The organism is Synechococcus sp. TAK9802, from assembly GCF_014279535.1.
Classification (GTDB): domain Bacteria; phylum Cyanobacteriota; class Cyanobacteriia; order PCC-6307; family Cyanobiaceae; genus Parasynechococcus.
Window position 1 is genome coordinate 1,015,081 of the sequence record NZ_CP047937.1, and the last position, 56,343, is coordinate 1,071,423.

Annotated in this window: 51 protein-coding genes, 1 tRNA gene and 1 pseudogene (2 of these 53 cut by a window edge); 35 read left to right on the forward strand and 18 right to left on the reverse strand. The window is 60.9% G+C overall.

Going from position 1 to position 56,343, the window contains the following annotated elements; all coding sequences use genetic code 11:
- A protein-coding gene (locus tag SynTAK9802_RS05960; RefSeq protein ID WP_186497796.1) for a helicase DnaB crosses the window boundary here: on the reverse strand, positions 1-694 show its 5' portion. Its footprint begins 77 nt before the window's first position; the window shows 694 of its 771 coding nt (coding positions 1-694); it begins with the start codon at positions 692-694; its stop codon lies off the left edge, out of view.
- Positions 695-809: 115 nt separating this feature from the next.
- On the opposite strand from SynTAK9802_RS05960, the gene SynTAK9802_RS05965 reads away from it, so the two are divergent.
- On the forward strand, positions 810-2,408 hold the full coding sequence (locus SynTAK9802_RS05965) for a glucose-6-phosphate isomerase (protein ID WP_186497798.1): 1,599 nt from the start codon (positions 810-812) through the stop codon (positions 2,406-2,408).
- A gap of 12 nt (positions 2,409-2,420) precedes the next feature.
- Here the strand turns inward: SynTAK9802_RS05965 and leuS are convergent, their stop codons facing one another.
- Both leuS and SynTAK9802_RS05975 read right to left on the reverse strand, forming a co-directional pair.
- Positions 2,421-5,030, reverse strand: a complete 2,610-nt coding sequence (gene leuS, locus SynTAK9802_RS05970) for a leucine--tRNA ligase (protein ID WP_186497800.1) — start codon at positions 5,028-5,030, stop codon at positions 2,421-2,423.
- A gap of 46 nt (positions 5,031-5,076) precedes the next feature.
- Positions 5,077-5,298 carry a hypothetical protein gene (locus SynTAK9802_RS05975; RefSeq protein ID WP_186497802.1) on the reverse strand — a complete coding sequence of 74 codons (222 nt, stop codon included), beginning with the start codon at positions 5,296-5,298 and terminating at the stop codon, positions 5,077-5,079.
- 27 nt (positions 5,299-5,325) lie between these two features.
- Here SynTAK9802_RS05975 and dapF point away from each other — a divergent pair, with 27 nt between their 5' ends.
- From dapF to dacB, 5 genes are all read left to right on the forward strand, one after another.
- Positions 5,326-6,432: a diaminopimelate epimerase gene (gene dapF, locus SynTAK9802_RS05980; RefSeq protein ID WP_186497804.1), complete on the forward strand. Its 1,107-nt coding sequence runs from the start codon at positions 5,326-5,328 to the stop codon at positions 6,430-6,432.
- Complete coding sequence (locus SynTAK9802_RS05985; protein WP_186497806.1) at positions 6,419-7,591, forward strand: cysteine desulfurase family protein; 1,173 nt, start codon at positions 6,419-6,421, stop codon at positions 7,589-7,591. The genes dapF and SynTAK9802_RS05985 overlap by 14 nt, the downstream gene beginning before the upstream one ends.
- Before the next feature lie 12 nt (positions 7,592-7,603).
- A complete protein-coding gene (locus tag SynTAK9802_RS05990; protein ID WP_186497808.1) occupies positions 7,604-8,320 on the forward strand; it encodes a DUF1995 family protein in 717 nt (238 codons plus the stop codon).
- 62 nt (positions 8,321-8,382) lie between these two features.
- Positions 8,383-8,889 (forward strand): DUF4330 domain-containing protein, encoded by a 507-nt coding sequence (locus SynTAK9802_RS05995; RefSeq protein ID WP_186497809.1) that lies wholly within the window; start codon positions 8,383-8,385, stop codon positions 8,887-8,889.
- Positions 8,886-10,193: a D-alanyl-D-alanine carboxypeptidase/D-alanyl-D-alanine-endopeptidase gene (gene dacB, locus SynTAK9802_RS06000; RefSeq protein ID WP_186497810.1), complete on the forward strand. Its 1,308-nt coding sequence runs from the start codon at positions 8,886-8,888 to the stop codon at positions 10,191-10,193. Before SynTAK9802_RS05995 ends, dacB begins: the two co-directional genes overlap by 4 nt.
- On the opposite strand, the gene SynTAK9802_RS06005 is transcribed toward dacB, so the two are convergent.
- Complete coding sequence (locus SynTAK9802_RS06005; RefSeq protein ID WP_186497811.1) at positions 10,138-11,157, reverse strand: hypothetical protein; 1,020 nt, start codon at positions 11,155-11,157, stop codon at positions 10,138-10,140. The two genes, dacB and SynTAK9802_RS06005, sit on opposite strands and share 56 nt — an antisense overlap.
- A gap of 1 nt (position 11,158) precedes the next feature.
- Complete coding sequence (gene coaD, locus SynTAK9802_RS06010) at positions 11,159-11,650, reverse strand: pantetheine-phosphate adenylyltransferase (RefSeq protein ID WP_186497812.1); 492 nt, start codon at positions 11,648-11,650, stop codon at positions 11,159-11,161.
- 69 nt (positions 11,651-11,719) lie between these two features.
- Here coaD and SynTAK9802_RS06015 point away from each other — a divergent pair, with 69 nt between their 5' ends.
- From SynTAK9802_RS06015 to SynTAK9802_RS06045, 7 genes are read left to right on the forward strand one after another with little or no spacing between them, the layout of a single operon-like run.
- The gene (locus SynTAK9802_RS06015) at positions 11,720-12,202 is read left to right on the forward strand and encodes a flavin reductase family protein (protein ID WP_115009275.1); all 483 of its coding nucleotides are present in this window, start codon (positions 11,720-11,722) and stop codon (positions 12,200-12,202) included.
- A 9-nt stretch (positions 12,203-12,211) separates the two neighbouring features.
- A complete protein-coding gene (gene uvrC / locus SynTAK9802_RS06020) occupies positions 12,212-14,197 on the forward strand; it encodes an excinuclease ABC subunit UvrC (protein ID WP_186497813.1) in 1,986 nt (661 codons plus the stop codon).
- A complete protein-coding gene (locus SynTAK9802_RS06025; RefSeq protein ID WP_186497814.1) occupies positions 14,194-14,481 on the forward strand; it encodes a hypothetical protein in 288 nt (95 codons plus the stop codon). Before uvrC ends, SynTAK9802_RS06025 begins: the two co-directional genes overlap by 4 nt.
- Before the next feature lie 2 nt (positions 14,482-14,483).
- Positions 14,484-15,980 (forward strand): cryptochrome/photolyase family protein, encoded by a 1,497-nt coding sequence (locus SynTAK9802_RS06030; RefSeq protein WP_186497815.1) that lies wholly within the window; start codon positions 14,484-14,486, stop codon positions 15,978-15,980.
- Between the two features lie 35 nt (positions 15,981-16,015).
- Positions 16,016-16,588: a protoporphyrinogen oxidase HemJ gene (hemJ, locus tag SynTAK9802_RS06035; protein WP_186497816.1), complete on the forward strand. Its 573-nt coding sequence runs from the start codon at positions 16,016-16,018 to the stop codon at positions 16,586-16,588.
- 13 nt (positions 16,589-16,601) lie between these two features.
- Entirely contained in the window at positions 16,602-17,249 is a 648-nt protein-coding gene (locus tag SynTAK9802_RS06040) for a PHP domain-containing protein (RefSeq protein WP_186497818.1), read from the forward strand.
- A gap of 27 nt (positions 17,250-17,276) precedes the next feature.
- Positions 17,277-17,831 carry a hypothetical protein gene (locus SynTAK9802_RS06045; protein ID WP_115009061.1) on the forward strand — a complete coding sequence of 185 codons (555 nt, stop codon included), beginning with the start codon at positions 17,277-17,279 and terminating at the stop codon, positions 17,829-17,831.
- Here SynTAK9802_RS06045 and cobN read toward each other — a convergent pair.
- The gene (gene cobN / locus SynTAK9802_RS06050) at positions 17,821-21,549 is read right to left on the reverse strand and encodes a cobaltochelatase subunit CobN (RefSeq protein ID WP_186497820.1); all 3,729 of its coding nucleotides are present in this window, start codon (positions 21,547-21,549) and stop codon (positions 17,821-17,823) included. The two genes, SynTAK9802_RS06045 and cobN, sit on opposite strands and share 11 nt — an antisense overlap.
- 65 nt (positions 21,550-21,614) lie before the next feature.
- Between cobN and SynTAK9802_RS06055 the strand changes: the two genes are divergently transcribed.
- The 3 genes from SynTAK9802_RS06055 (at position 21,615) to SynTAK9802_RS06065 (ending at position 26,539) form a co-directional block, all read left to right on the forward strand.
- Positions 21,615-22,529, forward strand: coding sequence for a branched-chain amino acid transaminase (locus SynTAK9802_RS06055; RefSeq protein ID WP_186497822.1), 915 nt, complete (start codon positions 21,615-21,617; stop codon positions 22,527-22,529).
- Positions 22,530-22,592: 63 nt separating this feature from the next.
- Complete coding sequence (gene metH / locus SynTAK9802_RS06060) at positions 22,593-26,219, forward strand: methionine synthase (protein ID WP_186497824.1); 3,627 nt, start codon at positions 22,593-22,595, stop codon at positions 26,217-26,219.
- 47 nt (positions 26,220-26,266) lie between these two features.
- Entirely contained in the window at positions 26,267-26,539 is a 273-nt protein-coding gene (locus SynTAK9802_RS06065; protein WP_114989215.1) for a DUF4090 family protein, read from the forward strand.
- 34 nt (positions 26,540-26,573) lie between these two features.
- Here SynTAK9802_RS06065 and SynTAK9802_RS06070 read toward each other — a convergent pair whose 3' ends face one another.
- On the reverse strand, positions 26,574-26,804 hold the full coding sequence (locus SynTAK9802_RS06070) for a hypothetical protein (RefSeq protein WP_006851429.1): 231 nt from the start codon (positions 26,802-26,804) through the stop codon (positions 26,574-26,576).
- Positions 26,805-26,915: 111 nt separating this feature from the next.
- Here SynTAK9802_RS06070 and SynTAK9802_RS06075 point away from each other — a divergent pair, with 111 nt between their 5' ends.
- Positions 26,916-27,311: a DUF2237 family protein gene (locus SynTAK9802_RS06075; protein ID WP_115009057.1), complete on the forward strand. Its 396-nt coding sequence runs from the start codon at positions 26,916-26,918 to the stop codon at positions 27,309-27,311.
- Here SynTAK9802_RS06075 and SynTAK9802_RS06080 read toward each other — a convergent pair.
- Positions 27,293-28,027, reverse strand: a complete 735-nt coding sequence (locus SynTAK9802_RS06080) for an SDR family NAD(P)-dependent oxidoreductase (RefSeq protein ID WP_186497826.1) — start codon at positions 28,025-28,027, stop codon at positions 27,293-27,295. The two genes, SynTAK9802_RS06075 and SynTAK9802_RS06080, sit on opposite strands and share 19 nt — an antisense overlap.
- A 54-nt stretch (positions 28,028-28,081) precedes the next feature.
- On the opposite strand from SynTAK9802_RS06080, the gene SynTAK9802_RS06085 reads away from it, so the two are divergent.
- The 3 genes from SynTAK9802_RS06085 to SynTAK9802_RS06095 are packed head-to-tail and all read left to right on the forward strand — an operon-like array spanning position 28,082 to position 30,527.
- Positions 28,082-28,981, forward strand: a complete 900-nt coding sequence (locus SynTAK9802_RS06085) for a SpoIID/LytB domain-containing protein (protein WP_255487887.1) — start codon at positions 28,082-28,084, stop codon at positions 28,979-28,981.
- Complete coding sequence (locus SynTAK9802_RS06090) at positions 28,971-29,828, forward strand: DUF4922 domain-containing protein (RefSeq protein ID WP_186497830.1); 858 nt, start codon at positions 28,971-28,973, stop codon at positions 29,826-29,828. Before SynTAK9802_RS06085 ends, SynTAK9802_RS06090 begins: the two co-directional genes overlap by 11 nt.
- Before the next feature lie 18 nt (positions 29,829-29,846).
- A complete protein-coding gene (locus SynTAK9802_RS06095) occupies positions 29,847-30,527 on the forward strand; it encodes a sigma-70 family RNA polymerase sigma factor (RefSeq protein ID WP_186497832.1) in 681 nt (226 codons plus the stop codon).
- On the opposite strand, the gene SynTAK9802_RS06100 is transcribed toward SynTAK9802_RS06095, so the two are convergent.
- Positions 30,512-30,697 carry a hypothetical protein gene (locus tag SynTAK9802_RS06100; protein ID WP_114989156.1) on the reverse strand — a complete coding sequence of 62 codons (186 nt, stop codon included), beginning with the start codon at positions 30,695-30,697 and terminating at the stop codon, positions 30,512-30,514. The genes SynTAK9802_RS06095 and SynTAK9802_RS06100 overlap by 16 nt on opposite strands.
- Before the next feature lie 154 nt (positions 30,698-30,851).
- On the opposite strand from SynTAK9802_RS06100, the pseudogene SynTAK9802_RS06105 reads away from it, so the two are divergent.
- Both SynTAK9802_RS06105 and SynTAK9802_RS06110 read left to right on the forward strand, forming a co-directional pair.
- Positions 30,852-32,394: pseudogene (locus SynTAK9802_RS06105) on the forward strand (DUF3370 family protein).
- 78 nt (positions 32,395-32,472) lie between these two features.
- A complete protein-coding gene (locus SynTAK9802_RS06110) occupies positions 32,473-33,420 on the forward strand; it encodes a molecular chaperone DnaJ (RefSeq protein ID WP_186497834.1) in 948 nt (315 codons plus the stop codon).
- Positions 33,421-33,485: 65 nt separating this feature from the next.
- On the opposite strand, the gene SynTAK9802_RS06115 is transcribed toward SynTAK9802_RS06110, so the two are convergent.
- Positions 33,486-34,016, reverse strand: a complete 531-nt coding sequence (locus SynTAK9802_RS06115) for a YqhA family protein (protein WP_186497836.1) — start codon at positions 34,014-34,016, stop codon at positions 33,486-33,488.
- A 756-nt stretch (positions 34,017-34,772) separates the two neighbouring features.
- Positions 34,773-35,267: an allophycocyanin subunit alpha-B gene (gene apcD / locus SynTAK9802_RS06120; RefSeq protein WP_186493203.1), complete on the reverse strand. Its 495-nt coding sequence runs from the start codon at positions 35,265-35,267 to the stop codon at positions 34,773-34,775.
- Positions 35,268-35,367: 100 nt separating this feature from the next.
- On the opposite strand from apcD, the gene rlmD reads away from it, so the two are divergent.
- On the forward strand, positions 35,368-36,765 hold the full coding sequence (gene rlmD, locus SynTAK9802_RS06125; RefSeq protein WP_186497838.1) for a 23S rRNA (uracil(1939)-C(5))-methyltransferase RlmD: 1,398 nt from the start codon (positions 35,368-35,370) through the stop codon (positions 36,763-36,765).
- On the opposite strand, the gene pheT is transcribed toward rlmD, so the two are convergent.
- Entirely contained in the window at positions 36,755-39,178 is a 2,424-nt protein-coding gene (pheT, locus tag SynTAK9802_RS06130) for a phenylalanine--tRNA ligase subunit beta (RefSeq protein WP_186497840.1), read from the reverse strand. The two genes, rlmD and pheT, sit on opposite strands and share 11 nt — an antisense overlap.
- 127 nt (positions 39,179-39,305) lie before the next feature.
- Here pheT and rpmG point away from each other — a divergent pair, with 127 nt between their 5' ends.
- The 3 genes from rpmG to SynTAK9802_RS06145 are packed head-to-tail and all read left to right on the forward strand — an operon-like array spanning position 39,306 to position 41,801.
- On the forward strand, positions 39,306-39,500 hold the full coding sequence (rpmG, locus tag SynTAK9802_RS06135; protein WP_006851071.1) for a 50S ribosomal protein L33: 195 nt from the start codon (positions 39,306-39,308) through the stop codon (positions 39,498-39,500).
- 38 nt (positions 39,501-39,538) lie between these two features.
- Complete coding sequence (gene rpsR / locus SynTAK9802_RS06140) at positions 39,539-39,760, forward strand: 30S ribosomal protein S18 (protein ID WP_006041316.1); 222 nt, start codon at positions 39,539-39,541, stop codon at positions 39,758-39,760.
- Positions 39,761-39,770: 10 nt separating this feature from the next.
- A complete protein-coding gene (locus tag SynTAK9802_RS06145; RefSeq protein ID WP_186497842.1) occupies positions 39,771-41,801 on the forward strand; it encodes a ribonuclease catalytic domain-containing protein in 2,031 nt (676 codons plus the stop codon).
- Here SynTAK9802_RS06145 and SynTAK9802_RS06150 read toward each other — a convergent pair.
- Positions 41,789-43,576, reverse strand: coding sequence for an FAD-dependent oxidoreductase (locus SynTAK9802_RS06150; RefSeq protein ID WP_186497844.1), 1,788 nt, complete (start codon positions 43,574-43,576; stop codon positions 41,789-41,791). The genes SynTAK9802_RS06145 and SynTAK9802_RS06150 overlap by 13 nt on opposite strands.
- 86 nt (positions 43,577-43,662) lie before the next feature.
- Here SynTAK9802_RS06150 and metG point away from each other — a divergent pair, with 86 nt between their 5' ends.
- Both metG and lptC read left to right on the forward strand, forming a co-directional pair.
- Positions 43,663-45,207, forward strand: a complete 1,545-nt coding sequence (gene metG / locus SynTAK9802_RS06155) for a methionine--tRNA ligase (protein ID WP_186497846.1) — start codon at positions 43,663-43,665, stop codon at positions 45,205-45,207.
- Positions 45,194-46,360 (forward strand): LPS export ABC transporter periplasmic protein LptC, encoded by a 1,167-nt coding sequence (gene lptC, locus SynTAK9802_RS06160; RefSeq protein ID WP_186497848.1) that lies wholly within the window; start codon positions 45,194-45,196, stop codon positions 46,358-46,360. Before metG ends, lptC begins: the two co-directional genes overlap by 14 nt.
- On the opposite strand, the gene SynTAK9802_RS06165 is transcribed toward lptC, so the two are convergent.
- The gene (locus SynTAK9802_RS06165) at positions 46,305-46,955 is read right to left on the reverse strand and encodes a cofactor assembly of complex C subunit B (protein WP_186497850.1); all 651 of its coding nucleotides are present in this window, start codon (positions 46,953-46,955) and stop codon (positions 46,305-46,307) included. The two genes, lptC and SynTAK9802_RS06165, sit on opposite strands and share 56 nt — an antisense overlap.
- Positions 46,956-47,002: 47 nt before the next feature.
- Here SynTAK9802_RS06165 and SynTAK9802_RS06170 point away from each other — a divergent pair, with 47 nt between their 5' ends.
- The 6 genes from SynTAK9802_RS06170 to SynTAK9802_RS06195 all read left to right on the forward strand — a co-directional run bounded on the left by SynTAK9802_RS06170 (position 47,003) and on the right by SynTAK9802_RS06195 (position 51,473).
- Complete coding sequence (locus SynTAK9802_RS06170) at positions 47,003-47,425, forward strand: tellurite resistance TerB family protein (RefSeq protein ID WP_255487888.1); 423 nt, start codon at positions 47,003-47,005, stop codon at positions 47,423-47,425.
- Positions 47,426-47,458: 33 nt separating this feature from the next.
- Positions 47,459-48,130, forward strand: coding sequence for a photosystem II repair protein Psb32 (gene psb32, locus SynTAK9802_RS06175; protein ID WP_186497852.1), 672 nt, complete (start codon positions 47,459-47,461; stop codon positions 48,128-48,130).
- Positions 48,131-48,143: 13 nt separating this feature from the next.
- Positions 48,144-49,292 (forward strand): proton extrusion protein PcxA, encoded by a 1,149-nt coding sequence (pxcA, locus tag SynTAK9802_RS06180; RefSeq protein ID WP_186497854.1) that lies wholly within the window; start codon positions 48,144-48,146, stop codon positions 49,290-49,292.
- A complete protein-coding gene (gene cobU / locus SynTAK9802_RS06185) occupies positions 49,279-49,863 on the forward strand; it encodes a bifunctional adenosylcobinamide kinase/adenosylcobinamide-phosphate guanylyltransferase (protein WP_186497856.1) in 585 nt (194 codons plus the stop codon). The genes pxcA and cobU overlap by 14 nt, the downstream gene beginning before the upstream one ends.
- Positions 49,860-50,351, forward strand: coding sequence for a tRNA (cytidine(34)-2'-O)-methyltransferase (locus tag SynTAK9802_RS06190; RefSeq protein WP_186497857.1), 492 nt, complete (start codon positions 49,860-49,862; stop codon positions 50,349-50,351). Before cobU ends, SynTAK9802_RS06190 begins: the two co-directional genes overlap by 4 nt.
- A 72-nt stretch (positions 50,352-50,423) precedes the next feature.
- Positions 50,424-51,473 carry a M23 family metallopeptidase gene (locus SynTAK9802_RS06195; RefSeq protein WP_186497858.1) on the forward strand — a complete coding sequence of 350 codons (1,050 nt, stop codon included), beginning with the start codon at positions 50,424-50,426 and terminating at the stop codon, positions 51,471-51,473.
- A gap of 62 nt (positions 51,474-51,535) precedes the next feature.
- On the opposite strand, the gene SynTAK9802_RS06200 is transcribed toward SynTAK9802_RS06195, so the two are convergent.
- Both SynTAK9802_RS06200 and SynTAK9802_RS06205 read right to left on the reverse strand, forming a co-directional pair.
- Positions 51,536-51,609: transfer RNA gene (locus SynTAK9802_RS06200), tRNA-Met, on the reverse strand.
- Between the two features lie 47 nt (positions 51,610-51,656).
- Positions 51,657-51,965: a hypothetical protein gene (locus tag SynTAK9802_RS06205; protein ID WP_186497859.1), complete on the reverse strand. Its 309-nt coding sequence runs from the start codon at positions 51,963-51,965 to the stop codon at positions 51,657-51,659.
- 121 nt (positions 51,966-52,086) lie between these two features.
- On the opposite strand from SynTAK9802_RS06205, the gene SynTAK9802_RS06210 reads away from it, so the two are divergent.
- Positions 52,087-52,689 carry a peroxiredoxin gene (locus SynTAK9802_RS06210; protein WP_114989138.1) on the forward strand — a complete coding sequence of 201 codons (603 nt, stop codon included), beginning with the start codon at positions 52,087-52,089 and terminating at the stop codon, positions 52,687-52,689.
- A 43-nt stretch (positions 52,690-52,732) separates the two neighbouring features.
- Here SynTAK9802_RS06210 and SynTAK9802_RS06215 read toward each other — a convergent pair whose 3' ends face one another.
- A complete protein-coding gene (locus SynTAK9802_RS06215) occupies positions 52,733-55,477 on the reverse strand; it encodes a UPF0182 family protein (RefSeq protein ID WP_186497860.1) in 2,745 nt (914 codons plus the stop codon).
- On the reverse strand, positions 55,474-56,343 hold the final stretch of the coding sequence (gene ftsH / locus SynTAK9802_RS06220; RefSeq protein WP_186497861.1) for an ATP-dependent zinc metalloprotease FtsH. Its footprint extends 930 nt past the window's final position; the window shows 870 of its 1,800 coding nt (coding positions 931-1,800); the start codon falls outside the window, past its right edge; it ends in the stop codon at positions 55,474-55,476. The genes SynTAK9802_RS06215 and ftsH overlap by 4 nt, the downstream gene beginning before the upstream one ends.

Genomic DNA, 56,343 nt, shown 5'->3' on the forward strand with positions numbered 1-56,343 from the left:
ACACCCGCGCTGGGTAATCCAATTTTCCGTTGTGGAGATAGGTGAGGGTGGCGATCGCCTTGGCATCCAGGTAAGAGCGACTCGCCTGCAGCATCAAGTTCTGCGGCAGGCCAAGGGCCAGCTTCAGCCGTTGAAACTTCGCCGCCAAGAGGGTGATGTTCATCTCGGGGTCCAGCAGTTGATTGCGGGCCCAGGTGATTTTCTCCTGCGTTGGATTCGCCGGCAGCCGGTTCTGATGGATCAGTTCTGAGACGCTGATCTGGGCCGGTCCATGGGTCTTCACCAAGCCGGAATGGGCGATGAAGGGGAGGCTCTCCCCCGGCTTGGAGTGCTGAATTTCGTCAAAAAGAACAGCGGTGATCAGCATCGGATTCACCTGATGCGCCGCTGCTTGCCGAAGAATCACCGGCTTCAGCTCGCGAAGACGATCCAGGGTGGATGCGCGCAACGGTTGGAGCTGATCCATCCCGCTGGTGAACAGCTGGGCCAGCTGCGTCTGGGGGCCGTGCACCCCGAAGCGCCGTTGCAGCAGCTTCAGTTCTTCGGGCGAGAAATCTGTGGGCTCGAGTCTGTCCTCCACCACAACAGGAGCCTGATCCCCAACCTCAGCAACCGGGTGTGACCCCTGACCAACCAGACACAGGCTCGCTGCCGTCGCCAAGAGAGCTGTTGTCCATCGCAATGGCTCAGCCATGGGGGATGGAAATGGGGTCAGCGGAAGATGACATGAAACTAGCTGTGGTGTCCTCTTATTCGGGCATCCCGTCAGATTCTGGATACGTTCGGCAGGACTGCACCGTCCGCCCGGCATGAGCTTTCCGGATTTCAACGCTTCCGACGCTCATATTCAGTGGCAGAGGTTCTGCGATCTCAGCTGGTATCACGATGATCTGGGCGTCTGGCTCGACATCAGCCGGATGCATGTGAACGCCACTGATCTGCAGCAGCTGCAGCCGCGAATGGACAAGGCGTTCGCGGCGATGCAGGAGTTGGAAGCCGGCGCCATCGCCAATCCCGATGAGCAGCGCCAGGTGGGGCATTACTGGCTTCGCACCCCTGAACTCGCTCCCTCGTCAGAGCTTCAACAGCACATCTCCAGGGAAATCGATCTGATCGCAGCCTTTGGGCGCGATTTAATCAACGGAACGATCAAGGCCCCCAACGGCGAAGCCTTCACCGATGTGCTCTGGATCGGCATCGGCGGCAGTGGCCTGGGACCGGCCTTGATGATCAAGGCGCTCCAAAACCCAGGCGAGGGGCTTCCGTTTCATTTCTTCGACAACGTCGATCCCAATGGGATGAGCAACGTTTTGGCGGGGTTGGAGGGTCGTCTCGACCGCACCCTGGTGGTGACGGTGAGCAAGTCGGGGGGAACGCCCGAACCCCACCTCGGCATGGAGCAGGCTCGGCATCGCCTCGAGGCCGCTGGGGGCCAGTGGGCCGGCCAGGCCGTTGCCGTGACGATGCTCGACAGCAAGCTGGATCAGCAGGCCCAGAAGGAAGGTTGGCTCAAGCGCTTCGACATGTTCGATTGGGTGGGGGGGCGCACCAGCATCACCAGTGCCGTCGGCCTGCTGCCCGGTGCCTTGATTGGCTGTGACATCCGCGATTTCCTCACCGGCGCCTCTCAGATGGATGCCGCCACCCGCGCCGCGGATCTGCGCCGCAATCCAGCCGCCCTGATGGCCGCTTCCTGGTTCGTGGCCGGTGGTGGTCGCGGTCAGCGCGACATGGTTGTTCTGCCCTACCGCGATCGTCTGGAGGTGTTCAGCCGTTACCTCCAGCAGCTGGTGATGGAATCCCTGGGCAAGCGCCTGGATCGCAACGGTGACGTGGTGCATCAGGGCATCGCTGTTTACGGCAACAAAGGCTCCACCGACCAGCACGCCTACGTACAGCAGCTCCGCGACGGTGTCGACAATTTCTTCGCCACCTTCATCGAGGTGCTCGAAGACGTGAGCGACATCCCCACGCTTGGCGGGGAATGCCCCGGCGACTTCCTCGATGGTTTCCTGCAGGGCACCCGCTCAGCCCTTACCGAGGGTGGCCGCCAGAGCATGACGATCAGCATGCGCCGCTTTGATGCCCGCCGTCTCGGCGCCTTGATCGCTCTGTTCGAGCGCGCCGTCGGTCTCTACGGCGAACTGGTGAACATCAACGCCTACCACCAGCCCGGCGTGGAAGCCGGCAAGAAGGCGGCGGCGGCGATTCTCGACCTTCAAGGTCGTGTAGAAGCGATCCTGGCCGACGGTGTGGCCCGCTCCGCCGATGAAATTCGCCTGGCCCTCGGGGATGGCACCGATGAATCCATTTTCTGGATTCTGCGTCACCTCACCGGCAACCAGCGCGGCTTCAGTGCCCAGGGCGACTGGAGCCAGCCCGCCTCGATGCGTTTCAGCAAAGGCTGATCCCGCCTGGGATCAGGGCACCAGGTTCACCAGTTTTCCGGGGACCACGATCACCCGACGGGGGGCTGCGCCCTCCAACCATTTTTCGGCCACATCACTGGCCAGGGCGAGCCGTTCCAGCTCTTCCTTGTCTGCGGAAGCCGGAACCTGCAGCTTGCCCCGCACCTTGCCCTTCACCTGGATCACCACTTCAACGCTGTCCTGCACCAGTGCCGTTGGATCCAGAACCGGCCAGCTTTGACGGTGCACGCTGTCGCTTCCCCCCAGACGGCTCCAGAACTCCTCCGCCAGATGAGGCGCGAACGGAGCCAGCAGGCGAACCAGCCCGGAAAGAGCTTCCTGCAACACATGTGCACTGAGGGCCTCGATGCCGGTGGAGCTGATGGCATTGGAGAGCTTCATCAGCTCGGAGATGGCCGTGTTCAGTTGGATCTCGTTGCTGAGGTCCTCGCTGACGGCTTCGATGGCCAGGTGCAGCGCCCGACGTACGTCGCTGTCGGCATCGCTCAGATCGGCTGGCCGTTGCATCGGCTCGAGTGAGTCGATGCGGGTAGCACCCGCCTCAACAAGGCGCCAAAGCCGTTGCAGGAAGCGGAACTGGCCCTCCACATCGGCGTCATCCCACTCCAGATCCTTCTCCGGCGGTGCCTTGAACAGGATGAACATGCGGGCTGTGTCTGCGCCGTAGCGGTCGATCACTGCTGCGGGGTCAACGCCGTTGTATTTCGACTTCGACATCTTCTCGAACAACACCTCGAGCTTGTCGCCGGTGTTGGGATCCCGGGGGTCTTCGGGATCTGCCACGTCCGCTGGAGCGATGTACTTGCCGGTTGTCGCATTGCGGTAGGTGATTCCCTGCACCATGCCCTGGGTGAGGAGCCGTTCAAACGGTTCGTTGATGTCGACCAGGCCGCGATCCTTCAGCGCCTTGGTGAAGAAACGGGCGTAGAGCAGGTGCAGGATCGCGTGTTCGATGCCGCCCACGTATTGCTTCACCGGCAACCAGCGGTTCACCGCCTCCTTGCTGAAGGGTTTCTCGGTGTTGTGGGGATCGGCGAAGCGCAGGAAATACCAGGAGGAACACATGAAGGTGTCCATGGTGTCTGTTTCCCGCTTGGCCGGCTTGCCGCAGCAGGGGCAGGCCACATTCACCCAGTCGCTCTGCTGGCTCAGGGGCGAACCGCCCTTGCCCGAGAGATCAATGCCCCGGGGGAGCTCAACCGGAAGGTCCTCGCGGGGCACCGGAACAGCACCGCAGTCATCGCAGTGGATGACGGGAATGGGGCAGCCCCAGTAGCGCTGGCGTGAGATCAGCCAGTCGCGAAGGCGATAGGTGACCTTGCTAGTTGCCCAACCCTGCTCGGCGCCGTGGCCGGTGATGGCGCCCTTGGCTTCGCTGGAGGCCGTGCCATCGAAGCTGCCTGAGTTGACCAGTGTTCCGGCATCCGTCCAGGCCTGGCCGGCCGCGATGGCTTCAGCAGCCCCGTCGGCGTCGATCACCTGCTGGATCGGCAGACCGTTCGACTGGGCAAAGGCGATGTCGCGTTGGTCGTGGGCTGGCACGCCCATCACGGCGCCCGTGCCGTACTCGGCCAGCACGTAGTCGGCGATCCACACCGGCAGCACCGCCCCCGTCAGGGGGTTGATCACATGACTGCCGATGGGCACCCCCCGTTTGGGTCTGTCATCGCTTGTGCGTTCGATCGTGCTCAGACGAGCCACCTCCTTGCGGAAGGCTTCCACCGTGTCCTTCTGTTCAGCGCTGGTGAGGCTGTTCACCATCTCGTTTTCCGGTGCCAGCACCACGTAGCTCGCCCCAGCGAGAGTGTCGGGTCGGGTTGTGAACACGGTGATCGACTGATCCTGTGCTCCCTCAACGCTGAAGCTGATCTCCGCTCCTTCCGAGCGACCGATCCAGTTGGCCTGCATGGTGCGCACCCGTTCCGGCCAGCCCTTGAGGGCGTCCAGGTCGTTGAGCAGCGGCTCGGCGTAGTCGGTGATGCGAAGGAACCACTGGTTCAGCTGCCGTTGTTCCACCAGAGCTCCGGAGCGCCAGGAGCGGCCGTCACCATCCACCTGCTCATTGGCCAGCACGGTCTGGTCGACGGGATCCCAGTTGACGGTGGCGTTCTTGCGATAGGCCAGCCCCCCTTCGAGCAGTTCAAGGAACAGCCACTGGGTCCAGCGGTAGTAGTCGCTGTGGCAGGTCGCCTGTTCGCGGCTCCAATCGATCGAAAGGCCAAGGCGATCCAGCTGCGCCCGCATCTGATCGATGTTGCGGTCGGTCCACTCGCCGGGGTCCACATTGCGTTCGATAGCCGCGTTTTCAGCGGGAAGTCCGAAGGCATCCCAGCCCATCGGATGCAGCACGGCATGGCCCCGCATGCGTTGAACCCGGGCGATCACATCGGTGATCACGTAGTTGCGCACATGGCCCATGTGCAGGCTTCCCGAGGGGTACGGGAACATCGACAGGGCAAAGAATCCGGGCTTCTCACCACCTTCTTCTGTGGTGTCCACCCCATCCGCCTTCCAACTCTCCTGCCAGCGCTGCTCCAGCGCGGTGGGGTCATAACGACCGGTCTGGGCACTGGCGTCGACGGCAGGGTTGGCAGCGTTCACGGAACCAGCGCTCGGCAAGGTTGCGATCGTGCCACATGCCTGGTGTTCAGCCGAGGGAGCGGATCACGCTGATCTGCCGACGGTTGATCAGCACGGGCCGGCTCGCACCCGCCCGTTCGATGGCCAGAAACTCAGGGTCCTGCCAGATCAGACGCCCCTCGATGGGCTCCTGTCCCACCACAGCAATGCTGAGGGGGAGCTGTTCACGAATCCAGCTCTGCAGCAACCGAACCCCCGGAAGGCTTGGATCGAGTGGAGATGTCTCCATAGGATTCGGGGGCAATACCGGCCACGCATGCTGCAGTTCAGCAAATATCAGGGACTTGGCAACGACTTCCTGATCGTTGAAGGCCGGCAGGGACAACTGCCCGATGCCATCAGCAATCCCGATCCCGCCTGGGTGCGGCGCATCTGTGATCGGCGCTTCGGGGTTGGTGGCGATGGCCTGATACTGGCGCTGCCTCCTCAGGCGGAGGGAGAACTGCGGATGCGGATTCTCAATGCCGATGGCAGTGAGGCCGAAATGTGTGGCAACGGCATTCGCTGCCTGGCCCGCTACCTGGCCGACACCGACGGTGATGCCCCTGGCCGCCGCTGGGACATCGAAACCCTGGCGGGAATGATTCGCCCCGAACTGATGGCCGATGGCCAGTTGCGGGTGGACATGGGCCCCCCTTTCCTCACCTCCGAGGGCATCCCCACAACTCTGATGCCCGAACACGGCCTGCCGCAGGGGGTGCTGCTGCTGGAGGGAGAACAACTGCAGGTGGCGGCCGTTGGCATGGGCAATCCCCATGTGGTGGTGCCCGTCGACGACCTGGCCAGCATTCCCTTTGATGCCTGGGGTGCTGCCCTGGAGGTCCATCCGGCCTTCCCGGCCAAGACCAACGTTCATTTCCTCAAGGTGCACAGCCGTGAGCGGCTGGAGATCCGGGTCTGGGAACGGGGTGCTGGCCCGACATTGGCCTGCGGCACCGGTGCCTGCGCCACCCTGGTGGCGGCGGTGCTGCTGGGCCTCGCCGATGACTGCGCCGAGGTGGTGCTGCCCGGCGGTCCGCTGATGATTGAGTGGCGTGATCGCACCGGTTCCGTGCTGATGACGGGACCCGCCGAAGCGGTGTTTGACGGGGTGCTGACGCCCGATCTGGTGCCGGCAGGATCCTCGATGGCTTCGACCAGCGAAGCCCCTGCCGCTCCACCTGCGCCGACGGCCGCAACCGACTTCGATTGCTCCAAGGATTGCGCTGACCAGTGTCGGCGCCCCGACCGCTGCCTCCGCGATGAGGCGCAGCAGAAGGTGCAGGCTTTCCTCAGCAGCACGTCCCTCGACTCGATGCTCAATCTCGCCAGTGAGTCCCTGGAGCAGCGCACCAAGGCGCGGTTCGAGCGTGGAACCCCCTGAGCTCTACCTGGATGCTGCTGCCACGACACCGCCTCTGCCGGCGGTGATCGCGGTGATGCAGCAACTCCAGCAGACGGCCTGGGCCAACCCCAGCAGCCTCCATGGGGCTGGGTTGGCAGCAGCGGAAGCTCTAGAGCGAGCGCGCTGGCGCATCGCCGAGCGCTTTGCTGTCAATCCTGACCAGTTGATCGTCACCTCAGGGGCGACAGAATCCGTGCACCTTGCCTTGCTCGGCAGTGCTGCCGGTCTTGTCCCGGGCCGGTTGGTGATCTCTGCGGTGGAGCATCCGGCGGTGGTCGCTGCGGCGCACCAACTGGACGGCCTGGGCTGGAGCATTGCCGAATGGCCCGTTGATGGGCAGGGCGTACTGCGGCTCGATCAGCTCGATCGGTTGTTGTCCGCTCCAACCCGATTGGTTTCCCTGATTGCAGCCCAGGGCGAGGTGGGTGCACTGCAACCGATCAGCACGATCGCTCGGGCCTGCCGCGAGCGCGGCATCGTCATCCATAGCGATGCCACCCAGCTTGTTCCCCAGGGTTGCTTCGCCTTCGACCGGCTCGGGGTTGATCTGCTGACCCTCTCCGCCCACAAGTTCCGTGGCCCCCGGGGCGTGGGCCTGTTGATTCGGGCACCGGGTGTGGACCTTTCACCGCTTCAGGGCGGCGGTGGACAGGAGCACGGCCTGCGCTCCGGTACCGAACCTGTTGCGTTGGTGGGTGGCATGGCCGAAGCCCTGATGGCCCTTCCCAGCTTTGACCCCGTCAGCCAGCACGTTCCACCGGGCAGTTCAACCCAGATCCGTCGTCAACGGGATCAACTGCTCGAACGCCTGCTGGAGCTACCCCAGCTTCAGCTCTGCGGCCCTTCTTCTGGTCAGCGTCTGCCCCATCACATCGCGTTGTTGGCCAAAACCGTTGGTGGACAGCCGCTGCCCGGACGCGATCTGGTGCGACGGCTTGCGGCGGCGGGGGTGGCCTGCAGCAGCGGCAGTGCCTGCAGCAGTGGCAGTAGTGCCGACAGTGCTGTGCTAACGGCCATGGGCATTCCCGGGCCTGAGCGTCAGTCGGGCCTGCGGTTGACCCTTGGCTCCTGGTTGTCGGATCAGGATCTCGACGCCGTTCCCGGCCGTTTTGCATCCGTGCTCGAGGCATTTTCCTGACATGATTTGGCGATGACTCAATCCGACGCTTCCTGTCTCGCCCTCCCCGCGGATCTGCTTGCCGCCGAGGAGGCCATGCTGCAAGCCGCCCTGGCGTCCGTTGGATCCGGCGACGGTCAACGCTGGGCCGCAAGCCTCCGTTTTGAAGGGCTTCGCCTGCTTCCGGTGGCGGTGCGGCTGGCCCGAGCACTGATCGCTGCCGGTCAGGATCTGTTGATGATTTGGCCCGATGCCGGTGCTGCCGCCCTGGCCCGGCGGGATGCGGAGGACCTCAAGGAGGTGATCCTTGATTTCAATCAGCTCAAACGGGCGGAAAGCGATGTTCCCGACACCCGCCTTCTGCTTGCGGTGAACCCCTCCCCTGCGGATTACGAGGAGTTCCAGGCCTTGTGTGAGAACCACGCAGGAGTGGTTCTGATGCTGAATGGACGTCTCGAAGACGCCGCCGTCGGCATCGGCAGCGTGGCCCGGGAGCGCCGAAAGGGTTTCGTGGCCAGCTGGCAGCAGGCCTACTGGCTCCAGCCCCTGGAGGGAGGCGCGTTGATGCGCTGCTTCCCCGATGACTGGCGTCTCTATCGCCAGGATCCCGATGGTTACCGGCAACTGGAGGTGCTCCCCGAACGTCCGGATCCCGACACCACAGCAGCGCTTCTGGCCGGTGAAGATCCCGACAGCATCAAGCAACAGCTGTCCGGGGTCGACCGCTTCCTTGATGGTCTGCGCAATTGAGCCGCCTCTGGCTTGATCCAGGCTCAGACCCTCCTTAAGGTTCAAGCCCAGGCTCCCCTTCGATGGTGCTCAACAGGCTTCGATCCCTTTCACCCATCGATGCCGTGGCTGGAGTCGTCGCCTTGGCCGCTCTGGCCGGGGTTGTCTGGTCCCCCAAGCTCTCGAATGCGGTCGCTAAGGCCACCGGTGCTGTGAAACCTGTGCAGGTGAGCGTTGATGTGGTTCGGCTGTACAGCGCTGATCCCGAGCAGCTGCTGGATTCAGTGCGGGAGGAAGCAGCCCTCAACATCGTGATTCGCAATCAACCGGCTGGACGGGTGAGCCTGGTGTCGGTGGATGACGTCACCAATTCCCTGACGGCAGTGCAGCCCGATGGTTCGGTGGTGCTCGCTGATGCCCCCGCTACGGCTCTACCCCGCCATGCCCGGTTTGTGATGGAGGCCAAGGCCGAGATCAAACCCTCCGGTGTTGTGATCGGTGGCACCAAGCTCAAGGTGGGTGTGCCCGTTGAACTGGAGGGTCGCCTTTACCGCTTGAACGGTGTCGTGAGCGGAGTGATGCCTCTGTGATTCGCTCTGCCCTGGTCTCCCTGCTGGTGCTGGCGCCCCAGTTGCCCGTCAGGGCAGCGCCTCCACTGATAGCACCACCTCCGGTGGTGCAGCGTCAGGGCCAGGCCATGCTCAGCGGCGGTGCACTGTGCCCGGCCCTGCAGACGGCCCTGGAATCAGCGGTGGGCACGGAAGAGCGGCTTTGGAGCGTCAGCGTTGTCGATCAACGGGGCCAGCTGCTGGCTGATCTCAACGGGGGGATTCCCAGGATTCCTGCATCGAATCAGAAACTGGTCAGCACGGCCTTTGCCCTGGATCGCCTCGGCCCCGACTTCCGTCTGAAGACGCAGCTGTTGCGTCATCCCGATGGATCACTGGAGATCGTGGGGGAGGGCGACCCCGACCTCAGCATTGCCGAGATCCAGAAGTTCGCCATGGTGGCCCTCGGCCAGGGCGGCTCCAGCAGCACCTTCAGCTCCGCCTCTGCGCCGATTCAGCTGATGGTTCGGGAGGAGCCGCGTCAACTCTGGTGGCCTGCCGATTGGGATCCTGCGGATCGCTCCTACGCCTACGGCGCACCGATCACCCGCCTTGCTCTCACCAGCAACGCCCTGCACATGGCGGTGATGGATCCAGCGGCACGGCTGAAGCGGATCCTCAACTCCACCGTGCAGCAGCAAGGGGGACAGATCCGCCTGCAGATGGTTGATCAGCGGACCCGAGAGGCGGCCCTTGCGCGGAACTGGCGAGCGAGTGTTGTGCTGCACAGCGAGGATTCCGCGCCGATGCACGCCCTGCTCAGCCTGGCCAACACGGAGAGCCACAATTTCACCGCTGAGGTGCTGATGCGTGAGGCGGCGGACGTCTGGGATGTGAACCGTGCGTCCATCGCCACCACCCGCTGGTTGCAAGCCCAGGGCATCCCGATGACGGGACTTCGGTTGCGGGATGGCAGCGGACTCTCACGGGGCAACCGTCTCACCAGCCGTTCCCTGTCTGTGCTGCTGTGGCGCATGGCGCAACACCCCCTGGCGGCTTATTACCAGGCTTCGATGGCGATTGCAGGCCAGAGGGGAACGCTGCGCAACTACTTCTGGGGCACACCACTTGTGGGTCGCTTCTGGGGTAAGACCGGCACCCTCAGCGGAGTTCGTTCGATCTCCGGCATTCTTGAAACCGCTGATGGACCCCGTTACGTGAGCATGATTGCCAACGGGTCCTATGCACCCAACTCCGTGATGGGCCAGATCCTGCTGGTCAGCCAGCGGATCAGCCGTTGCCCCGCATGGACCGCAGCCGTGACGCTGCCCGCTGAGCCCGACTGAACGGAACGGTTTTGCTGTCGTCGCCAGCCTTGGCGCCAGGGGCCGCAGAGCGGATCGTCTGAATCTTGGAGAGCTCCTGACGGCCGGCCATCACCACCTGGGCCATTTCCTTGAGGCGGACCTCCAGCTCCCCCAGGGTCTGCTCGGCGTAACGGTTGGCCCCGTCCTGAACGCCGGCTGCTTCCTGGCGGCTGCGTTGGATCAGCGACTCGCACTGCTGTTGGGTCTGCTGGCGGAACTGCAGCGCGTCGTTGTGAATCCGCTCGGCCTCATCACGGCCTTCCTTCTGCAGGCGCAGGGCTTCACGGCGAATCGTCTCCAGATCCTGCAGCGCCTGCTGTCGGTTGGCTTCATGCTGCTCTGCGTGATGGCGCTTGAGTTCCGCTGCGTTGGCCTCGATCTGTTGGATTTGCTGCTGGGCCTGTTGGCGGCTGACGTCGAGTCGTTCAGCGTGTTGACGCTTCAGCTCAATCGCTTCTTGATCCAGCTGCTGGCGACGCTCCAGTGCTTCCTGCTCCAGCTGCTGGCGGCGTGAGGCGAACTGCTGTTCCAACTGGGCCAGCTTGCTTTGCATCTCCTGCTCCAACTTCGCCCCCTGCTCGCGCGTTTTCTGGAGCAACTGCTCACACTGCTGGCGGGCTTGCTCACGCATCTCATTCACCTGCCGTTCCGCTTCCTGGCGGATGGCAGCGTTGTTCACCAGCTGTTCGCGCTGACGCTGGGCCTGTTCAACGATCTCCTCGGCGTTCCTGCGGGCGGTGTTGATGAACTCGTCCCGGCGATCCAGCAGTTTGGCGGCCTGCTCCAGCTCCTTCGGCAATTCATCGCGGACGGCATCCAGCAGCTCGACGGCATCCGTTTCGTTGACCAGACGACCGCCGGTGAAGGGCAGTCGACTGCCCTCCAGCACAACTTCCTCCAGCTGATCGAGTTGATCGAGAACGGAGAACCGGACGTCGTTCATCTCAGCTGGCTTGGAAAGTTGAATTAAAGAGCCTGTTGAGGTCCTTCGCCACCTCTGGCGGAACCATGTGGTCGATCGATCCACCGAAGCGGGCCACTTCCTTCACCACCGAGCTGCTGAGGAAGCTGTGGCGGGCCGTGGTGGCCATGAACACGGTTTCAAGATCGTCTGCCAAGGAGCGGTTGGTGTGGGCGATCTGCAGTTCGTATTCGAAATCACTCATCGCTCGCAGGCCCCTCAGGATCAGGTCGGCGCGATGGGTGACGGCACAGTTCACGGTGAGGCCATCAAAACTGATCACTTCAACGCCGGAGAGGTGGCATGTCGCCGTTCGGATCTGTTCGATCCGCTCATCGACACTGAACGCGGGCCGTTTGCTCGGATTGCTGAGCACCGCGACAACCACCTCTCCAAAGAGGCTCACCGCCCGCTCGATCAGGTCCATATGACCATTGGTGAGAGGGTCGAAACTGCCGGGGTAGAGCGCCCGCATCGGGAATCAGCGATGGGCGGATCCTATGCAGCGGATCGCTGTTTAGATTTCAGCCAACGCATCCATGCCATGAGCCTCGACGCCGACGCCAAGAAGGTCTTGCTTCGCAAGATCCCCCACGGGCTCTTCATCTGCGGCGTTCGCAACGGCGATGAGGTCAACGGATTCACGGCCAGCTGGGTGACCCAGGGATCGTTCGAACCGCCCTTGGTGGTGATGGGTGTTCGGGCTGACAGCAGCAGTCACGCCATCATCGAGGCCACCGGCAAGTTCTCACTCAACGTGCTTCGGGCCGATCAGAAAGATCTGGCAGCCGTGTTCTTCAAGCCCCAGAAGGCACTTGGTGGTCGCTTTGAAGCGGCACCCTTCGAGGAGGGCGAACTTGGTCTTCCCCTGCTCACCGATGCCGTCGGTGGTGTGGAGTGCGAACTCGTGGGCTCGATCAAGCATGGTGACCACACCGTTTTTGTGGGCGAAGTGAAAACGGCGCGCCTGATCGCCGATGGCGAGGCCCTGAACCTGGCCAGCACCGGCTGGAATTACGGCGGCTGAGCGGGCCTGGTGGATGCCGCCTCCGGTGCACCGCTGCTGACGCAGCCCGAGCGTCTTGAACGCCGGCTCAAGGAGATCCCTCCTGAGCCAGGTTGCTATCTGATGCGGGACGGAGACGACCGGATCCTCTACGTCGGCAAGTCGAAAGCGTTGCGCAGCCGTGTGCGCAGCTATTTCCGCAGTCGGCATGATCTGTCGCCACGGATCCGGCTGATGACACGCCAGGTCTGTGAGATTGAGTTCATCGTCACCGACAGCGAGGCTGAGGCCCTCGTTCTTGAGTCGAACCTGATCAAGAACCATCAGCCGCACTTCAACGTGCTGCTGAAGGATGACAAGAAATACCCCTACCTCTGCATTACCTGGAGTGAGGCCTACCCGCGGATTTTCATCACCCGTCGCCGTCGCTTCCGCAGCCCTCTTGATCGCTTTTACGGGCCCTATGTAGATGTGGGGCTGCTGCGTCGCACCCTGTTCCTGGTGAAGCGGGTGTTCCCGCTGCGGCAACGACCCCGGCCGATGTACCCCGACCGCACCTGCCTCAACTACAGCATCGGGCGCTGTCCGGGGGTCTGCCAGGAAAAAATCAGCTCGGACGACTATCACCGCACCCTGCGCAAGGTGGCGATGGTGTTTCAGGGCCGCAGCGATGAACTTCAGCATCTGCTTCAGGAGCAGATGGAGCGGTATGCAGAGCGAATGGACTACGAGTCGGCGGCCCGGGTTCGCGATCAATTGCAGGGACTGGATCAGCTCACCGCTGATCAGAAGATGAGCCTGCCGGATTCCTCCGTGAGTCGCGATGTGCTGGCCCTTGCTTTCGATGAACGTTTGGCGGCCGTGCAGCTGTTTCAGATGCGCGCCGGGAAGCTGGTGGGACGTCTTGGCTACACCGCTGACGCCTCAGGTCTGGAACCTGGACTGATCCTGCAACGGGTGATTGAAGAGCACTACAGCCAGGTGGATTCCGTTGAGGTGCCTCCCGAGTTGTTGGTACAGCACGCTCTGCCCCAGCAGAAACTGATGGAGGATTGGCTCTCGGAACAGCGCGAGCGTCGGGTGCAGATCCACTGCCCGCAGCGCCAGCAGAAAGCCGACCTGATTGAACTGGTGCAGCGCAACGCGGAGTTTGAGTTGCTCCGCGCCAAGCAAGGTCAGGAGAAGCAGTCGTTGGCCACGGAGGATCTGGCGCAACTGCTGGAGTTGCCCACTCCGCCGCGGCGGATCGAGGGCTACGACATCAGTCACATCCAGGGCAGCGATGCCGTGGCCTCCCAGGTGGTGTTCATCGACGGGCTGCCCGCCAAGCAGCACTACCGCAAGTACAAGATCCGCAGCAGCAGCATCCGCGCTGGCCACAGCGACGACTTCATGGCGATGGCGGAAATCATGCGCCGTCGTTTTCGGCGCTGGGCCCGGGCCAAGGCAGAAGGGGTGGATGTGGGTGCCCTGCGTCACAAAGGTGGCAGCGCTCTGCAGACCGACGGCCTCAACGACTGGCCCGACGTGGTGATGATCGACGGCGGCAAGGGCCAGCTGTCTGCCGTGATGGAGGCCCTGCGCGAGCTTGATCTGCACGAGGATCTCAACGTCTGCTCCCTCGCCAAGCAGCGCGAGGAGGTGTTTCTCCCCGGCGAAAGCCAGCCGCTGGAGAGTGAACCGGATCAGCTCGGAGTTGTGCTCCTTCGCCGCCTTCGCGACGAAGCCCACCGTTTCGCTGTCAGCTTCCATCGCCAGCAGCGTGGTGAGCGGATGAAGCGTTCACGCCTCTCGGACATCCCCGGAGTTGGGCCCAAGCGGGTCAAGGATCTCTTGGCCCACTTCCATTCGATTGATGCCATCCAGCTGGCATCGGTTGAGACCCTGTCAAAGGCCCCTGGTGTCGGACCGGCTCTGGCCCGCGACATCCACGATTTCTTCCATCCTTCCGACGACGGAACCGACGCTGATGCCAGGGCTGCTTTAGAAGAGCAGCCTCAGGAACTCTCCGCATGATCCGTCATCTCTGCATGGCTCTGGCAGGAGTGCTTCTTCTCGCCACTCCGGTCTGGGCGTCTCCCGGGCTGTGCACGGGACCTGTGTGTGCCGATGGCATCACCCGCAGCGCCAAGAACCACTGGCAGCTGGTGCTGCGGCTCAACGATCAGCAGGGCCATCGCGAAAAAGTGGTGATGAATTGCCGGGCTGGCCAGTTGAGCCCCATGGCCGGCCCCGTGGATCGCGCCTATGCCACCGCCCTTGGTCGACGCGCCTGCCGTCTTGCTGGGGAGGACAGCTGACGGTGGATCTCAGTCTCGTTTTTCCTCATCAACTGTTTGAGCACCATCCCGCGCTTCGGGCGGGACGGGCCGTGGCCCTGATCGAAGATCCGCTGCTGTTCGGCACTGATCCCCGCTGGCCCATCCAGGTGCATCGGCAGCGCCTGCTTCTGCATCGGGCCTCGATGAATGCCTATGCCGAGATGCTTCAGGCCAAGGGCTTCACCGTGTTGCGGGTGCTGCAGGGGCAGGCGGCCGGCACCGTTGAGATCCTTGGAGATCTGCTCCATCAGGGCTATCGGTCCTTTCATCTGGCGGATCCGGTGGACGATGTTCTGAGCCAACGAATTTCCGCCTTCGCCTCCCGTCACGGCTGCGGTCTGGAGATCGTCGCCACACCGATGCTGCTCACCCCAGAGGCCGTCATTGAGGACCATTTCGCCTCTGGCAAGAAGCCCCTGATGGGTCGCTTCTACGAGATGCAGCGCAAGCGACTGGATCTGCTGATCGATCCTGATGGTGGTCCTGTCGGTGGCCGCTGGAGTTTCGATGCCGACAACCGCAAGAAGCTCCCCAAAGGAATCCTGGTTCCAGAGTCCCCGGCCGATCGCTCGAGTGGCTCGGTGGCTCTCGTTGAGGCTGCCCGGCAGCAGCTCATCGGGGAGGGTGTGACCGGCATCGGCAGCTGGGACGGGTTCCATTACCCCGTCACCCATGGCGATGCAGCCCGTTGGCTGGATCAATTTCTCGAACAACGCCTGCGCCAGTTCGGGGCTTACGAGGATGCGATCAGCACCCAGCACCAGGTGATGTGGCACAGCGTGCTCACGCCGATGCTCAATATCGGTCTGCTCACGCCGCAGCAGGTGCTGGATCGAACGCTGGAGCGGGCTGCAGCCGGTGACATCCCCCTCAATTCATTGGAGGGATTTCTGCGTCAGATCGTCGGCTGGCGGGAGTTCATGGCGGCGATGTACCGGCGCCACGGGGTGGAGATGCGCAACGGCAATTTCTGGGGCTTCGACGACCGGCCGATTCCCTCCGCCTTCTACACCGCATCCACGGGTCTGCCCCCGATTGATGACGCCATCCGCCATGCCCTGGAGACCGGCTATTGCCATCACATCGAACGCCTGATGCTCCTAGGGAATGTGATGCTCCTCTGCGGATTCCATCCAACCCGGATCTACACCTGGTTCATGGAGCTGTTTGTGGATGCCTACGACTGGGTGATGGTTCCCAACGTCTATGGCATGAGTCAGTTCGCTGATGGTGGCATCTTCACCACCAAGCCCTATCTCTCGGGCTCGAACTACGTGCGCAAGATGTCGGACTACCGCAAGGGTGAGTGGTGTGACATCTGGGATGGCCTGTTCTGGACGTTCATCCATCGCCATCAGGATTTCTTTCGGCGCCAATACCGGCTGGCGATGATGGCCCGCAACCTGGATCGCATGGCTCCCGAGGTTCTGTTGGCCCATCAACGTCGAGCCGGCGATTTTCTTGACGCGCTCACCTGAACCCTGCGTAAGGTCGCTCCAGATCAGTTGTGTTGATGACGTTTTCGCCCGAGGCCTACCTCTGGTTCAAGACCCTGCACATCGTTGGGGTCGTGGTGTGGTTTGCGGGCCTCTTCTATCTGGTGCGCCTGTTCATCTATCACGTTGAAACGGAGGAACTGGCGCCGGAACTGCAGCAGCCGTTCCGCGATCAGTACACCTTGATGGAGAAACGGCTCGCCAACATCATCACCACGCCGGGAATGGCTGTGGCGGTATCGATGGCCATCGGGTTGCTGCTGGCCCAGCCCTCCTGGCTGCAACAGGGCTGGATGCACGCCAAGCTCGGTTTTGTGGCGGCCCTGCTGGCTTACCACGTGTTCTGTTACCGACTGATGGGCCAACTCCACGCTGGCACCTGTGCCTGGTCAGGCAAGCAGCTGCGTGCCCTGAATGAGCTGCCCACGCTGCTGCTGGTGATCGTGGTGATGCTGGTGGTGTTCAAAACGCAGTTCCCCACCAGCGCAGCGACCTGGTTCATCGTCGCCCTGGTGGTGTTCATGGCAGCGTCGATTCAGTTCTATGCCCGTTGGCGCCGCCTGCGGGCCGAAGGCTCCGCCAAAGCCTGAGATGAGGGTTGAGATGACCCACCCCCTCAAAGCCGTGTTCGAACAGGTGGGACCGTCGAGCTGTCCCACCACGCACAACTTCCACTGCCACACCGTCTGCAGTGACGGCAGCCTCGAACCGCTCGAGCTCATCCAGCAGGCCACCGAGCGGGGGCTCAAGCACCTGGCGGTGACGGATCACCACAGCAGCCATGCCCACCGGGAGATCCAGGTCTGGCTGGATCAGCAGCGTGCCAGCGGTGTAGAGGTCCCCACGGTGTGGAGCGGCATGGAAATCAGTGCACTGCTGAAGGGGTGCCTCGTTCATGTGCTCGCCCTTGGCTTCGAGCTCAACCACCCTGCGCTCCAGCCCTACAACCGTGGTGATGCCGTCGTCGGTGAACCGCTAAGGGCTGAGGCGGTGGTGAAAGCCATCCATGAAGCCGGTGGATTGGCAGTGTTGGCCCATCCCGCCCGTTACCGCCTGGGCCATGACGTGCTGATCGATGAGGCGGCCCGGCTTGGTTTCGATGGTGGTGAGGCCTGGTACGACTACGAGATGCAACCAACCTGGTCCGCCAGCCCGTTGATCTGCGAGGCCATCGATCGTCAGCTGAGCAACCTTGGCCTTTTGCGTACGTGTGGCACCGATACCCATGGAATTGACCTTTGCGGCCGCTAAGTTCATTTCATCTCAGTTCCGGTCGACATGGGCTTCTTGGATCGTCTGCTGAAAAAGGATTCCGCAGATTCCGACTCCACGATTCAGCCGCGCAAGCCGGCAAAGGAGAAGCCGGCCGAGTTCTTCCTTGATGCTGACGCTTCCTCCTCTCTCGGGGATGTGAACTACATGCGCGAGTCGAAGACGATTCGCCGCACCTTCCCCGGCACCGTCGACAGTCCCGGCACCAAGGAGCAGATCATGGAGGTGGCGGCCGAAACCGAGAAGCTTGAGAAGCGCAGCGAAGGCCTCGGTGGCGTTGTCAAGAAGGAAGAATCAATCAGCCTCAACGCGGGCATTCCCACCCCAGTGAAGAAAACCTTCGCTGAGCAGGTGAGCACCGAGGAGATGAGCAAGCGGCTCAAGGGCACGGCCATCACGGGTGTGAACACCCCTGCTCCAGCCGGTGCTGCTCCCCTCGGCCGTAAGGAAGAGCTGAACCCCAAGGAGGAACCAGTGGCCAAGGCTGGATCCGCTGCTCCGTCCTCCAAGCCTGGATCGATCGATCCGTTCCGTCAGATGGTTCGCGACCTCAACAAATAGGGCTTCCCCGTTCAATTTGGGCTTCGCTGCTGATCACCAGCTGTTGCAGGTGAAGCAGCTGGTCTTTCGTTGCTGACGTCCAAAGGCCTCGATTCGAGGCCTCCAGCAGCCGTTCGGCCATGTCCCTCAGCACCCAGGGGTTGCTCCCCTTGAGGAAGTCGAGGATTTCCGGCTGGCTGAGCCACTGCTCACACAGCGCCCCGTAACACCAATCGGGAACGCGATCGGTAGAGGCGTCGTAGGCAAAGAGGTAGTCAAGGCTGGCCCCCATCTCGAAGGCACCCTTGTAGCCGTGCTGCATCATTCCCTCGATCCAGCGGGGGTTGAGCATCCGGCTCCGCATCACCTTGTCCAATTCCTTTTCGAGCCGGTGCAGGCGAGGCCGTTCGGGGCGGGAATGGTCTCCGAACCACAGTTGCGGCCGTGCTCCTGACACCTCTTCCACTGCGGCACTGAGGCCCCCCTGGAACTGGTAGTAGTCGTCGGAATCGAGCAGGTCGTGCTCGCGGTTGTCCTGGTTGTGGAGCACCACCTGCACCCTGCTCAGGGCCTGCTCGAGACCGGAACGATCAAGGCTGGGGGCAGCGGCACCGTCGTACGACCATTGGCTCCAACTGAGAAAGGCCTGGCCTAGGTCTGCTCGGGAATCCCAGGCGCCACTGTCGATCAGGGCTTGCAGACCGGCTCCGTAGGCACCGGGGGCGGACCCATAGATGCGGCCCTGGGGCCCGCCTTGACGGGTGAGCTCAGCTAGGGGATTCAGTTCATCCGGTTCATCGAGGGCCGCCACCATCGACTGGGCCTGATGCACCCAGCCAACCAACTGGGGGAAGGCGTCGCGAAACAGCCCGGAGATGCGCAGCACCACATCCACCCGCGGTCGACCCAGCAAACGGGCTGGAATCACCTCCAGGTCCACCAACCTTCGGGTGGGGCCGTCCCAAACCGGTCGAACACCGATCAGGGCCAACAGCTGAGCGATATCTTCTCCGCCATTGCGCATCGTTGCTGTTCCCCAGACCGATAACGCCAGATGGCGCAGAGGTTCCCCCTGCTCCAGCAGATGGAGATCCAGCAACTGCTCCGCCGAGCGTCGCCCCAGATCCCAGGCGGCTTCCGTGGGCAAGCCCCGCAGATCGACGGAATAAAAATTGCGGCCGGTGGGCAACACATCGGGGCGACCACGACTCGGTGCACCTGAGGGTCCCGCAGCGATGCGCTGCCCCTGAATGCCCCGCAGGAAGGCCTCTTTTTCAGCTGAGGCACAACCGTTCAAGCGGGGCCAGAGGTCGTCGTACAGATTCTGCAGACAGGGATCCTTTTGGCTCCAGGTCCGGAACGGTTCCGCCAGTCCGTCGCTCTGTTCCCCATGGATGATCCATCGGATCAACAACTGGGCCTGCTGTTCCAGCCAGGCGCAACCATCCCCCACCCGTCGGCAGTTCGCGCAACCCAGCAAGCTCAGTCGGGCCTGATCCGCCTCCGAGAGCTTGTCGCCTTCGTCCTGCTGCCAGGGGTCAAAGTCCAGTTCTGCCTGCAGGGCCATGGCCTGCAGCAAGCCGGGCTGCCCCTGCCTGGGGGGACGGGCCAGGGCGACCAGCAGCTCATCGGCGGCTTCTGTCGATGGCGCCACACCAAACCGATGCAAGCCCGTGCGGATCTGCGATTCCTTGAGCTCGCAGAGATATGTCTCGGCCTGATCCAGACAGGTCTCCAGCAGCTCCGGTTGGCGGCGAATCTCCGCTTGGCTGGGGATTCCGGGCCAGTTGAGGGACAGCAGGCTGGAATGAACTGCCTGTTCCAGCACCCGGGCCCGCTGGCCGCCCAGCTGCCTCACCTCCACCAGTTCATCCAGCAGGCCCTCCAACCGTTGCAGTGGTCCGTGCAATCCAGCACGCCCCAAGGGCGGTGTGAGGTGGTCCAGCACCACGGCATGACCCCGTCGCTTGGCCTGAGATCCTTCGCCGGGATCGTTGACGATGAAGGGGTAAAGGTGAGGGATCGGTCCAAGGGCCAGCTCGGGGCCGCAGGCATCGCTCAGCCCCACCGACTTGCCCGGCAGCCATTCCGCACTGCCGTGCTTGCCCACATGCAGCATCACCTGGGTCTGATGCACGCAGCGCAGCCAGAGGTACTGAGCCAGATACCGGTGCGGTGGCGGCAAATCCGGTGAATGTAGATCGGCGATCTGATCGGCGTCATAGCCGCGATCCGGCTGGATCAGCACCACCACATGGCCGAAGCGCAGGCCATGAATGGCAAACCCCCTGTTTGGATCCAGATCGCAGGCGGCTTCTGGAGGTCCCCAACGGGATTCGATCAAGCGTCGAGCCGATTCCGGAACGCTGGTCCACCACTTCTGATAGGTGGTGAGGGGCAGATGATCCAGCGCTGGGCGGTGCTGTCCTTCCGGTGCATTGGTGCGGCCGGACAACAGCTGTTGCATCAGGCCATCGCCTGAATCCGGCAAGGTTCCCGAACCGAGGTCATGGCCGGCGTCAGCCAGCCAGCGGAGCATCCGCGCCGTGCTGTCTGGCGTATCAAGGCCCACACCATTGGCCACACGACCGTCGCGAACGGGATAGTTGGCCAGCACCATCGCAATGCGCCTCTGGGCACAGGGGGTCTGTCGCAGCTCCACCCAGCGACGGCTGTGCTCGGCCAGCCATGCGAGTCCAGATGGATCCGGCTGCAGGCAGGGAATGGCCGTGGCCAGGGGGCCGGTGGTCTGCAGGTGTTCACGAAAACAGCAGGGCCGCGTGGTGATCCGAGCATCCAGCTCCGGCATCACCACCTGCAACGACAGATCCATCGGATTCAGCCCCTGGCTGCTCTCCAGCCACTGGGCCCGGCTGCGGCTGCTGCTGAGCAGTTGCAACACCGGTCGATCGAGCCGATCCCAGAGAGGGCTTCCAAGGCCGGCCTGTTCGGTTTGCACCGAGGCAAAGGACGTGCCCGCAATCACGAGCTCAGCATTTTGCTGATTCAACAGGTCGTGGACGCCGGCCTGCACCGCCGGGTTTCTCAGGCTGCTGACCCAGAGCAGGCAGGGCCGCAGTCCCTCCTTCCGAAGTGCGGCCGTGAGGGCATCCGCCAGGGCAAGGTCTCCGGCTTGAAACTGAGCCCGATAGAGAACAATGCCCACCGCAGCCCCGGCTTCGTCGCGCCAATCCCAGGGCATCGGATCGGGGCAAGGCACCACCGCAACGTTGCCGGGTGATGGGGGGGTGCCCTCCAGCAGAGCCTCGAGAGCTCCGAGGAACCGCCCCATGTTTTCGATGCCCCCTTCCCGCAGCAGTGCCGACAGCTGATCGGCCAGTTCAGAACTGCAGGAGCCCAGCCCATGCAGCTCGTTGCTCTGATCAGCCGTTCCGGCAAGGACGATCAGTTGTCGCTGCTTTGCTTCGCTGCACCAGCGCTGCAGTTGCTCCAGGCCGTAGCTCCAGTGCCCACGGCTGCCGAGCAGGCGCACCACAATCAAGTGCGCCGCCTGGGCGGTGGTGTTGAGGTAATGGTCCAGCTGCGCTGGGTGGTCTAAACAGCTCAGGGGCAACGCCCGGATCCGCTCGTTCCAGGCCGGGTTGCTCGGCAGGCTGGCGTCCAGGCAGCTGATGTCTGTGCCTGCGCTGGTGAGGAACAGCACATCCGCGCCAGGCTGCTCCACGAGCACCACATCTTCCGGTGGGTCCAGACCCGGACAGGTGGCAAGGCGATGCATGACCCCATTCTCCGTATTGCGGTGCGCGGTGGTGAGAAGATTCAGCGATCGGATCCATCACGGTGATGCATCAGTTCCTGCCCTATGCCTGGTTCCAGGGCCAGTGCGTTCCCTTCGAGGAGGCCAGGATCTCCATTGCCACCCATGCCCTGCACTACGGCACTGGTGCCTTCGGCGGCATGCGCGCCATTCCCGATCCCCAGAACAGCAACACCATGCTGCTGTTCCGTGCTGATCGGCACGCCCGACGTCTCAGCCAGAGCGCCAGGTTGCTGCTCACGGATCTGAGTGAGGACACGATCCTCTCGGCTCTCACGGCAATGCTGCAGGCCAACAAGCCTGATCAGCCGATCTATCTGCGGCCCTTTGTTTACACCAGCGATCTGGGCATCGCCCCGCGCCTGCACAACATTGAGACCGACTTCCTGATTTACGGACTCCCTCTGGGGGATTACCTGTCCCCGGAAGGGGTGAGCTGCAGGATCAGCAGCTGGACCCGCCAGGAGGACCGCTCCCTGCCGCTACGCGGCAAGATCTCCGGCGCCTACATCACCAGTTCCCTGGCCAAGACGGAAGCCGTGCAGAGCGGTTTCGACGAAGCCTTGCTGTTGAACAGTCGCGGCAAGATCAGTGAAGCCAGCGGCATGAACCTGTTTCTGGTGCGTGATGGCCAGCTGATCACGCCTGGGGTGGATCAGGACATCCTTGAGGGCATCACCCGCGCCAGCGTGATTGAGCTGGCCAAAGCGATGGACATCCCTGTGATTGAACGTCCGGTGGACAAAACCGAGTTGTTCATCGCCGACGAAGTGTTCCTGTCCGGCACGGCCGCCAAGGTGACTCCGATCCGTCAGATCGAATCAACGGTGCTGAACGCCAAGCGTCCCGTGATGGATGCCCTGAAGGCCAAGCTCGTGGCGATCACCGAAGGACGGGATTCCGCCTATGAGCACTGGGTGACCCGTATTCCGATCTCCTAAATCAACCGCCTGAAGTTCGCCCTGAGCTTTTCTTAAGATCGGTGCTTCCTAGAGGGTGCATCGATGGTGGTGACGCAGGCAGATCGGCAAGCCACCACCTCTGCTTTCCTCGAGTACCTGCATGGGCCACAGCGTCCTGTGCTCGTGTTCGACGGTGCCACTGGCACCAGCCTTCAGGGGCTTGGGCTCACGGCGGATGATTTCGGTGGTCCTGACCTGGAGGGTTGCAACGAGAACCTGGCGGTCACCAAGCCGGATGCAGTCAGGGCAGTGCATCGCCAGTTCCTCGAGGTGGGCTGCGATGTCATCGAAACCGATACCTTCGGCGCTGCATCGATTGTGCTGGCGGAATACGGCCTGGAAGACAAGGCCTTTGAGCTGAACAAGCGGGCAGCCGAGCTGGCCCGGGAAATGGCTGATGAATTCAGCACCCCTGAGAAGCCACGTTTCGTGGCGGGCTCCATGGGGCCCACCACCAAGCTGCCCACCCTTGGCCACATCGATTTCGACACGATGCGGGATTCGTTCCGCGAGCAGGCTGAGGGACTGATTGCCGGCAACGTCGACCTGTTCATCGTCGAAACCTGTCAGGACGTGCTGCAGATCAAGGCAGCACTCCAGGGCATCGAAGCGGCCTTTGCCGCCACCGGTGAGCGGCGGGCCCTGATGGTCTCCGTCACGATGGAAACCACGGGCACCATGCTCGTCGGCACGGACATCGCCGCTGTGGTGTCGATCCTTGAGCCATTCCCGATCGACATCCTCGGCCTGAACTGCGCCACCGGTCCGGAGCAGATGAAGGAGCACATTCGCTACCTCTCTGAGCATTCCCCCTTCACCGTCAGCTGCATTCCCAACGCCGGACTGCCGGAAAACGTTGGCGGGGTTGCCCATTACCGCCTCACCCCGGTGGAGCTGAAGATGCAGCTGATGCACTTCGTTGAAGACCTCGGCGTGCAGGTGATCGGTGGATGCTGCGGCACCACTCCCGCCCATATCGGCAGCCTTGCGGAACTGGCGCAGGAGCTCAAGCCGGCTCAACGCCCCTCCCGCTGGGATCGTGCCAGCGCGGAGGATGTGCGCCCCAGCCTCAATTACGAGCCCGCAGCCTCATCGATCTATGGCGTCACGCCTTACCACCAGGACAATTCTTTCCTGATCATTGGTGAGCGGCTCAATGCCAGTGGCAGTCGCAAGGTACGCGAACTGCTGGCAGAGGAAGACTGGGACGGGCTGGTGTCGGTGGCACGCGGCCAGGTGAAGGAAAACGCCCACGTGCTCGACGTGAACGTCGACTACGTCGGTCGCGATGGCGAACGCGACATGCACGAGCTGGTGAGCCGTCTGGTCACCAACGTCAACCTGCCCCTGATGCTCGATTCCACCGAGTGGCAGAAGATGGAGGCGGGCCTGAAGGTGGCTGGGGGGAAATGCATTCTCAACTCCACCAACTACGAAGACGGTGACGAGCGCTTCTTCAAGGTTCTGGAGCTGGCCCGCCGCTACGGCGCCGCTGTGGTGGTCGGCACGATCGATGAAGACGGGATGGCCAGAACGGCCGAGAAGAAGTTCGCCATCGCCCAGCGGGCCTATCGCGATGCCCTCGAGTTCGGCATCCCTGCCCACGAGATCTTCTACGACCCCCTGGCCCTTCCCATCTCCACTGGCATTGAGGAAGACCGGCTGAATGGTCGCGCCACCGTGGATGCCATTCGGATGATCCGGGAGAACCTGCCAGGCGTGCACGTGGTGCTCGGGGTCAGCAATGTGAGTTTCGGCCTGTCACCGGCGGCCCGGATCACCCTCAATTCGGTTTTCCTTCACGACTGCTGTGAAGCCGGAATGGATTCGGCCATCGTCAGCCCCGCCAAGATCCTCCCGCTGATCAAGATCAGCGACGACCACCAGAAGGTGTGTCGTGATCTGATCAATGACAACCGCCGTTTCGAGGACGGCATCTGCGTCTACGACCCGCTCACCGAACTCACCAAGCTGTTTGAGGGAGTGAGCACCAAGGAAGCCCGTGCTTCAGGCCCCTCGCTGGCGGATCTGCCGATTGAGGAACGGCTCAAGCAGCACATCATTGATGGTGAGCGCATCGGCCTGGAGCCCTCCCTGGATGAGGCGTTGCAGACCTACCCCCCTCTGCAGATCATCAACACCTTTCTTCTGGATGGCATGAAGGTGGTGGGTGAATTGTTCGGCAGTGGCCAGATGCAGCTCCCCTTCGTGTTGCAAAGCGCCGAGACGATGAAATCCGCCGTGGCTCACCTTGAGCCGCATATGGAGAAAAGCGAGGGCGAGAGCACAAGCAAAGGTAAGTTCCTGATCGCCACGGTGAAGGGCGATGTCCACGACATCGGCAAGAACCTGGTGGACATCATCCTCACCAACAACGGTTATGAGGTGATCAATCTGGGCATCAAGCAGAGCTGTGAAGCCATCGTTGAGGCCCAACGTGAACATCAGGCCGATTGCATCGCCATGAGCGGTCTGCTGGTGAAGTCCACGGCCTTCATGAAGGACAACCTTCAGGCCTTCAACGATGCGGGCATTGATGTTCCTGTGATCCTCGGCGGTGCGGCACTGACCCCACGCTTCGTTCAGAAGGACTGCCGTGAGGTTTACGACGGCAAGGTGATCTACGGCCGTGATGCCTTCGCTGATCTGCGCTTCATGGATGCGTTGATGGATGCGAAGCGCAGCGACAACTGGACCAATACCAAGGGCTTTCTGGCTGATGCTCCCCAGGGGGTTGGCCTGGATGAAGAGTCGACAACCTCCGAGAGCGCTGAGGAGACATCCGCCTCCGCATCGGATGCTCCAGCTGCGGATCTGCCGCCGGTGAGCTCAGATCGATCCGACGCCGTCCCCGCTGAAACCGCACCGGTGCCGCCCTTCCTCGGCTCTACGGTGATCACTGAGGCCGACATCGACATTGCCGAGGTCTTCCACTACCTCGATCGCAATGCCCTCTTCGCCGGCCAGTGGATGCTCCGCAAAACCAAGGAGCAGAGTCGGGACGACTACGAGGCGATGCTTCAGGAGAAGGCAGAGCCGGTGTTGCAGGAGTGGATGCAGCGCTGCATCAACGAGTCACTGTTGACCCCCCGGGCGGTGTACGGCTACTTCCCTGCGGGACGCGATGGCAACACCCTGCGGGTCTTCGATGCCGACGGCACGCTGGAACTCGGCTCTTTTGAGCTTCCCCGTCAACGGTCTGGCAACCGCTACTGCATTGCCGATTTCTTCAACGATCTGGACGCTGAGGGACGCCCAACCGACGTGCTGCCGATGCAGGCCGTGACCATGGGCCAGAAGGCCTCTGTGGTGGCGCAGGAGCTGTTCAAGGGCGATCGCTATAGCGATTACCTCTACTTCCATGGCCTGGCGGTTCAGATGGCCGAAGCGATGGCCGAATGGGTGCACGCACGGATTCGCTCGGAACTCGGTTTCGCAGATCCAGCTGGGATGCCACTGCGGGATGTGCTGGCGCAGCGGTACCGCGGCAGCCGTTACTCCTTCGGCTACCCCGCCTGCCCGAATGTGGCCGACTCCAGGCAGCAGCTGGACTGGCTCGGGGCTGAGCGGATCGGTTTGAGCATGGACGCCAGTGATCAGCTCGAACCGGAGCAGAGCACCACAGCATTGGTGGCGCTGCACTCCCAGGCCCGTTACTTCAGCGCCTGAGCCCTGAGGGGCGTCCCATAGCCTGAGGCGCCCTGTTTGTGTTCACCATGGCCATTGCCGGACCGGATGGTGTTGATGCCGCCATCAAAGCTGGTGTGGATCTTGATGGAAGTCCAATCCCTGAAGCGATGCTCGCCCTTTACAACCAGGTGATGGATCTGGAAAGTCAGCGCGCCCGCAGTGGTGTTCTGAAATCGATGCGCAACCGGGTGGTCAAGACCGGAGCCAAGCATTTCGACCAGGAAACGCTGAATCAAAGGCTCCTTGAGGCCGGATGGGACGGTCTGAAGGACAAGGAGATCGCTTTCTTCTACGGATGATCTCCTGCTGACGGAGAAGCACCCTCTGCCGGGCTCAGTCCTGGCAGAGCTTCTCCATCGTGTCGATCACCTCTTGCTGGAACGATTCCAGGGCACTGGACTCACTCAGATCAAGGCCTTCGCCAGCGGCGTTCTGGGCCAGGTCCTGGAAATGAAAGGCTCCCTCTCCATTGGCAAGGAACTCGATCGCCGAGCTTTCACCGCTCTCGCGAAACGCATCGCAGAGCGCCAGAAAAGCAGCGTCTTCAGTGAACTCCCAATCCATCGAGTGGACATGACTGAATGACCTTTAACCCGCTCCCCCAGGGGTTCGTCAACCGTCTGAAGTCAAAATGTGCCAGTCCTTGGGCAGACTCCCCCTCAAAAGAGCGCTCAGATGTCCAGCAGCAGCCCCGAATTTCCGCCGGCCAGGAACGTTCTTGGCGACCCACTGGAGAGTTGCAGTTGTGAACCGATGACGGGTTGGTATCGCAATGGTCTCTGCCAAACCGATCCATCGGATCTCGGCCAGCACAGCATCTGCTGCGTGATGACCGAGCAATTTCTCAGTTACAGCAAGGCCCAGGGCAATGACCTGAGCACACCGATGCCCGCGTTTCAGTTCCCGGGCTTGAAACCAGGGGACCACTGGTGCGTCTGTGCACCGCGCTGGAAACAGGCCTACGACGATGGCGTCGCACCGCTGGTGCGCCTGGAGGCCACGGAAGACACAGCCCTGACGGTTGTCAGCCTCGAGCAGCTGAAGCAGCACGCTCACCAATCGATCGACTGACCGTCCCAGGCGAGAAAGGCTCCTGATTGTTCCGGGGTCTGTTGCAGCAACACCTCAACCAACTGACGCGCAGCCCGTTCTGGAGTGAAAAGTTTGTCTGGTGCCACGAAGCTCTGGAACGGACGAGACAGGGCTGTGTCGGTCGTACCGGGATGCAACAGGCTCACGGTGGCCAATGGCCAGCGGCGGGCCCATTCAATGCTCAGGCAGCGCAGCAGCTGGTTCTGAGCCGCCTTGGCCGCCCTGTAGCCGTACCAGCCCCCAGTGCGGTTGTCGCCGATGCTTCCCACGCGAGCACTGAGGCTGGCGAAATGAAAGGGTTGATCCCGCTGCAGCAAGGGCTCGATCGCCTTGGCCAGCAGGATCGGTGCCATGGCGTTGATGCCGAATTGCTCCTCCAACTGAGAACGATCGATCTGTTGAAGACGTTTTTCCGGTTGAAGCCCAGGACCATGCAAACGGCCGCTGCAGTTGAACACCAAACGCAGGGGGAGCCCCTGGGCTCGCAGGCTTGAGCTCAGACCATCCAGATCACTGTCGTTTTGGAGGTCCAGTTGCAGTTGCAGTGAGGAGGCCGGAGGTCCATGACGTCCAGCGGTGAGCACCTTCAGATCAGGGCAGGTGCGCTTCAGTTCTGCTGCCACCGCCGCTCCGATGCCGCCGGGGCCAACCACCAGAGCCAAGCCAGCCCAAGTGGTCGGAGCTTCTTCGACCATGTGAACTTGCTGCGAAGAGGAGATCGTCTAGCGGAAATCAGGCATCATCGGCTGGTGGCTCTGACAGCAGTTCTGGTGCCGATGCGCTGTCATTTCTGGCTCCCGGCCGCAATCGGTAGTCTTTTCATGGCGGCTTTGATCGGCTGGTTGGCTCGGCCTCTCTCACAGCGGCCTGATCAGCTCAGATCAAGCTTGGCTGATCTGCTCGATCACGATTCAACTGTCGGTTCGAGCGTGGTTCCAAAGGTGCCGCCTGGTGCTGACCATGTGCCACTGGAGATCCGCGTCGGTTTGGTGAGCCAGAGCCCTATCACCGCCTTCCGCCCTGGACCCAACGTGCTCTGTCGCTACCAGCACGGCGATGTGATCCCTGCCCAAGAGCTAATGAAGAGGATCGCTTCCTCACCTCAGCATGAGATTCATTGCTCCAGTGGACCTGTTCAGATCAACCAGCAGCATTATCAAGGCGATGTATCACTGCTGAAAGGCCAAGGTGATTGGCTGCCGGTGGTCTCGCTTGATCTGGAGACCTACGTGGCCTCCGTGGTCGGCGCCGAAATGCCCAGCAGTTGGCATGGGGAAGCCCTCAAGGCGCAAGCCGTTGCAGCACGCTCCTATGCGATGGCCCATCTCGCCCGACCGGCAACGACGGCGTATCGCCTGGGGGATACAACCCGTCGGCAGGTGTTTGCAGGGGAGCAAAGCACCACCCCGGCCAGTCGTTCAGCAACACGGGAAACCCGCGGGATCATCCTGAGTTACAGCGGCGGCATTGTGGACAGCCTTTATGCGTCAAATGCGCAGGTGAGTGCTGAAGCCCATGACCATCTCGGCGCCAGCATGAGTCAATCAGGGGCACAGCAACTTGCCCATCAGGGACTCCCCTTCAATGCCATTCTCGGCAGGTACTACGCAGGAGCCACGCTGGCACGGTTGACATGGCATGACCAGTGAACTGCTTCGAAAAGCGATGGAGGTCACGGTTGCATCGACCGCTTCCGGAGCTCTTGTTCCGCTCGACACCTCATTGACCCATCTGGTCGGGGAAAGAGGTTGTCGCTTTGAGTTGCGCCACCTCCTCAGCGCCACACCAAAACACCTTCGAGCATCGGGTCCAAAGCCAAATCCGTTTCTTCCCTGGGACCAACGTCTGGAGGTTGACCGGATCGGTGAATCCCACGTCGTAATCCTCAACAAATATCCCGTTCAGACCTCCCACATGTTGCTCATCACCCAGGACTGGCAACCCCAGACCGGTTGGTTGTCCTTGGAGGATTGGCACTCCCTCGCCAGGATTGATGCCACGACGACGGGGCTGTGGTTCTTCAACAGCGGGCCTGATGCCGGCGCCAGTCAGCCCCATCGTCATCTGCAGTTGTTACCGCGGTCAGAAGGGGAGCGGATCTGTGCTCGGGACGATTGGTTCCGTTGCTGTGCGGCTGGCACAACCACGTCTGCTCAGGATCCTCTGTTGCGCAGTGCACGGGTCGCAGCGATCAGTTCAACTCTGACGGGTGAAATGCTTCAAGCGTTGTATCTCGCCCTGGCTGAAGACCTCGGTCTGGGGCACCCCAGCACCGATGCCTGCCCGCGAGGGGCTTACAACCTGTTGCTCACACGTCAGTGGATGGCCATGGTTCGCCGCAGCAGGGAGGGGATTCGCGGTTTCAGTGTCAACGCCCTCGGCTTCGCCGGATCCTTGTTGAGCACCGAAGTCTCCGATCGAGAGTGGATTCAGCGTTCTGGACCGGAGGCCCTGCTTCAAGCTGTTGTCGACACCCAGGACTTAAAAGTTCGGTGATGGCACGGATGTCTTGACTTGCTTCTCTCTGCCAAGGCTGGAGATGCAACCCTCAACCATCCATTGGACAAGACCTGCCTCAAGCGTCGGAACCGACAAATTCAGGACAACCTGCATCTGGTTCAACCCATTGCCCGTCATTACGCCCAACAGACAGGCCTAGAAAGCGACGATCTCCTGCAAGTGGGATGTCTTGGCTTGATCAAGGCCTACAACCGCTACGACGCCCAGCGGGGGGCTCCCTTTCCAAGCTTCGCCAAACCGCACATTCGGGGAGCGATTCTCCACTTCCTTCGCGACAGAGTCGGACTGATGCGACTCCCCAGGGCCGTTGAAGAACGGGCCATGCAGATGATCCGCAGTTCGGAGGGCTCTGCTCTGAGCCCAGCCGATGCCTTCGTGGTTGACCACTACCACAGCAAGCAGCACTGGGTGGAATTCAACGACGACGTTCTCGACGACACAGCGCAAGGGATGGATCTGGTCGAACGCTCAGAGGCCTGGAGCAGGGTGAACAAGCTCTTCCGCAACCTTGAAAACGACGACCAATGTGCGCTGCAGATGGTCGTCATTGATGGGATGAGTCTGAGGCAGACAGGGCGACTGCTTGGGGTTTCAGCGATGACAGTTCAGAGGCGCGTGAAACGCGGCCTCAACACCATCGCGAAGAGTTTGAACGCCGATCAGCCGGACGCCTGAGCATCGCGATCCATCTGTTCCTGAAGAGTTTTGATGGCGGCATTCAGGGCCGACAGCTGCCGTTCAGCACCATCACGCCAGAACCGCAGCATCGACAACTTCCGTTCCTGATGCTGGCGACGCAGGCTTGTGTGATCGGTGCTGGGGCTACAGCAGAACGGAGGAAGCATTTCAGCGTCGACGCTGAGCCCATGCTGACCGATTTTCAGGCACGGTGTGACTCATCAATCTGTTGGCTGTCTCAGAAGGTGGAACTACGGTGTGAATTGAGAGCATCCAAATCGTGGTGTCGACGTTGCTCCGAACACCACAGCAGCAAGCCGCATGAGTCTCAGGCAAATCTCATTCTTGGTCTTGACCTGCGTCTCGCTTGCGGGTTTTGAGTGCGTGCCTCAGCGCAACGCTGAGGCCTACGTCGCGCTTATGGCAGGTCAAAAGGCGCGACCTCTCAACGGCACCTTCAACAACGTTCCGGTTCTTCATTCCAATCAACCGGAGATCGTCACCGGTCCAGGAATCCTGGTGAACACGGCTGCGGGCTCAGCAATCGCTGCGGAGTCGAACCAGCCGCTTCGCAATGCCTCCCACACCTTCAACGGTGAGTTCGGCGTTCATATGCATCACAAGTACTACCCCAAAGACCAAGCCAAGTTGGGGGGGGCGTCGATCCAGAGGCTTGATGACCCTGGCTCTGATCGCGACGAATCCCGGATCAAGCCCGATCACGCTCCATTTCGATCGAGGCTCCGTCAAAAACAGTTTTGAAGCGCCTTATCACCCGAATCGTTTGATGGGGGTCAAACCCCTTGGGAAGCGTCCTTGGAACACAGGGCCAGGCGATGCCACCGCCGTTCAACTGCTGCGCGGTGAACTGGACCGGAAATTACCCGAACAGGTGGTGATTCCGGCAGGAGGGCAGAGGGTTGTGGTGCGCACGGTGCTCCCTGCCCGTGGCATTGCCAACGGGCTGCTGAGAGGACGCAGCAACGGTCCTTTCACGATGGCTGTCGTTGCCGCCGAGCAATCAGCACAGGATGCCGATCTGTTCGCGGTGCTGCAGTCGGGGCGACTGGCACCGGGAAGGATTTATCTCAACCGGATTCGTGAGATCCAGCTGGGTCGTGTTTTCTCCCGGGTGGCCGGCGTTGCCCTGGGCGATGCCTACAAAGCTGAGATCAGCCATGATCTCAACCAGGGGCCACTCCACGTGCCCCTGACCAGCACGAAGCGGCATCACTTCGGCACCAGCGACTTTCAGGTCAATCCGTTGACCACACGGATGGTTGATTCCGCTCTGAACAACGTCGGCACCTATGGGGTTCGCTATGACGTGACCCTCAATGTTTCTGGTGCAGGGCCCCATCAACTGGTGCTCAGTCACCCGGTTGTGTCGGGCAAGAAGACGTTCACAGCCTTCCGTGGATCACTGCAGATTCGTCAGGATCGAACCCTTCAAGAGGTTCACGTGGGCATGCGCTCAGGGGAGAGCCTGGCCCTGGCTGATCTCAACCTGTTGCCTGGCACGCGCAAGGCGGTGAAGGTGAGCTTGGTTTATCCGGCTGATGCCACCCCAGGCCATCTCCTCAGTGTGGTTCCCGTTCAGCAGCTGGCCATGCTTCATCGCCGCAAGCAACAACAGCGGGACGCCCAGGTCAAAATCGCGGACAGTAAATCCCGCATGGTGGGGCCGAAGACCGCTCCTCCTCCACCTGAAGCCAAGCCTGTTGTTGTGAACCCTGCACCTGTGAAGCCTGCATCTGTAAGGCAGGCTCCTGTGATTCCTGCTGTTGTGCCTTTCGCCCGACCCGGTTACGGCGATGTGATTCGATCTCAGCAGCAATGGTTGCTCCAGCTTCAGGGTCGATAACCTGCCCAAAGGTGGATTGAACTTTTGAGCGGCGAGGACTCAAAACGTCAACGCATCTCTGTGGAGATGTCAGAGCCCATGGTCGCGTTGATTGACCAGCTCAAGGGTGAATACGGAGCCCGTTCCCGGGGCCGGGTGCTCGAAATGCTCCTCCAGGATCTGCTCGACCCTGGGGATGCAGCATCGGATCCTGAGGTCGATCCTCTCAAGGACGATGCTGAACCAGAGGTCGCCACTGGGCCCGATGAGGTCACCAGTCTTGTTCTGATCTCAACGGGCAACCAACAGCAAGGGGGTGAAGACGCTCCAGCCTCAGCCTCTGGGCTTCCCTCGGGGGGTGGCTCCTCTGGCATCGACCTGCCGGGGTTCGTCAGCAAGCGCACCAGTCAGCTGAAAGCGACGCTTCGCTCTCCGCAGCAACGCGATTCCCCCCAGAACGACCCCCTTGTCTCAACGGTGGACCTAGCCGATTTAAGAGAGGCCAGTGCTGCCGCAGAAGAACACTGGAGGTCTCTCTATGGCCAACCACCTGGCCCAACAGTGATTGAAGCGGCCATGACCTGGCTGGCCCGAGATGTCTGGTCCAGCACCGATGCCAGTGATGGGCGTCCATTCACCTGGTCTGCTGCCAATGCAGCCGTTGAGACACTCTGTGCCAGCTGGGAGTCAAGCGATCCATCGCTGGGTCGGGTGATGGTCGTGGCTGGCGCTCTTGAGGATCCCTTTGCAACATCCTCGTTGGCAGAACGGATGCCGACCTTGATCCGCCGTTTTGTGAACCGTTTCCGCCGCAGCAGACAGGTCACCTCCTTTGAAACCCTTGAGTCGACCATGACGGTGCATGGGGCTCTCAAGCTGTTGGGTCTATCAACCCAAGCAGGAACTTCGGTCACTCTTAGCTCCATCCGGGAGGCTTACAAGCAACGGGCGCTTGAAGAACATCCTGATGCGGGTGGTTCCACCGATGCGATGCGCCGACTCAATGAGGCCTATCGGCTGCTGCGTGAGCTGTACAGAAACCGTTGACCGCTTGTCGCGACTGAGACGCTAGAAAAGTCTAGATATGTGTCTTACCTGAGACGGTTGCATTGTCAATCATGGCCAGCTCCGTGGCTTCGAGCAATCAACCAAGCACTGAGGGCCAACATGGCCACGGAACCACACAGCGCCAATAGATCAGTGGCGTTGTTCACCTCGAAGCCAATGGTTTTTTTGAACGCCGCAACAATCAGGCCCACAACAATCACATTGGACAGATTGTTCTTCAGGCTTTGGAGGCTGTTCACCGAGAGAATGTTGATGTGCTGCTCCTCGCCACCCTCCAGGCGTGGATCAAGGTCTGAAATCACCAGTTCGTAGATGCCATAGCCAAAGATCAGCAGTGCGATGCCGATCACGAAGTAATCAACCCCTCCCACCATCTGGGCGATTGTTTTGGCCGCAATGCTCTTGGCCGTGAAGGGCAGGCGCATGATCACAAGGAAGGCGTTGAAGACCTCAACCGGTCCAATGACGAAGCAGCCAACGCTTCCGAGCAGGCTCAATACCACCGGAACGATGCTGATCAGCCGGAATTTCCAGATCAGGTGTTCAAACCGACGTTCAATCCATCGCGCCGCCATGGTCCTATCCGATCATCCGTTCGCAGTCAGATCAACAGAATCTGAGGTCTTGACTGCGACACATTTCAGGACCCAATAAGAGTCTTGCCTGCAATGCGCGCTAATCCTCAAGATTCAAAAAATGGTGGTTTTTATTTGCCACGCAGCCGAGAGTGTCGCAGCACCCTTCCTTCTGCAAAAAACCATTGTCTTGATAGCTTTACCTGTAGTCCACGGCCAGTCCAGGGGTTGCCTGTGACCGGCAAAACCGCTTGAAGGCAAAGGCTTTCAGGCTTGCGTACCTGCTGTAGACACAGGTACGCAATTGGAGTTCACCTTTTCGAGCCTCGAAACCTCGAATCCAGACCATTGTCCTGCTGTTCATGCGGAATCGCTTCACAACTTCAATCACATGTCCCTCGATCAGCTGGAAGCCAAAGACATGTTCCAAGTGACTCAATCTAGACTTATCAAGAGTCTTGATTAGTGTCTCACCCAGGACGAATTGACATTACGAGGCCTCGGCCAGGGCTGTTCAAGAATGTCGACCCATGGACTATGCAAAGACCTGACGCCCTCGAGCAGCCGATCGAATCATCGAGAGGATGCCCTGCACGACTTCAGCAGATGATTGGCAGAAAATAAGAAGCAGATTTTCATCCCCTAGGTCTCAACTGAGGCGCATTTCAGGTCTTGAATGTTGTCTCAGTCAAGACAAGTGGACAATAAAAAACCGGGCTCGAGGGCCCGGCTCTTTTGAACACGTACAACCTTGAATCAGGTGGACGTCTGCATGCCCTGAATCAAGAAGTCGAAATAAGGAGACGCGAGCTTCACCTGCTGTTCCGACAACAACGACAGGGACGCTTCCTTCATGCACTTCATGGCTTCAACCATTCCGGGCATCGGAACACCGAGGCTGTTGTACATCTCGCGAGCACCCACCAGACCGATCTCCTGGATCATTTCAGTGCTGCCGGCCAGAACTCCGTAGGTGATCAAACGGAGGTACCAGCTGTAGTCGCGAAGGCACTGGGCCCGCTGGCGCTGACCGTAGGCATTGCCGCCAGGGGCGACGTACTCAGGTTTGCGACCAAACAATTGCTTGGCCGATTCGTCGACGATCTTTTTTTCGTTCTCGGTCAGAACCTTGACCACAGAAACGCGCATGGCGCCTTGGTCGAGGAAATCCACCATGGTGCGGAGTTCTCCGCTGGTGGGATACCGCAGATCGTCATCGGCCTGGAGGATGAGATCCCGGACAACGCTCATGGAACTGGGCAGGCTTTGTGGAGTTTAGTGGTCTCGACCCGTTCACCTGACCCATCACCGCCCGGGTGTTACGCCATTGCAATGGCAGGGAATCGAGAGCATGACCAAAGTCGAGAGCCCGAACAGCAGTGAACCGCGGCCCGGGCTCACAATCGAGCTCGAGGCTGTTGACCTAGATCGCGACGGCAAGGGTCTGGCCCGTTGGAACAACTGGGTGATCGTCGTTCCTGATCTCTTGCCGGGGGAGCGCGCCACGGTCCAGCTTCAGCAACGCCAGAAGTCGCGCTGGTTGAGCCGTCGGGTGGATCAGATCACGTTCTCCGCAGATCGGCGGCGCCCTCCCTGCATCCTTGCCGACGACTGCGGTGGTTGCACCCTGCAACGCCTGGATGACCACGCCCAAACCCGTTGGAAAGCCCAGCAGATTCAACAGACCATGCAGCGCATCGGGGGAATTGACGTTGCCCCTGAGCCCACGCTTGTTGATGCGGAACGTTGTTTCGGTTACCGCAACAGGGCTTTGATCCCGCTGAAGCGAGACCAGAACGGACGCTTGAAGGCCGGCTACTTCCGACCGAAGACCCACAAGATCGTCAACCTGAACCACTGCCCGGTGCTCGATCCACGCCTGGACGCGTTGGTGGAGCCTCTCAAGCAGGACCTGGATGCAGGGGGGTGGCCGGCCGACCATGACCTGCTCGAAGCCCAGGGGCTGCGCCATCTCGGCCTTCGTCTGGCCAGCGCCACCGGAGACGTGTTGATCACGCTGATCAGCAGCCACGCTCAACTTCGAGGCCTTGAGTACCTCGCACAGAGCTGGGTGGAGCGTTGGTCCGCGGTGAAAGGGGTCTGCCTCAACCTTCAACCCAAGGCCAACAACCTGGTGCTCGGTCGCACCACCCATTGCCTCGCCGGTGTTCCCACCATTGAGGAACAGTTCTGCGGCATCAAGCTCGCCCTCAGCAGCACCACCTTTGTTCAGGTGAATACGCCGCAAGCGGAACGGATCGTTCAACGCCTCACAGACTGGCTTTTGACTCAGTGCGCCGGCGCACGCGTGGTCGACGCCTATTGCGGCGTCGGAACCATTGCCCTGCCCCTGGCCAAGGCCGGTTTTGATGTTCAAGGTCTGGAACTCAACCCCGACTCGGTGGAGCAGGCCCGGCTTAATGCCATGCACAACGGTCTTTCCTCCCGCTGTGCCTTTGATGCCGGCGATGTGGCCGATCTTCTAGCTGCTCAGCTAGACGACTGTCAGGCGCTGGTGTTGGATCCCCCGCGCCGGGGGCTCGATCGACGCGTGGTGGACAGCATCCTTGAGCGGCCACCTGCCGTGCTGGCTTACCTCAGCTGTGACCCCGCCACGCAAGCAAGGGATCTCAAAGCACTGCTCGCCCCATCAGGCCCCTACGAGCTGGAGATGCTCAAGCCCGTGGACTTCTTCCCCCAGACAACGCACCTCGAATCGTTGGCGCTGCTGAAACGGATCAGCTCCTGAGCTCAGCCTGAAACTGCTTGCTCAAAGCGGCACGCACCTTGTCGTGAACAGGCTGAATTTTGTCGTCGGTGAGGGTTTCGTTCTTGCCGCGGTAGCGCAGACGGAATGCCTGGCTCACTTTGTTGTCGCCCAGCTGTTCGCCCTCAAAGCGATCCACCAGTTCCACCTGCTCCAGAAGGGGTTTGCCCGCCTTGCGGATGGCTTGGATCAGATCGGCAGCTGCACTGGATCGGTCGACGATGACGGCAAGGTCCCGCTCGCTGAAAGGCACGGTTGGGTAGGGCTTGAAGGCCGGCGTCCAACGGTTGCTGCGGGTAGCGGCATCCAGCAGTCGCGCAAGGTCGAGTTCGAACAGATATGTGGCTTCAGGAAGATCGAGCTCCTCCGCCAGGGCTGGGTGAAGCTGACCGAAACAACCCAAGGGGCATCCTTCCAACACCAGGGTGGCGGCACGACCCGGATGCAGTCGTGCGTCGTCCGTGAGGCGACGGTCAGACAGCTCCAGCTGCAGGGCCTCCATCACCCTGGTGAGAACGCCACGGGCCTGGAAATAGTCGGGCGCCTGCGGCTTGCCGCTGGTGGCCCAGGTGGAGAGGCGTCGATCTCCGCAGATCACGCCACCAAGAATGGCGGTCTGGCTGACGGCTTCCGGTGAACCGCTGTAGGTGTTGCCGATCTCGAAAACAGAGCAACCGCGCTGTGATGCCTTCAGATTGCGAACACAGATCTGCAGGTGCTCTTCCCAGAGGTTCGTGCGCAGATGGCTTGTGTCGGCCAACAACGGATTGCTGATGGCGATGCGCTGTTCCTGCTCCGAAGCCGGGACGAGAGACAGGGTGGTGACCTCCTGCAACCCTGTGGAACAGAACAGCTGCCGCAGGCGCCGTTCCGCCTGCTGGCGCGGGGTGAGGGCACCGGGCTCCAGCGGATCCGGCAGGTGAGCCTCAAACCGATCGAAGCCCACAAGACGCGCCACCTCCTCGATCAGATCAACTTCACGCTGAAGGTCTTGCCGTCTTGAGGGCGGTGCAATCACCTGCCAGCCCTGCTCATGGGCTGAGAGCTGGCAACCGAGGGCTGTCAGGCAGGTTTCGATGCTGGTGTCATCGAGATCCTCCGGGCCATCGGCAGCATGGAGGGGGCCAAGCAGTTGATGGAGGGCACAGCGTCTCAACAGCACCGGTTCCGCTTCTGCGGGACCGTTACCGCCCACCCAACGGCCGCTCTCAGAGCAGGAAAACTCCTGACTCAACAAGGCCAAAGCACGGGCCGAACAGGGCAGGGTCATTTCCACAGGCAACCCTTTTTCGAAACGGCTGCTGGCATCCGTGCGCAAGCCCAGGGCCCGGGCCGACTGACGAACCCGCGGCGGAGCAAACAGAGCGGATTCGAGCCAGATGTTCCGGGTACTGGCAGTCACCCCACTCTCGAGACTCCCCATCACACCAGCGACGGCGACAGGCCTGTCATGGCAGGTGACGACCTGAACACGGCTGTCGAGGGTGCGCTTCTGATCATCCAGACCCACGAAAATTTCCCCATCGCGAGCGGAACGGACGGCAAAACTCTTGGCGTCCACCGGTTGCCCGGTCAGTCGTTCCAGCGCATCGGCATCAAAGGCGTGGAGGGGCTGCCCCTGCTCCAGCATCACCAAATTGGTGACGTCAACCACCGCATTGACGCTGTTCACGCCACCATGCTCAAGGCGCTTCTGCAACCAGGTGGGTGAGGCCTTGGAGCCGTCCACACCCTCGATCCTGGTGATCGAGTAGAAGCAGCCATCCAGTTCTGCGTTCAGCGGCGTGGTGCTGGGATCCAGATCCAGCTCGGGCAGGCTCAAACTGCCACCGGTCAGGGCCGCCACCTCGCGGGCAATACCCACCATCGAGAGGCCGTCGGGGCGATTGGCGGTGATGGCCAGCTCCAGAACGGTGTCGTCGAGACCCAGCAGGGGCGCCACGGGCGTCCCGTTGGCCGGCAGCGACTCCCCAAGCTCATCCAGGATGGCGATGCCGTCGGACTGCTCCGTCAGGCCCAGCTCCGTCAGGGAGCAGATCATTCCGTTGCTGGCCACACCCCGCAATTCACCGGCTTTGATCGTCAAGCCAACGGCGGGGAGGGTGGCACCGACCATGGCCACCGGGACATGGATCCCGGCACGCACGTTGCTGGCACCACACACGATCTGGATGGGGTCCTGAGCTCCCACATCCACCGTGCAGACGCTGAGCTTGTCGGCATTGGGGTGTTTCTCCCGTTCCAGCACATGGCCAACCACCACGCCTTGGGCCCGGGCGCTGAGGTCATCAACGTCGTCCACCTCAAAGCCCGCCATCGAGAGGCGCTCGGAGAGATCGTCCACGGACTCATTCACCTGGACCAGCTGCTTCAGCCAGGAGATGGATACCCGCATCGGATCTAAGCCAGATAGCGCGCGATCTTAGGAAGTCCCCTCTGGGGGAGCTGCCCTGAACCTGTCGGGTCAGGGGGTAAGCTCGATGTTTGTCAATTCGCTTCGCACCTGCGGCGCAACGTCCTTTATGGCCAAGAACAAGGGCGTCCGGATCGTGATCACTCTCGAGTGCACCGAATGCCGGTCCAATCCCGCCAAGCGTTCACCCGGCGTGTCTCGCTACACGACGGAAAAGAACCGCCGGAACACCACCGAACGGCTGGAGATCAAAAAGTTCTGTCCCCACTGCAACAAGTCCACGCTCCACAAGGAGATCAAGTGACCTTGCAGGTCCGTCTTTCCTCCATCCGTTCCTGAGTCATGTCCAGCTCCTTTTTCAAGAAGCGTCTTTCGCCGATCAAGCCCGGTGATCCCATCGATTACAAGGATGTGGATCTTCTCAAGAAGTTCATCACCGAACGCGGCAAGATCCTTCCCCGTCGCCTCACCGGCCTTACCGCCAAGCAGCAGCGCGATCTCACCAACGCCGTCAAGCGTGCCCGCATCGTTGCCCTTCTGCCGTTCGTGAACCCCGAAGGTTGATCTTCGGGCGTTGAACAACTCAATCCAACCCGGAGACACCGTCGCGGTTGTTCTCAAGGGTTCCCCTCTTTTCGGCCGTCTTCTGTCCATCAAGGGCAGCAAGGCGGTTCTTTCTTTTGGTGGTCAACGTCGCGACCAGGGCCTGCCCCTACGCGATCTGATTGCCATCGATCCCGAGCATCTATTCGATGCCAGTGAACTGCCTGCCCCTGAGCAGGTGCAGGACAGCGCTCCATCAGCGCGGGCCGTCGTGGAGGCCTGGCAGCTGCTGGAAATGGATCAACCGGGGGGCATGGCTCGACTGAGCCTCTGCGAGCTGGGGGAGCTGGTACTGACCCCGTTCAACCTCGCTGGTCTAGCAGCGCTGTGGGCCTGGCTGCATGGGGACCAACAGTTGTTCCGCTGGCGTCGTGACCGTTTGATCCAGCCACTCTCCCGCGAAGAGAGGGCCAGCCTGCGGCGCCAACGCCGAGCTGAGCGGCAGGCGCAACAACATGAACAACGGCAGCTCGCGTTGCTGCGGGCAGAGCGAGCCCTCAGCGATGCTGAACGCCTGGAGCTGGACCCTGTTTGGGACGAGCGCTTCAGCCACTGGATTCAGTTGCTGAAAGACAATCCCGCTGCGGTTGGTACCGACCTGGATCTCCAGCAGTGGTCGGCAGCGTTGTCGATTGGTTCAGATGCCGCCGATCTGCGGCAGTGGTTGATCGTGCGTGGGTTGCTCGATCCCAATGAGCCCATTGGCCTGAGGGGCAGCGTCTGGTCCCGCTGTTTTCCCTCTGATCTGGTGGAGGAAGCGAATCGTCTTGTTGCTCTTTCGAATGAAGAGCGACCTGGGGATGAGCAGCGCATCGACCTCACTCACCTGGCCACCTACAGCCTGGACGATGCGGGCACTCGAGAAATTGATGACGCGCTCTCGCTGGAGCGTCGTGATGGCGTCGATTGGATCTGGATCCACATCGCTGATCCCAGCCGTCTGATCGACATTGACTCCCCCCTTGATCAGGAAGCCAGACGTCGAGCCACCAGTTTGTATCTGGCGGAGGGTGTGATGCCCATGCTGCCTCTGGAGCTGGCGGCCGGTCCCCTCAGTCTTCGGGCTGGACAGCGCTGTGCAGCCCTCAGTGTGGCCGTTCGCCTCGATGAGGATGGTGCTGTGGCGGAGCAACGGATTGCGCGCAGCTGGATCCGACCCCGCTATGGCCTCACCTACACCGATGGTGATGAGCTGATCGAGTTGGCACCCCCAGGGGATGAAGCCCTCTCGGATCTCTCGGGACTCCTGATGTTGCGCATGCGCTGGCGCCGTTCCAAAGGAGCCGTGATGTTTGACCGGCCTGAAGGACGCTTCCGCCGCAGCGATGGAGCCTTGACGCTGCAGGTGATTGACCCTTCACCCTCCCGCCTGATGGTGAGTGAAGCGATGCTGCTGATGGGAGCTGTTGTGGCCGGCTTTGGGCAAGAGCACAGCCTGCCGTTGCCCTTCCGCAGTCAGCCTGCGGCGAAGCTGCCCTCCAGCGATGAACTCGATCGAATCCCCGAGGGACCAGCCCGTGATGCGGCGGTCAAGCGCTGCTTGAGCCGAGGCGTGCAGGGCACGCGAGCCATGCCCCATTTCAGCCTCGGACTTGAGGCCTATGTGCAGGCAACGTCACCCATCCGTCGCTACGCCGATCTCGTCGCCCACCGCCAGATCATTGCCCAGCTTTCGGCGCTGGCACCGATGGATGAAGAGCGTCTGCGGGAAGTGATCGATGACCTCGATGATCCATTGCGCCAATCCATTCAGATCAGCCGTGAGGATCAGCGCCACTGGCAGCAGGTGTGGTTCGCCGAGCATCAGAACACCGTTTGGTCGGCCGTATTCCTGCGCTGGCTGCGTCCGCAGGATCGCTTGGCCCTGGTTCATGTGAGCGAGCTGGCCATGGATCTGGTCGGCTGTGTGTCTGCAGCCGACCCTGCTTCTGGTGATGCTCTTGAACTCAGGGTGGGGCGGGCTGACCCGGTACGCGGTGAGCTGCAGCTTCAGTTGGCTTGATCCAGAACCCCAGTGATCCGCACCCAGGGCCCCCAGGGATTCTTAATGCCGCGGAGGTTCAGGGTTCGGCCCGAATGATCCTCGTCGGATAGCCAGCGATGGATTGCCGGTTCAAGGGTGATCAGAGGCCAGATCCTTTCAACGGTTTCTAAGTGGTAGCCCTCATGAAGGTTGCCGGTGAGCACGCCACTGAGGCCAACCTCATGAGGCTGATTTGGCGCCTGGTTCACGCCAGGGGGAAGCAGCATGCTGGCCCTTGGGCCTGAAACGCGGCCCATGGCGTCCATGTGTTCAGGCTGAGCCAAGCCCTGCTCCTGTGCCTTAACCCAGTGCGGATGCCAGAGCGGCCAGTCCCAGATCGGGAGAACTGCTGCAGGGGCCTGCGGCTCGTGGATCAGGGCTGACTGGATGGCCTCAACTTGCAGATCAGCAGGGTCACAGCCCTGGCGAACCGCCATGGCCGCCGCCAGACCCGCCACCTGGCCCAGATTGAGGATCAAAGGCTGCAGGCGCGTGGCCCCATTGGCCATGTGGCTGACGCTGAAGCCTTTCTCGGCCATCACAAGGTTGGGGATTGAGTCTGTGATCAGGGCATCGAAGGGGATGCAGAAGGGCGTCCCGCTCCAACGTCCTCCCCAACGCACACTTTTTGGCGCGAGAGGCCAGTCCTCGCCCGGGTAGTGATGGTCATTGGCATAGGTGCCCACAGCGATGCTGGTGCAGCGACCCTGGGCATCGATGGGGAGCGGTCCCCGTAGGGCTTCTGTGGAGATCGGCAAGAGGTCGCGTTCCGTGACCGTTTTGCGACCCATCAGCCGCCGGCCTTCTCGCCAGTACGGCATCAACGCCAGGCTTGGATCGACTCCCGGGAAGGCGTTGCCGGCAGAGATCCAACCACCGCTGCATTTCTCCAGGGCCGCCAGGAAATCCTTGCTGTGCCGTTGCATCTCCTGGGCCAGCTCCGCACGAACCTCGCCATCAGCACTGAGGGCTCGATCGAGGCTGTTGTGCCAGTCGTTGCCCTCCAGGGGCCAATTGAGCATGACCAGGCCGCTGGGCAGACGGCCATAGGTGATGGTTTTCTCGAGGCCGAAGCTGGCGGTGCTCCGATCGAACGGAATCCGCGGGATCGCTGCGGCATGGCGCGGAGCGAGTTCCCCATGCAATTGGCCCATCACCACCCAGGTGGGTGACTGAATCGGTTGCTCTTGAAAAAATGCTTCGCTCTCAAGCCGGGATTGCTCGGGGGCGCTGGGTTCATCCCAGATCTCCTTCGCTTCCCACCCCCAGCGGAAGGGGGCGGACGACAGGGCAAGCAGATCACCCAGATCGCTGCCATCCACAAACACGTCGGCGGAAAAGCTTTCGACGCCATTGGCGCTGTGGATCTCCACAGACTGGAGGCGACCCTGCTGGCCGTGAACCTGTTCCAGCATGCAGTGGGGACGCCAGTCCAGCCTGGGCTCAGCCGCCACCCAGCGTTGCAGGATCCGTTCGGCTGTTTGCGGCCTGTATCCGAAACAACTCACCCAGTTGTGGTCGAGCCCGCTCGGCTCCTCCAACTCCAACTGGCGCAGAAAGGCGCCCCAGATCCCGGTTTGCCAACAGGTGAGTTCATGGCCATCCGGAGCACAGACTCCTGCCGAACTCACCATGCCCCCCAGCCAGGGGCCAGGGGTGAACAGTGTCGTGTCTGCTCCTGATCTTGCGCTCTGCAGCGCAGCAGCGACGCCGCCGCAGCCACCACCCCAGACCACCACGTCGCGGTGCGTCATGAGGAGGTCTGTTTGGCGTGGAGCGAGATGGGCATGCTCGTTAGAGTCTGTCGTCGCTGCGGTGCAGCGGAGTTCCAACTTTTCTGATGCCTTACACCCTTACGACTCCGCTCTATTACGTCAACGATCGTCCCCATCTGGGCAGCACTTACACGACCCTGGCCTGTGATGCCTTGGCTCGCTTTGAGCGGCTGCAGCTGGAGAAGGTGACCTTCGTGACCGGTGTTGATGAGCACGGCCAGAAGATTCAGCGCACGGCAGAACGTCATCAGTTGAGCCCCCAGGACCACTGCGACAAGGTCAGCAGCCGGTACCGCGATCTCTGGAATCAGTGGGGGATTTCTGACGATCGCTTTGTGCGCACCACCAACCCGCGCCATCTGGAATTGGTGGAACAGTTCTACGAACGGGTCAAGGCATCCGGCGACATCGTTATCGGTAAGCAGACCGGCTGGTACTGCGTCGATTGCGAGGAATACAAGGATGATCCGGCCGAAGCGGAGTCGCCCTCTTGTTCGATCCACCGCAAGCCTCTCGAGTGGCGCGATGAGGAGAACCTGTTCTTTCGGCTCTCCCGCTATCAATCTGCCATTGAGGAGTTGGTGGCGCGCGATGACTTCATCGCCCCTGCCAGCCGACGACAGGAAGTGCGCAACTTCGTCGCTCAAGGTCTGCGCGACTTCTCCATTTCACGGGTGAATGTGTCCTGGGGACTTCCGGTCCCCGACCATCCAGGCCACACCTTCTACGTCTGGTTTGATGCCCTACTGGGTTATCTCACAGCGCTTCTTGATGATGGGGAAGCGGTATCGCTCGATCGGCTCGCCTCCTGCGGTTGGCCCGCCTCCGTGCACGTGATCGGCAAGGACATCCTTCGCTTCCACGCTGTGTTCTGGCCTGCCATGTGCATGTCTGCAGGACTGCCGGTGCCGCAAAAGGTTTTCGGCCATGGCTTCCTCACCCGTGAGGGCCAGAAGATGGGCAAATCCCTCGGCAATGTGCTGGACCCCGAACTGTTGCTGGAGCGATGCGGCAGTGATGCCGTTCGTTGGTACCTCCTGCGCGACATCCAATTCGGAGACGACGGCGATTTCCAACAGCAACGCTTTGTGGATCTGGTCAACAACGATCTGGCCAACACCATCGGCAACCTGCTGAATCGCACCTCGTCGATGGCGCGCAAATGGTTCGATGACGGTGTTCCCCCGGCAGGAGCAGCCTCAAGTGCTGACCATCCCCTGGCCCTCAAGGCTGCGGAAACCGTCAGCACGGTGATGGAGGCGATGCCGCAGCTCGCGTTCAAGACTGCGTCCGAGTCGATCCTTCAGTTGGCCATTGCCGCTAACGGTCATCTCAATGACACGGCTCCCTGGAGTCGCATGAAGGAGCCCGGTCAAGAGCAGAGCGTGGCCGAGGATTTGTTTGCTGTGCTGGAAACCACCCGCATCGTTGGACTCCTGCTTGCCCCGCTCTTGCCCGACCTCAGCGAGCGGATCCTGTCTCAACTTGGGGAAAGCCTGGATCCAGACAACTGGTCGAAACAGCTGAATTGGGGCAGGCTGTGCAGCGGTTCCGCGCTGCCGAAGCCAACACCGGTGATGCAGCGGTTGGAACTGGATGAACCGCTCTGAACAAAGCATGCTGGGTCACTTGTCACGGTGTGGTCTGGCAGCAGCCCTTGTGGCGAGTGCATGGCTCACCGGTTGCACAACGCGGCGACCGATTGCGCTTGAACCCACGCCGTCCTTTGTCTTCCGGTCGCTGGATTTGAGCCAGCGGGCCGACGATGGCAACCGTGACTGGGATCTCACCAGCCCCGAGGCGCGTTACGACCTGAGCAGTCGAACCATCCGTGCACGACGTCCCGAGGGCGTTCTCTATCGGAATGATCAACCGCATTACAGGATCAGCGCCGATCTCGCCACGGTGTTGCGGGATGGAGAGCTCGTCGTTCTTGAAGGATCGGTTCAGCTGCGGCAGTTGAACCAACGGGGGCTGACGATTGAGGGAGACAATCTGATTTGGACGCCATCGCAGTCGCGAATGGTGATCAATCAACGGCCCAAGGCCAACGATGGTAAGGCGCAAATCCACCCACGCGAGCTGGTGTTCCAGCAGGACACCGAGTTGCTGCAGTTCAAGGGCCCAACCCAGCTGAACCGTGTTGATGGCAACAATGCTGCTTCCACAGTGGTGCGGGGTGGACGTGGAACCTGGAATCTGAAGAGCGGTTTGTTTCAAGCGCCTGGTCCGGTGCAGGCCATCCGCAGCGATGGCCGCACGCTCAGTGCTTCAGGACTGGATGGCAATATCCGCCAGGGTTACCTCGACCTACAACAACCGGTCACGCTGGTGCTGGAAAGCGACCGGGGTCGGATCACTGCCGGCCGGACGCGTTGGCTGTTTTCGGCGGAGCAACTTGAATCCGATCAACCCATTCAGGCTGAGTTGAAAAACAGCAAGGTGCAGGGGAGGGGGTTCAAGCTTGATCAGCGCACTGGCACCGTGATCATTGCCAATGATTGTCGCGTTGAGCAGACGTTGGAAACATTGACGGCCCAACGCTGCGCTTGGAACTGGCGGAGTGAACGGGTTGTTGCTGATGGCGATGTGGTTCTGCAGCGGACCGAACCGGAGCAGATCACGCGGGCTTCGCGCATGGAGGCCAAGATTTCGGACGATGGTGCGATCCGCTTCGGCCAAGCCGGAGCGAGGGTTGAATCGACGATCAAGCTGAGTCCGGCTGCACAGGAGAAGCCTCGCCGGCCGCAAGTGTCGTTCTGAGCCGCTGGGTCCAGCCCTCGATCCATCGCTCATCGGAGCGGGTGAAACAGCGAGGCGACCATCCCCCCACGATCACAGCTCCCTCCTTCCCCATCGGGCAAACAACGATGGCGGGAAGTGATGGCAGCATCGCGTCGAATTCCGCTCGGCCTGGAAAGAGCGTTGTGTTGACCAAGGAGATGGTTTGCTCACGCTCCATGGCCCGTTGGGTGATAGCTCCTGGCTCGAAAGCCTCCAGACTGATCAGGCCCCGACGCAGCACGACCTGATGGCGCCAGAACACGAGCACGGATGCAGCTGGCGTCGCCGTCAACAGCATGTGGCTGCCCCAGGCCAGCTCCTGTTGTTGGTTTTCGCTGAAGTGATCCGCCATCAAAAGTCCCTGTTCTCCCTGCAACGGAACTTTCTCTGCTGACTTGGGGTTCGCCCGTGTCCACAGCACAGCCACCAGCATCAGCCCCACCGCTGCCATCCCCGCCAGAACTTCGGCCCGTTGAAATTCCGGTGTCACGCTCTGCGCTACCCCTGCATTGGTCACGGTCAGACCCAGCAACAGAAGCGCACAGATCAGAACAGCTCGGGCGGGACCTGGCATCAACAGAGGGTGCTGTCAGAACGCAATCATCCTGCTCAAATACGGACATGTGCGTCTCTGCCATGACGACTCCCGAGGCTTTTGCTGCTGTTGCCCTTGCCGCTGTTGCCTGTGATGGAAGGTTGGGGCTGGATGAGGCCCATGCCCTGCGCCGTCAGCTGGAGAACCGATCCCTATACAGCGACAGCTCTGAGGCGGCCATGGGTGAATTGTTTGACCGCCTGCTGTTGCTGTTGCGAGAGCAGGGCGTTCAGGGCTTGATCACCTCCGCTTTGCCTCAGCTCAATCGAATTCAGCAGCAGTCCGCCCTGGCTGTGGCAGCGCATCTGGTGCATGCCGACCGCAAGATCACAGCGGAGGAAACCGATCTCCTCGACCAGCTCACCCGTCAGATGACTCTGCCCGACAACGAAGCCCGCATGGTTGTTGAGGCAATTGCAGCGTTGAACCGCGACATGCTGGACAGCTAACGGCAGACTGAGGCAGTCATGATGCTTGAAGGGATGCCCCGTTCCGCCCGACGCCTGTTGGCCAGCCTGCTCAGTTTCGGGGTCTGTCTTCTTCTCTGGGCCCCATCCAGTCTGGCGATCTCACCTGCTGCCCTGGGTGAAAGCCTGCCGGATGCGTTGGTGATCGACGATGCCGATGTGTTCAGCCGCGCCAGCCGTGGTGAATTGGAAGCGAAATTACGCAGCTTTGAAGATCAACGGGTCGATGCCCGCCTGATCACGCTTCGGCGTTTGGATTACGGCATCACCTTGAACAGCTTCGGTGAGGAACTCCTCGAGACGTGGAGCTCACCCAGCGGCAATCCCTTGCTGCTGATGTTGATCGAAGCCTCGAACAAGCGTTCCGCAGTGGTGGCCAATCAGGAGCTCGAGGCACAGCTTCCTCCCAGCCTGCTGAAGAGCACCGCCCGTACAACGATGACTGTGCCCCTGCGGGAGGGGGATCGTTATCGCCAGGCATCCGTTGATGGACTCACCCGACTTTCAACCGTTCTCTCGGGTGGCGAGGATCCCGGCCCTCCGAAGGAGATCGAACGGGTCACCCTGCCCACCAACATTCCCACCAAGGCGGAAACCGCTGAAAGCGATGCCACCAAGTGGGTGATCATCCTGTTGGTGCTTGGAACCATCATTCCGATGGCCACCTGGTGGGTGTTCTCGCGCTGATGACCCGACTGCGATGAGCCGCCGTAACTGGATCAGCCTTTTCAGCAACAGCCAAGCGATCGAGCTCTCCAGTGATCTTGAGCGTGGCTACGAGGCGGCTCTGCTCATCCAAAGCCTGGAGTTGGAGTACTACGGCGACCGGCAGATTCGGCCGGAGCTGAAGCTCTCCGTGCCGCGCTCTGTTCAGGCCACGATTCTTCGCCGCTTCAAAACCGCGCTGGCCATCTGCCGCAATACAGCAGCAACTCTCTCGAAACAACGGGGCCAACTGGATTCCCAGGAGTTGCGTCAACTGCAACTGATTGAATCCGTCGTGAGCCGCTATGGATCGCGACGATCCAGCAGTTCGCCCTCGATCAGCCGCTCACCGGATGCCCTCCCCCGATCGCTTCTGGGTGTCTTCGACAGCATTCGCCTCCAGTTGGATCCCTCAACGGAAGACAGCGTCGTGGCGGGGTATCGACGCCGGCGGGACAGCACGCTGATTTCCCTGAGGGTTCTGCTTCTTCTCGTTCTGGTTCCCTTGCTTGTTCAGCAGATTGCTGGCACCTATCTGATCTCGCCTGCAGTGAATCAGTTTTCCCCCGAACTCCCTTTCCTGAGCTACCCGAAGCCTCAGCTGGAAGAGAAGGCGGCTGAAAAACTTCGGCTCTACAAGCAAGAACTGGAATTCGATGCCTTCCTCAAGGGCGTGCAGCCCCTTGATGATGGTGCGTTGCGCGACAAGCTCACCGAAAAGGCGACTGACCTCAAGCACGATGCCGATGAGGAAAGTCTTAAGGCGATCAAGAATGTGTTTGCGGATCTGGCGGGCCTGATCGCTTTCGCCGTGGTGTGTTTTCTGAGCCGCGATGAACTGCGTGTTCTGCGTGGATTTGTTGATGAGGCGGTTTACGGGCTGAGTGATTCCGCCAAGGCCTTCGCCATCATCCTGTTCACCGACATCTTCGTCGGATACCACAGCCCGGAAGGTTGGCAGGTCTTGCTCGAAGGGATTGCCGAGCATTTCGGGCTTCCCTCCAGCCAAAGTTTCGTCAACCTCTTCATCGCGACATTCCCGGTGGTGTTGGCGACGATCTTCAAGTATTGGATTTTCAGGTACCTCAACCGTGTGTCTCCGTCTTCCGTCGCGACGCTGAAGGGAATGAATGGCAGTGGTTGACCCCTCCCCCACAGTGGAGCCCCCCGTTCCCGGCCAGACCAGCCGGCTGATCCTGGTGAGTGGGCCAACCCGCAGTGGCAAGAGCCGCTGGGCTGAGCACCTGTTGAAACATCACCCTGTTGTCACCTACATCGCCACGGCGGCCGCCCGGCCGGATGACCGTGATTGGCAAAAGCGTTTGGAGGCCCACCGGCAGCGTCGGCCCGACCATTGGAGCGTTTCTGAATGTGGTGCAGAGCTGGTGAGCGTGATCAACGGCCTGGCTCCTGGGCAATCTGTTCTGATTGATGCCCTCGGTGGCTTTGTTGCCCACCACCTCGACCTCACTGCACAGGAGTGGGATCAGCTCTGTGAACAGCTGATCGCCTCGATCAGGGCATCGCACTGCACGTTTGTTCTGGTGATCGAAGAGACAGGCTGGGGCGTAGTTCCCCCAACACGCATCGGAGGCTTGTTCCGTGATCGTCTCGGAACCCTCGCGCAGGCACTTGACCCCGTTGCTGACGCAGCCTGGCTCATTCTCCAGGGTCGTGCACTTGATCTTCATGCCCTTGGCCAGGTGGTGCCATGAGTGAGATCGCCCCCCTGCGGATTGCCCTGTTCGAACCTCAGATCCCTCCGAACACCGGTAACGTCGCCCGTACCTCTGCGGCATTCAGGGTGCCATTGACCCTGATTGAACCCCTCGGCTTCAAGGTGGATGATCGGAGCGTTCGTCGTGCCGGACTTGATTACTGGCCCCACGTTCAGCTTTCCATCGCTTCGAACTTTGCCGAGTTTCAAGCTGAGCTTCGTCCTGAGCAGAGGTTGATCGGCTGCAGTCGTCGTGGTGGTTCATCGCTCTCCTCGTTCACGTTTCAACGGGGAGATGTTCTTCTCTTCGGCCGGGAAGATACGGGGTTACCGGAACCGGTTCGCGAAGCCTGCGACAGCATCCTCACGATCCCCATGCCTGGAGCTGCTGATGACGCAGGCCAGGGAGGTGTTCGCAGCCTCAATCTTTCCGTGGCGTGCGCCCTGGTGACCTACGTGGCTGGTCAACAGTTGCGGTTGTGGTGATCCCACCACTGCTCCAAACCCCCTTGCGCCGGGATGTTCGGCTCGTTACCTTCAGCGCGTCTCAGTGGTTTCATGCGCGCAACGCTTGCTCTGGCAGCTGCTGTAACCCCTGTTCTGTCCCTGGGTCTTTGGAGTTCTCTGCCCGGGATTGCCGATAACGCCACTTTTGATCTTGCCGAGCTGCCCCCTCTCCCAGCTCTCTCCCCGAACAATCCCGTTGCTGTTGTCAGCAAAGTCGATTCCAGCAGTCAGGTCTGGTTCCAAGTTGTTCGTGCCACGTCCCTGCGCCGTTATGCCCAGCTGTTGAAGCTCAATCGTGCGGAGCTGGCCTCGTTGAACAACGTGCCAAGCTCCCACGTTTTTGAAAAAGAGAGTTGGCTTTCCCTGCCGGACTCTGCACGGGTTGTTGCCGTGACGTTGTCGTCACTCAACCGCTCCAGTGAACGTCAGACGCTTCCGTTGGTTGCCCCACCTCCGCTTCGCGCAACCGCCAAAATCAAGACAGGAGACTCTCTGGCGTCATTCCTCAAGCGCCACGGCGTGACGCAACAGCAGCTGTTGAGCTGGAATCCAGGCCTTCAGCTCAGTGCTTTGACGATTGGCCAGGAATTGCAGATCGCTGAAGCCACTTCGGGTCAGTCACTCCTGGCTGTACGCCCCCTCAAAAGTGGAAGCGCTGCATGGCCTGATCGCCCCCTGTCGTCTTCAGCCGATCAGCCCGACAGCCTGAAGCCGCCGATTGTTGGTTACCAGTGGCCCACCAAGGGGGTTTTTACCTCCGGTTATGGGTGGCGCTGGGGACGTATGCACAAAGGCATTGATATCGCCAACAACACTGGCACGCCTGTTGTTGCGGCCCGTGATGGGATCGTTTCATTTTCCGGCTGGAGAGGTGCCTACGGCTATCTGGTTGAAATCGCCCACAGTGATGGTGAATTCACGCGTTATGCGCACAACAGCCGTCTTTTGGTCAAAAAAGGGCAGATTGTTCCCCGTGGGTCTCGCATTTCACTGATGGGAAGCACCGGACGTAGCACCGGACCTCACCTTCACTTTGAAATCCGTCGGGCCGGTGGCGCTGCTCTCAATCCCCTGAACAAACTACCGGCACGCAAGGCTTGAATCAGGCATGCCCGAACCCAACGAGGGTTCCAACAAACTGACCAACAGCATGAATCAATGAATGTCAGAGGGGAGACTTGAACTCCCGACCTCAGGGTTATGAATCCTGTGCTCTAACCAGCTGAGCTACTCTGACGCAGGCCCTTCAGGCCAGTGCCCATCATACATCTCAGGGGTTCTGGCTCAGCGCATGTCGATGGCATTGAGGCGATCGCGGAAGGATTTCGGTTGATCGTCCTTGGTGAGTGGGGTTGCCGTCTCAACAACAGGTGTTGGAGCTGGAGCTGGGGCAGGCTCGATGCTCCGCGTTGCCGTTGAACGTCGGGTTGCGCCGCGATTCCCGCCCAGAGTCTTCAGCTGGCCAGTGCGCTGGTCTCGATCCAGGGGTTTCTTGCGCAGATCGCCCTTCAGCTGGTTCAGCAGACGGAAATGTCCGGTGGAACTGAACTTGCGCAGGAGCGCAGGATCCCAGCTCGTGAGTTGGTCAGTCATTGCCTGAGTTTATGGCGACGGATGGCTAGGGTCGTGATAGGTTCAATCCTGAAACTGGAAGTCGAATCGACTACGTGTTAAGTCGTTTGCGGCCTTCAGCTCACTCATTCACCTCCCGAACATGACCGACACCGGTTGCTTGCGTGTGGGCCAGCAGGCCCCTGATTTCACAGCCACCGCTGTGGTGGACCAGGAGTTCAAGGAAGTCACCCTGTCCCAGTACCGGGGCAAGTACGTGGTGCTGTTCTTCTACCCGTTGGATTTCACCTTCGTTTGTCCTACTGAGATCACGGCCTTCAGCGACCGCTACGCCGATTTCTCCAGCAAGAACACCGAGGTTCTCGGCGTTTCCGTGGACAGCCAGTTCAGCCACCTGGCCTGGATCCAGACCCCTCGCAATCAGGGTGGCCTGGGCGATATCAACTATCCCCTCGTTGCTGACCTGAAGAAGGAAATCTCCACGGCCTACAACGTTCTCGACGAGGCTGAGGGTGTTGCCCTGCGTGGTCTGTTCATCATCGACCCTGACGGTGTGATCATGCACGCCACCATCAACAACCTGCCTGTGGGACGGAACGTTGATGAAACCCTGCGCGTTCTGCAGGCCTTCCAGTACGTGCAGTCGAACCCCGACGAGGTTTGCCCTGCCAACTGGACTCCTGGCGAAAAGACCATGAAGCCTGACCCCAAGGGTTCCAAGGAGTACTTCTCCGCCATCGGCTGATCGTTCGATCAACCCGATTCGTCATTTCGTTTTGCCCTTCCCGTCAAACGGGTGGGGCTTTTTTCATGAGTTGATCCAAAGCAAGATTGAGGTCGCGGTCCATGGCAACCAATCGGCCGTCACTCACAACAATCCTGGCCAGAGAAGGCAGCCCCACCTTCTTGGTGCGCAGATACACCGGTTCCACATAGAGAAGTCCGGAGCCCACGGGAAGCACAAGAAGATTTCCCTGCAGGAGTTCCAGATCTTCCTGATCCCATAGACCGAACTGCTCGCTCACATCTGGATCCTGATGGATCAGAGCTTGAACCTGTTCCGGCCCGGGAATGTATTTGTCTTTGGGAAAGTCGATCAGTTTCAGTTCACCGTAGTGATCGCCATCATTCCGAGCCACTAACCACGCCGTGAGATTTGGCCTTGATAAAGGGGTCAGGGGTTGGAGCAGCAGAAATTCAGAGTTGTCGTTGCTTTGAAGCTGAGCCGTGATGTGATACGGAGCAACATCAACTTTACGGCCGCCGTAGATCTCGCTTGGCACCTGCCAAACATCATCACCGTTGTAGAAAATTCTGGGATTCGAAACGTGGTATCGCTTCAATTGGTTGACCTGGGCATTGAAGAAGTCCTCAGGAACTCTGCGGTGATCAAGAAAAGGCTTTGGCATTGCCTCCATCGGCTCCATCAAGCCTGGAAAAGCCTGAGCCCAGGCCATCACGATTGGATCCTCAGGCTCCGAGATGAAAAACCGAATGCTGCCGTTATAAGCATCAACGATAGCCTTCACTGAGTTTCTTAAATAGCGATCGGGATCATCTGCTGATACCGCTGCGCTGTAGGGCAGGGTTGAACTGTGGGTGTAACCCTCGACAACCCAATACTGATGTTGGCTGCGTTGTTCTGAAGTTGCCTTGGTGGTGTTGGAGCTGTCTTGCTCAGGGTTTGGAATGGAGATCAGGTAGGGCTCACCACGAAAATCAATGAAGGGAGCGATGGCCTTAACCCGACTGCGCACATCACGCCGGATCAAAAGTTTGGAATCAGCATTGATCGTTGTGGTGATCAGCAATCGAGGGTCACGCAGATAAACAGCTGCTGCGAATCGCTGAAGCCAGGATCCAATCGGTACTCCGCCAGAACCCTGATAATGCGTCATCATATTGATGTCGCCTTCGGGGTAGTCGAATTCTTCAATCTGCGTTGGAGCGATGGCATAGGGCGAAGGAAGCATCCCGTAATAGATCGCTGCATCACCAACGGGGATTGCCTTCTGCACCTCCGTACGTTCGATACCCAGTTCAGGATTTCCCTCAATGACTGTTTCTGGGCCAAGACCTTTAATGAAATATGAGGGAAGGCCATCACTGCTTCTGTCATTCACCGGACTGACGGTGAATCCATAGCCGTGGGTGAAGATGAAGTGACGGTTCTGCCAGGTTTTGGATTGACGCGGTAACGCGGATTGATCCAATTCGCGGGCCGAGAGGATCACTTGCTGCGATGAATCGCTTTTTTCATTCAGCGGGTAGCGATCAACAGCTGCATTGGAAAACCGGTAATACACCCTCAATTGCTGGAGTTGCCGGTTGGCTTCCAGCAGAGGGCTGCTGTCCCAGAGACGCACATTTTCGAGCGTGCTAACACCTTGCTCGCGATCAGCGGCGCTGAACCTTGTCGGGTCGACGACCTGACTCTTGATCTGATCCAACTGGAAGCCCCATTGCGTGGCCTCAATGGCGTTGTTCAGATAGCGCTCTTGCAGTGCAAATTCCCTTGGCCGCACCACCAGCCAGCGCGTTAACGGAGTTGCCACTGTTTCCAACACCACAAGAGACACCAAGACCAGTGCAAGGCCCTGACGGAGGCGTCGCCGGCACGGGACAAGCAGTGCACATGCGATCAGCACCAGCAGCAGTGTTGCGAAGCCGCGCAACGGAAGGGTCATGTGGGCCTGGAGCCAGCCCGCCCCTGCCACAAGGCCGTGTTGGGTCCACAGCAGCTGATGCCTCGATAACCACACCTGCCCCGCCGCTCCGAACAGGAGAAGCGCCGAAAGCAACCTGACCAGTTGGATCTGTCGCGAACAGAAGACTGGACTGGCCCAGTCAGAAATCGATTTTGAGCTCGCCAGCACCCGCCAGAGCTCAAAGGCGAGGGTGAACGCGGCAGCCAATAGCAGCAGGTCCAGGGCCAGATGCAATCCGGCAAAACGCCCCAAGCCGAAGCTGAGATCCGCTCCCAGCAAGGGGTCTCTCGTTGATTCATCGGGAATCCATAGCGCCAGCGACCAGATGCCCCACGCCCGGCTGACGACAGCCACCAGCGAACCCGCCACGATCCGTGCCAGCCACAGCCTCAACCGCGGCCAGGCCATCGCAAGCCCTATCGCCCCTGCCTGAACGAGTCCTGCAGCTGAGCTGATGCGGTGCTGGAGACCCGCATCAGGCTGCCATTCCCCCAGCTGAAACGGATCGTGGATGGCCAACGCCAACAGATCCAGCGTGAGCAAGGCACTGATCAGCACAGCACCACCACTGATCAACAGCGTGAATCCAAAGGACCATCCGGTCAGGCTGATCGCCTTGGATGAACTCGAGCTGTGTTGCCTGAATTGCCTTGACCAGGCCTGGGCTGTCAGCAGCGGCAGCATCGCCACACCCGCGAAGAGAAGCTGCAGAAGCCAGCGCTTGAGGAGAACGTCGCTCCAGGCGAACTGATCGAACCAGAGCCACTCGATCTGCATCCGGGCTGCAACAACAACCAGCGGTAGCAGAAGGAGGAGGCGTCTCATGGGAGGCCAGCGATGTCTCTGAATCGATCACCGTTGATCGTTTCCTCGGCAATCAAAACGTCCACCAGTTGATCCATCAACTCACGGCGGGGCTCCAGGAGGGCGATGGCCTGCGCCAGGGCACTCTTGGCGAGCTGGCGGATTTGAGCGTCAATGGCCTGGCCAGTGGATTCGGCGTATCCCGGCCGTTGGTTGAACCAATCGCGCCCCAGAAAAACCTCCGTACCCGGACCCTCGAGGGCCATCGGTCCGAGGCTGGAAAAGCCAAAGCGGGTCACCATCTCCCGTGCGAGTTGCGCCACCATCTGGAGATCTCCACTGGCTCCCTGGGTGATCTCGAGCGACCCGAAAACCACTTGCTCAGCTGCTCGTCCCCCCAGGGCCACCACCAGATCAGCGAGGCAGGAGGAGCGGGTGATCAACCCGGAATCAAGCACCTCCTCGTCAGGCATGAAGCGGGTGTAACCACCGGCCCCTCCCCGGGGAAGAATCGTGACCTTGTCCACCGCGTTGGCCGCTGGAAGAAGACTGGCCACCAGGGCATGACCCACCTCGTGATAGGCGATGAGCCGTTTTTTGGCGCTGTCCTGCAAGGGACGATTGCTCAGCCCCATGGTGATCCGCTCCAAGGCCCCCTCCAGCTGGAACTGGCCGATTCGGAGCATGTTCTGGCGGGCCGTGAGGATGGCCGCTTCGTTGAGCAGATTGGCGAGGTCAGCCCCGGAAAAACCCGGCGTGCGGCTCGCCCAATCCGACAGCGAGATCGCGTCGTCGAGGGGGCGAGTTCTCGCATGAACGGCGAGAATTGCCTCGCGGCCTCGGCGATCGGGAAGGCCCACATCTATGCGCCGGTCAAAGCGTCCTGG

Coding starts and splice junctions, on each gene's coding strand:
- SynTAK9802_RS06110 (WP_186497834.1), top strand. CDS start 32,473: ATGGTCGCGTTGATTGACCAGCTCAAGGGTGAATACGGAGCCCGTTCC.
- SynTAK9802_RS06040 (WP_186497818.1), top strand. CDS start 16,602: ATGACCCACCCCCTCAAAGCCGTGTTCGAACAGGTGGGACCGTCGAGC.
- rlmD (WP_186497838.1), top strand. CDS start 35,368: ATGACCAAAGTCGAGAGCCCGAACAGCAGTGAACCGCGGCCCGGGCTC.
- apcD (WP_186493203.1), bottom strand. CDS start 35,267: ATGAGCGTTGTCCGGGATCTCATCCTCCAGGCCGATGACGATCTGCGG.
- SynTAK9802_RS06165 (WP_186497850.1), bottom strand. CDS start 46,955: ATGCCAGGTCCCGCCCGAGCTGTTCTGATCTGTGCGCTTCTGTTGCTG.
- pheT (WP_186497840.1), bottom strand. CDS start 39,178: ATGCGGGTATCCATCTCCTGGCTGAAGCAGCTGGTCCAGGTGAATGAG.
- SynTAK9802_RS06170 (WP_255487888.1), top strand. CDS start 47,003: ATGTGCGTCTCTGCCATGACGACTCCCGAGGCTTTTGCTGCTGTTGCC.
- rpsR (WP_006041316.1), top strand. CDS start 39,539: ATGTCCAGCTCCTTTTTCAAGAAGCGTCTTTCGCCGATCAAGCCCGGT.
- SynTAK9802_RS06150 (WP_186497844.1), bottom strand. CDS start 43,576: ATGACGCACCGCGACGTGGTGGTCTGGGGTGGTGGCTGCGGCGGCGTC.
- SynTAK9802_RS06210 (WP_114989138.1), top strand. CDS start 52,087: ATGACCGACACCGGTTGCTTGCGTGTGGGCCAGCAGGCCCCTGATTTC.
- SynTAK9802_RS06015 (WP_115009275.1), top strand. CDS start 11,720: ATGAGCCTCGACGCCGACGCCAAGAAGGTCTTGCTTCGCAAGATCCCC.
- psb32 (WP_186497852.1), top strand. CDS start 47,459: ATGCCCCGTTCCGCCCGACGCCTGTTGGCCAGCCTGCTCAGTTTCGGG.
- dapF (WP_186497804.1), top strand. CDS start 5,326: ATGCTGCAGTTCAGCAAATATCAGGGACTTGGCAACGACTTCCTGATC.
- SynTAK9802_RS05975 (WP_186497802.1), bottom strand. CDS start 5,298: ATGGAGACATCTCCACTCGATCCAAGCCTTCCGGGGGTTCGGTTGCTG.
- cobU (WP_186497856.1), top strand. CDS start 49,279: ATGGCAGTGGTTGACCCCTCCCCCACAGTGGAGCCCCCCGTTCCCGGC.
- SynTAK9802_RS06090 (WP_186497830.1), top strand. CDS start 28,971: ATGACCAGTGAACTGCTTCGAAAAGCGATGGAGGTCACGGTTGCATCG.
- SynTAK9802_RS06205 (WP_186497859.1), bottom strand. CDS start 51,965: ATGACTGACCAACTCACGAGCTGGGATCCTGCGCTCCTGCGCAAGTTC.
- SynTAK9802_RS06055 (WP_186497822.1), top strand. CDS start 21,615: ATGCATCAGTTCCTGCCCTATGCCTGGTTCCAGGGCCAGTGCGTTCCC.
- coaD (WP_186497812.1), bottom strand. CDS start 11,650: ATGCGGGCGCTCTACCCCGGCAGTTTCGACCCTCTCACCAATGGTCAT.
- SynTAK9802_RS05965 (WP_186497798.1), top strand. CDS start 810: ATGAGCTTTCCGGATTTCAACGCTTCCGACGCTCATATTCAGTGGCAG.
- metG (WP_186497846.1), top strand. CDS start 43,663: ATGCCTTACACCCTTACGACTCCGCTCTATTACGTCAACGATCGTCCC.
- SynTAK9802_RS06195 (WP_186497858.1), top strand. CDS start 50,424: ATGCGCGCAACGCTTGCTCTGGCAGCTGCTGTAACCCCTGTTCTGTCC.
- hemJ (WP_186497816.1), top strand. CDS start 16,016: ATGACGTTTTCGCCCGAGGCCTACCTCTGGTTCAAGACCCTGCACATC.
- SynTAK9802_RS06080 (WP_186497826.1), bottom strand. CDS start 28,027: ATGGTCGAAGAAGCTCCGACCACTTGGGCTGGCTTGGCTCTGGTGGTT.
- SynTAK9802_RS06045 (WP_115009061.1), top strand. CDS start 17,277: ATGGGCTTCTTGGATCGTCTGCTGAAAAAGGATTCCGCAGATTCCGAC.
- SynTAK9802_RS06190 (WP_186497857.1), top strand. CDS start 49,860: ATGAGTGAGATCGCCCCCCTGCGGATTGCCCTGTTCGAACCTCAGATC.
- SynTAK9802_RS06100 (WP_114989156.1), bottom strand. CDS start 30,697: ATGCTTCCTCCGTTCTGCTGTAGCCCCAGCACCGATCACACAAGCCTG.
- SynTAK9802_RS06215 (WP_186497860.1), bottom strand. CDS start 55,477: ATGAGACGCCTCCTCCTTCTGCTACCGCTGGTTGTTGTTGCAGCCCGG.
- SynTAK9802_RS06025 (WP_186497814.1), top strand. CDS start 14,194: ATGATCCGTCATCTCTGCATGGCTCTGGCAGGAGTGCTTCTTCTCGCC.
- SynTAK9802_RS06005 (WP_186497811.1), bottom strand. CDS start 11,157: ATGAACGACGTCCGGTTCTCCGTTCTCGATCAACTCGATCAGCTGGAG.
- SynTAK9802_RS06075 (WP_115009057.1), top strand. CDS start 26,916: ATGTCCAGCAGCAGCCCCGAATTTCCGCCGGCCAGGAACGTTCTTGGC.
- SynTAK9802_RS06065 (WP_114989215.1), top strand. CDS start 26,267: ATGGCCATTGCCGGACCGGATGGTGTTGATGCCGCCATCAAAGCTGGT.
- cobN (WP_186497820.1), bottom strand. CDS start 21,549: ATGCATCGCCTTGCCACCTGTCCGGGTCTGGACCCACCGGAAGATGTG.
- metH (WP_186497824.1), top strand. CDS start 22,593: ATGGTGGTGACGCAGGCAGATCGGCAAGCCACCACCTCTGCTTTCCTC.
- lptC (WP_186497848.1), top strand. CDS start 45,194: ATGAACCGCTCTGAACAAAGCATGCTGGGTCACTTGTCACGGTGTGGT.
- rpmG (WP_006851071.1), top strand. CDS start 39,306: ATGGCCAAGAACAAGGGCGTCCGGATCGTGATCACTCTCGAGTGCACC.
- SynTAK9802_RS05995 (WP_186497809.1), top strand. CDS start 8,383: ATGGTGCTCAACAGGCTTCGATCCCTTTCACCCATCGATGCCGTGGCT.
- pxcA (WP_186497854.1), top strand. CDS start 48,144: ATGAGCCGCCGTAACTGGATCAGCCTTTTCAGCAACAGCCAAGCGATC.
- SynTAK9802_RS06115 (WP_186497836.1), bottom strand. CDS start 34,016: ATGGCGGCGCGATGGATTGAACGTCGGTTTGAACACCTGATCTGGAAA.
- SynTAK9802_RS05990 (WP_186497808.1), top strand. CDS start 7,604: ATGACTCAATCCGACGCTTCCTGTCTCGCCCTCCCCGCGGATCTGCTT.
- SynTAK9802_RS06070 (WP_006851429.1), bottom strand. CDS start 26,804: ATGGATTGGGAGTTCACTGAAGACGCTGCTTTTCTGGCGCTCTGCGAT.